Origin of the sequence: Novosphingobium sp. MD-1, from assembly GCF_001014975.1 — a bacterium.
GTDB lineage: Bacteria > Pseudomonadota > Alphaproteobacteria > Sphingomonadales > Sphingomonadaceae > Novosphingobium.
In genome coordinates, this window is the sequence record NZ_BBXA01000022.1 from 1 (window position 1) to 56,807 (window position 56,807).

The window sequence follows — 56,807 nt, forward strand, 5'->3', positions numbered from 1 at the left end:
CTCAATCGAACGTCGGGCGGATGAAGAAGGCGGGGGTGAAGGTCGCCATCGGCAATTTCTACGATGGCGAGCAGCCGCGCTATGCGCCGCAATATGCCGGCAACCTCGTGGGCGTGGCGCGCGTGCCGGGCGCCACCGGGCTGACCTGGGGCGAGGCGCTGGCGGCGATCACCTCGGTCCCGGCCGAGATCATCGGGGAAGGCGATCACTTCGGCAGCCTGAAGCCCGGCCGGGCGGCGGACGTGGTGGTGTGGGACGGCGATCCGCTGGAGGTTACGTCCGGCGTGGTCGCGGTTTACGTGGACGGCGTGGCCCAATCGCTGGCCAATCACCAGACACGGCTGCGCGACCGCTATCGGCACCCGCAGGAAGGGAGCTTGCCCAAGGCCTATCAATAGACGCGGCGGACCGCGCCGCGCGGGAGGGAGAACGAACATGGATGCTTCGGTCGTGATGCTCGTGGCGGCGTCGACAGCGTTTGTCGGCACCCATTTCCTCCTGTCGCACCCCTTGCGCGCGCCGCTGGTCGAGGCGCTGGGGGAACGGGGCTTTGCCGGGGTCTATTCGCTGGTCGCCTTCGCCACGCTGGGCTGGGTGATCGTGGCCTTTCGCGCCGCGACGCCGGGGCCGCTGCTGTGGAACGGATGGGCCGACGCGCCCTGGCTGGTGGCCAGCGTGCTGACCGTGCTGGCGATGGCGCTGCTGCTGGCCTCGCTCATCGGCAACCCGGCCATGCCCGAGGCGTCGATGGCAGGCTTGGCGACCCGTGAGGCGCGCGGCGTGTTCCGCGTAACGCGCCATCCGATGATGATGGGCTTTGCCCTGTGGGCCGTGGCCCACGTGATCGTGGCGCCCAGCGCGCGGGTTATCGTGCTGGCGGGGGCGATCGCGGTGCTGGCGCTGGTCGGCGCGCATATGCAGGATCGCAAGAAGCTGGCGCTGCACGCCGATGCCTGGCGCGCCTGGTGCGGCCGCACCGCGTACTGGCCGCATGTGGGGCGGCTGGCCGATCTGGGCTGGTTCTGGCTGGCGGGCCTTGCCGCGTGGATCGGGGTGACCTGGCTGCACCTGTGGCTGTCGGGCATTCCCGCCGGCCTGTGGCGCTGGTGGTAATGACCGGAACCGGCAGCACCGGCTCCGCGAAAAGGATCAGATCGTGAAGCTCTCGCCGCAGCCGCACGTGCCCTTGGCATTGGGGTTCTGGAACACGAACCCCGCCTGGAAATCGTCTTCCACCCAGTCCATCGTGCTGCCGACGAGGTAGAGCACCGACGCGCCATCGATGAAGAAGGTGCCGCCGGGCGTTTCGATCCGTTCGTCGAAGCCGCTGGCCTCGTTCACGTAGTCCACCGAATAGGCAAGGCCGGAGCAGCCCCGGCGCGGGGTGGAGAGTTTCACCCCGATCGCGCCTTCGGGCGCCGCCTGCATCAGCGTGGCGATCCGCGCTTCGGCCGATGGCGTCAGCAGGACGGCGGCGGGCCGGGGGCGGGTGGTCGTGGTTGTCGTCATGTCAGCCTCTTCTGCCAGAACAGGGCGTGTCCGGCCTGGGGATCGAGCGTGTAATCGCCATAGCCAAGCGCGGCATAGACCGCCTTGGCGCGTTCATTGCCGCTCAGCACTTCGAGCGTGACCTTGCACGCACCGATCGCGCGCGCCTCGTCCTCGATGGCGGCGAACATGGCGCGGGCGATGCCGTGGCCGCGATGGCCGGGCAGCACGACCATGTCGTGAATGTTGACCAGCGGGCGCGCCGCGAACGTGGAATAGCCGGTGAAGCAGTTGCTGAGACCCACCGGCTGGCCATCGATCCGCGCGATCAGCGAAAAGGCGCCGGGATGGCCAGCGAGGCCATCGACCAGCCGCGCCTTCGCGTCGTCGGCCAGCGGCGCGCCGCCGCCCATCGGATCGCGGGCATAGGCATCGAGCAGCGTCACCACGGCAGCGGCGTCGGCCGCGTGGCCATAATCGGCGCGCGTCACCGTCAGGCTGGCTGCAAGCGTGGTCGCCGCCGTGGCCATCACAGCATGCCCAGTTCGAGCTTGGCTTCGTCGCTCATCTTCTGCGGGTCCCAAGGCGGGTCCCAGACGAGGTTCACCTCGGCCTCGCGCACGCCCGGCACCGCGCCCACGCGCAGTTCGACTTCGCCCGGCATCGATTCGGCGACCGGGCAATGCGGGGTGGTCAGCGTCATGGTCACGGTGGCGTGGCCATCGGCGGTTACGTCCACGCCGTAGATAAGCCCCAAGTCATAGATGTTGACCGGGATTTCAGGGTCGAAGATCTCACGCAGCGCGTCGATCACCGCTTCGTAGGTTTCGCCGCCCGGCTCGCCCGCGCTCACCCCCTGCGGCTTTTCCGCCAGGAAGCCTTCGAGATAGTCGCGCTTGCGCTCCAGCTTCTCGGCCGGCGTTTCAGGCGGTTCGGGAATGTCTTCCACGCGGGCGCGGCGCGGCGCGGCCACGTCTTCGACTTCTTCCACGGTGAACCTGGGTTCCTCACCGTTCGTCATCCGAAAATCCTCATCGTCCGTTCGATGCCGCGCACCAGCGCGGCGATATCGCTGTCATCGCTGTAGATGCCGAAGCTGGCGCGGGCCGTGGCGGGAACGCCAAGATGGTCCATCAGCGGCTGCGCGCAATGGTGCCCTGCGCGGATCGCCACGCCTTCCTCGTCGAGGATCGTACCAAGGTCGTGCGGGTGCACACCTTCCAGCGCGAAGCTGACGATGCCGGCGCTGTCCTCGGGGCCGAACAGGCGGACCGAATTGAGCCGCGAGAGTTCGCCACGCGCCCGCGCCACCAGCGCGGCTTCGTGGGCGTGGATCGCGTCCAGCCCGATGCCTTGCACGAAATCCACCGCCGCGCCGAAGCCGATCGCCTCGACGATCGCGGGCGTGCCCGCCTCGAAGCGTTGCGGCGCGGGGGCATAGGTCGTTTTCGCGAAGGTCACCCGGTCGATCATCGAGCCACCGCCCTGCCAGGGCGGCATGGCATCGAGGATGTCGGCCCTGGCCCACAGCGCGCCGATGCCCGTCGGCCCATAGAGCTTGTGTGCCGAGCAGACGTAGAAATCGCAGCCGAGCGCCTTCACGTCCACGGCGAGGCGGGCGACGGCCTGGCAGCCATCGAGCAGGATCTTGGCACCGACGGCATGGGCCAGCTTCACCGCCTGTTCCACGGGAAGCATCGAACCGAGCACGTTGGACACATGCGCGAAAGCCACGAGCTTGTGCGCGGGGGTGAGGATGCGTTCGGCCGCTTCCAGATCGATGCGCCCGTCCGGCGTCAGCGGGCAGACGTCAATTTCCACGCCGGTCCGTTCGCGCAGCAATTGCCAGGGCACGATGTTGGAATGGTGCTCCAGCACCGAAAGCAGGATGCGGTCGCCGGCCTTCAGATTGGCCTGCCCCCAGGTCTGCGCGACCAGGTTGATCCCCTCGGTCGCGCCTCGCGTGAACACGATCTCGCCCTCGTCCCCGCCCAGCAGACCGGCGACCTTGCGCCGCGCGGCTTCGAACGCCAGCGTCATGTCGGCCGAACGGGTATAGACCCCGCGGTGGACGGTAGCGTAGTCCGCGCCCATCGCGTGCGTCACCGCGTCGATCACCTCTTGCGGCTTCTGCGCGGTGGCGGCGGTATCGAGATAGTGCCAGCGGCTGCCGTCGGGATTGCGCAGGCCGGGCCAGATGTCCCCCTCCCGCTTGCGGGAGGGGCCAGGGGTGGGCTGATCCTGGGTGAGTGCTGCCGTCGTCACAGCAGCCCCTCCAGCGCCTTGAGCGCGGCTTGCGTCAGCGCGTCCTCGTCGGCCGCGCCGACGAAGGCTTCGGCGATGAACGCCTGCAGCATCAGCTTCTTCGCGTCCGCCGGGGGAAGCCCGCGCGATTGCAGGTAGAACAGGCCCTGCGCGTCAAGCTCGCCCACCGCGCAGCCGTGCGCGCATTTCACGTCGTCGGCGAAGATTTCGAGTTCCGGGCGTGCGTTGGCGGTCGCCGTCCGGTCGAGCAGCATGGCGCGGACCGATTGCTCGGCATCGGTGCCAATCGCGCCGCGCGCCACGGCGACACGGCCGAGATAGGTGCCGGTGGCATGGCCGCCCAGCACCGAACGCACGATCTGGCGGCTCTGCGCGTCGGGCTCGGCGTGTGTCACCTCGGTCACCACTTCAAGCGTCTGCGCGCCGCCGCCCAACTGCGCAGCGCCCAGCGTGAAGTCCGCGCCCTTGCCCAGCGTGACGGTCACGCCGATGCGGCCATAGGCAGCCCCGGCGTTGAGCAGGCGCAGGTCGAACACCGCGCCGTCTTCCAGTGTGATCGCGATCTCGCGCGCTTCCGGGCCGTTGCCGTCGGCGATGAGCGACAGGGCGGCGCTTTTCCCGGCGGGCACGCGGACGACTTGCACCGCCGCCGGCCACACCGTTTCCAGCGCGGCCAGATCGGCGTAGCGATAGCCCTCGTCCTTGCGGGTGGGCAGGGGCAGGGCAGCCGCGTTCACGCCGCCACCGCCTCGTAACCATGCTGTTCGAGTTCGAGCGCCAGTTCGGGGCCGCCCGACTTCACGATGCGGCCGCCGGCCAGCACGTGCACGAAGTCCGGCTTCACGTAATCGAGCAGGCGCTGGTAATGCGTGATCAGCAGCACCGCCTTGTCCGGCTTGCGCATGATCGCGTTGATGCCTTCGCCGCAGATGCGCAGGGCATCGATGTCGAGGCCCGAATCGGTTTCGTCCAGAATCGCCAGCCGGGGATCGAGAATCCCCATCTGCACCATCTCGGCGCGCTTCTTCTCGCCGCCCGAAAAGCCGACGTTCACCGGGCGCTTGAGCATGTCCATGTCCATGCGCAGCAGGCCGGCCTTTTCCTTGGCGAGCTTCAGGAATTCCCCGCCCGAAAGCGGCGCTTCGCCCCGGCCCTTGCGCTGCGCGTTCAGCGCCTCGCGCAGGAACTGGACGTTGGACACGCCGGGAATCTCGACCGGATACTGGAAGCCCAGGAACAGCCCGGCTGCCGCGCGCTCGTGCGGCTCCATGGCCAGCAGGTCGGCGCCTTCGAACGCGACCGAGCCGCCGGTGACCTCGTAGCCGGGTCGTCCGCCCAGCGTATAGGCCAGCGTGGACTTGCCCGCGCCGTTTGGCCCCATGATCGCGTGGATTTCGCCCGCGTTCACGGTCAGCGACAGGCCCTTGAGAATGGCCTTGCCGGCGATTTCGTTGGAAAGGTTATCGATCTGGAGCATGCTTATCTCTGGTATCCGCGCGCGGCGCCTTGCCGGTGACGGTTCTGGTTCGGGCGGGACGAGGCGCGCTGTTCGTGCCAGCGGGCCTTCATTTCGGCGAGCACGGCGCGGGCGGCCCCTTCGGGATCGGCCAGCACGTCGGCGGCGGGATAGCGGATCACCTTGATGCCCACTTCGCCCAGGCTGCGATCACGCCGGCGCTCGATCTCGGGCGGGTTCGTGCCTTCGTCGAGCGCGACCACCAGCTTGAGCGGCTGGCAGGCGAAATCGACGATGGCCGATCCGATCACCGCATAGCGCTTGAAGCGGTACCGCCCGAGGTCGGCCTTGGCCAGCTCCGCCGCCAGCGCGGCCTGCGCCGGGGTGGGCGACCGGCGCATCTCGCGCGCGGCATCATGCAGCGTATCGAGCCGCGATTCGGCGATGTTCCAGCCACGCCCCTTTTTCTGGAGCTTGGGCGCGTCGGCCCGCTCCTCCACCGGCTTGAGGGTAAGCGTCTTCTTCAACCGACTGATCCTTCCAGGCTGATACCCAGCAGCTTCTGCGCTTCCACCGCGAATTCCATCGGCAGTTGCTGCAGCACCTCGCGCGCGAAGCCGTTGACGATCAGCGCCACGGCGCTTTCCTGGTCCAGCCCGCGCTGCATCGCGTAGAACAGCTGGTCGTCGCTGATCTTGCTGGTGGTCGCCTCGTGCTCGATCGTCGCGCCGGGGTTGCGCACCTCGATATAGGGCACGGTATGCGCGCCGCATTCACCGCCGAGCAGCAGCGAATCGCACTGGGTGAAGTTGCGCACGCCATCGGCCTGCGGGGCCACGCGCACCAGGCCGCGATAGGTGTTGTTCGACCGGCCGGCGGAAATGCCCTTCGACACGATGGTCGAGCGCGATCCCTTGCCGTTGTGGATCATCTTGGTGCCGGTATCGGCCTGCTGGTAATTGTTGGTGACGGCGACCGAGTAGAACTCGCCGACCGAATCCTCGCCGTTGAGCACGCAGGACGGGTACTTCCACGTGATCGCCGATCCGGTTTCCACCTGCGTCCACGAAACCTTGGACCGCGCGCCCTGGCACAGCGCGCGCTTGGTCACGAAGTTGTAGATGCCGCCCTTGCCCTGGGCATCGCCGGGATACCAGTTCTGGACGGTGGAATACTTGATCTCGGCATCGTCGAGAGCGACCAGTTCGACCACCGCGGCGTGCAGCTGGTTCTCGTCGCGCTGGGGCGCGGTGCAGCCTTCGAGGTACGAGACGTAGGCGCCCTTGTCCGCCACGATCAGCGTGCGTTCGAACTGGCCGGTATTCTCCGCGTTGATGCGGAAATAGGTGGACAGCTCCATCGGGCAGCGCACGCCTTCGGGGATGTAGACGAAGGTGCCGTCGGAGAAGACGGCGCAGTTGAGCGCGGCGAAGTAGTTGTCGTGCATCGGCACGACCTTACCCAGCCAGCGCTTCACCAGATCGGGGTATTCGCGGATCGCCTCGCTGATCGAGCGGAAGATCACGCCGGCCTCTTCCAGCTCCTTGCGGAATGTGGTGGCGACCGAAACGCTGTCGAACACCGCGTCGACCGCGATCTTGCGCGCACCTTCCACGCCGGCGAGCACTTTCTGCTCCTCCAGCGGAATGCCCAGCTTTTCATAGACGCGCAGGATTTCGGGATCGACCTCGTCCAGCGATTTCGGCCCGTCCTTCTTCTTGGGCGCGGCGTAGTAATAGGCGTCCTGATAGTCGATCGGCGGCACGTTGAGCTTTGCCCAGTCCGGCGTCTCCATCGTCAGCCAGTGGCGATAGGCGCGCAGCCGCCATTCGAGCATCCATTCCGGCTCCTGCTTCTTGGCGGAGATGAAGCGGACGGTCTCTTCGGACAGGCCCTTGGGCGCGAATTCCTGCTCGATGTCGGACGTGAAGCCCCACTCGTAGGTTTCGAGCTTCTTCGCCGCGTCGCGCGCGGCCTGGTCCCTTTCTGGGGTGTCCTGTACCTGGGTTTCTTCGGTCATGCGGTAGCCTCCGCCGCGATCGGGCGGGCAAACTGGGTAAGGGGGACGGCGGACAGCGCGCCGCGCAGCGCCGCATCGACGACGGGCCAGTGCGGGCGGACGGTACAATCCTTCTCGAGCGAGCAGGTGCAGTCCTGGCGGACCGGCGTGCTGCACGGGGCCAGCGCGATCGGGCCTTCCACGGCCTCGATGATATCGGCCAGCGTGATCGCGGCTGCGGGGCGGGCCAGCTTCAGCCCGCCGCGCGCGCCGCGCACCGACTTCAGCAAGCCGGCGGCCGAAAGCTTGCTGACCAGCTTCTGCACGGTAGGGGCGGGCAGGCCGGTTTCCTCGGCCAGTTGCTGCGCGCTGATCCGCGCCCCGCCGCAATGGCGTGCGGCGGCGGTCATCGTGACCACGGCATAGTCCGCCATGCTGGAAAGACGCATCGCCTGGGAGTCTCCGGGAACGCGGGCTGCAAATCAGACCGAATCGTTCCGGTTATCTAGGCGCGGCTCTCCACAAGCGCAAGGCGCGGAGGTGGCGGTTGCAAATCAGTGCGGTGCGTGACCGGAAAAGAGCGAAAAAAAGGCGGCCGAACCCCGAAGGGCATCGGCCGCCGTAAAGTCGAGAACCCGATACATCACTGCACCGAGCCCTTCGGGTCGCGCGGTTTGTCTATGGGATTGGCCGAGTCGGTAATTGTACGGATTCGACAAAAACGGTTGCGGCGGCGCAACAGGTTGAAAAAATGCCGTTAGTTATATGAAATATCGATGCACGATGGCAGCAATCGCACTTGGCTTGGGACACCGCAGACGCAATAGGACGGAACTTCTTCCCCGATCCGGATGCGGACTTCCCGTTTCATGCTCTATCGACTGCTGCGCCCCTTGCTGTTTCGCGTACCGGCTGAACAGGCACACCGGCTTACCCTGATGGCGCTTGGCGCCGCGCCGCTGGCGCGGCGGCTGGCGCCCGAGCCCGCGCTGACGCAGCGCGTGGCGGGCATCGTCTTTCCCAACCCGGTGGGCATGGCGCCCGGCTTCGACAAGAACGCGCAAGTGCCCGACGCGGTGCTGCGCCTGGGTTTCGGCTTTACCGAGATCGGCACGGTAACGCCGCGTCCGCAGGCGGGGAACCCCGAGCCCCGGCTGTTCCGGCTGGTGGAGGACCGGGCGGTCATCAACCGCATGGGCTTCAACAACAACGGCGCGGATGCGGTGGCCGCGCGGCTGCGTACCCGCCTGGGCAAGCCGGGGATCGTGGGCGTCAACATCGGCGCCAACAAGGATTCGGCCGACCGCATCGCCGACTATGCGGCGATGACACGGACGATGGCGCCGCTGGCGACCTATCTCACGGTCAACATCAGTTCGCCCAACACGCCCGGGCTGCGCGCGTTGCAGGACGAAGGCGCGCTGGCCGAATTGCTGGATGCGGTGATCGAGGCGCGCGGCGCGCTGGCAACGCCGGTGTTCCTGAAGCTTGCCCCCGATCTCCAGAGGGCCGATGTCGACGCGATCTGCCGCATTGCGCTGGACAGGCGGCTCGATGCGCTGATCGTGTCGAACACCACGATCGAGCGGCCCGCTTCGCTGCGATCGGTCCATGCCGGAGAAACGGGCGGGCTTTCGGGCGAGCCGCTGCGGCAGATGGCGCTGGAACGCCTGCGCGAATTCCGCAAGGCGAGCGGCGGCGCCATTCCGCTGATCGGCGTGGGCGGCATCGCCAGCGCCGACGATGCGTGGCAGCGCATCCGTGCGGGCGCCAGCCTGGTCCAGATCTACAGCGCGATGGTCTACGAAGGACCGGGCCTTGCGCGCGCGATCGTGACGGGCCTGGCGAAGCGTGTACGGCAAGAAGGCATGACGAGCATTGCGGAGGCCGTCGGGACCGAATAGCCTTGCGGCCATGCTATCGATGAAAATGCCCGGTCGCGCGCTGCTTGCAGCGCTTCTGCTCACGTCCGCCTGCGCCCCGATGGGCCAGATGGCCTCCACCACCCCGCAGGCCGCGCCGGCGCCCGCTCCCGCGGATGGCGTGCCGGTGGGCGAGAAGGGGCTGGTGTCCGCCGCCGATCCGCGCGCGGCCGAAGCGGGTGTGGACATGCTGCGGCTGGGCGGAACCGCCACCGACGCCGCGATCGCCACGATGCTGGCGCTGACCGTGGTCGAACCGCAAAGCTCGGGCATCGGTGGCGGCGGCTTCCTGGTGCTGGGCGACGCGGCGGGCAAGGTCGAGACGGTGGACGGCCGCGAAACCGCGCCCAAGGCCGCCGGTCCGCAGTGGTTCTACGTCAACGGCCAACCGCTGCCGATCGTCGAAGCTATTCCGGGCGGGCGCAGCGTGGGCGTGCCGGGCAACCTGCGCCTGGCCGCGCTGGCGCACGCCCACTACGGCAAGCTGGCGTGGCGCGCGCTGTTCCAGCCGGCGATCCGGCTGGCCCGCGATGGCTTCGTCATGACGCCGCGCCTTTACGCGATGCTGAGCCGCTTCCCGCGGACCGGCGCGCTCGATCCGCAGGCGCGCGCCATCTACTACGGGGCGGATGGGCAGCCGCTGCCCGCGGGCACGGTGATCCGCAATCCGGCGCTGGCCGAAACGCTGGAGAAAATCGCGGCGCAGGGGGCCGACAGCTTCTATGCGGGCGACAATGCCGGGACCGTGGCCGCCAAGGTCGGTACCGCGCCCCGCAATCCCGCGCCGCTGACCACGGCGGACCTCGCCGGCTATCAGGCGAAGGGACGCGCGCCGGTGTGCGGCGATTACCGTGGCTACCGCGTATGCGGGATGGGGCCACCGTCCTCGGGCGCGACCACGGTCTATGCCATTCTCAAGCAGCTCGAACGCTTCGATCTGAAGGCGCTGGGGCCGGACAACCCGGTATCCTGGCACCTGATCGCCGAATCCGAACGGCTGGCCTACGCCGATCGCGACCGCTACCTGGGGGACAGCGATTTTGTCAGCGTGCCGGTCGCCGGGCTGACCGATCCCGCCTATCTGGCGACACGATCCGCGCTGATTTCGGACAAGGGCTCCCTGCCGTCGGTCGCGGCGGGGACGCCGCCGGGCGTCCGCACCGCTTTCGCGCCCGCACGCCCGCAGGAAGAGCACGGCACTACCCATTTCGTCGCGGTGGACCGCTGGGGCAACGCCGCCAGCTATACCTCCACGATCGAAAGCCCGTTCGGCTCCGGCCTGATGGTCGGCGGCTATTATCTCAACAACGAGCTGACCGATTTCAACATCGTGCCCGATCGCGATGGCGTGCCCACCGCGAACCGGGTGGAAGCGGGCAAGCGGCCGCGCAGTTCGATGGCGCCGACGCTGATCTACGGCCCCGATGGCCAGCTGCGGCTGGCGATCGGCGCGGCCGGCGGGGCGACGATCCCGGCCCAGGTCGCCAAGGCGATCATCGGCGTGCTCGACTGGGGCCTGCCCGCGCGCGAGGCGATCGCCCTGCCGGTGATCTTCGCGCCCGGCGGCGACGTGGTGTTCGTGGAAAAGGGCTCCGCGCAGGAAGCGATGATCCCGGCGCTGATGGCGCTGGGCCACCGGCAGGTCATCGCGCGCGAGGCTTCCTTCAAGGCCAACGCGATCGAACGCGTCGGCGATCGCTGGCGCGGCGCGGCCGATCCGCGCAGCGAAGGCGCGGCGGTGGCGCCCTGAACGCTTTCCGATAGGCGTGTCCGCCCGCGCAAGGTTGCCGTAGCGGCGCAGCTTCTCTAGGACTTTCCCCTGCGCGAACGGTGGAGCAAAAGCCGGCGCGCGGGTGGGGCAGAGGACCGGACGTGCAGCTCAGCGATTTCGAACAATTTCCGAACCTGGTCGCAATGTTCTTCGACCGCGCGCGCGCGCGGGGCGATGGGCCGTTCCTCTCGGCCAAGCACGATGGCGCGTGGCGGGCGATCACCTGGCGCGAGGCGGCGGACCGGGTCTGCCTGATGGCGGAGGCCCTGCGCGGGCTGGGCCTGAAGGATGGCGACCGGGTGGCGCTGGTGTCGGAAAACCGGCCCGAATGGTGCCTGGCCGATCTGGCGATCATGGCCGCCGGGCTGGTCACCGTGCCGACCTACATCACCAATACCGAGCGCGATCACCTGCACATCCTGGAAAACTCCGGCGCGCGCGCGATCGTCGTTTCCAACGCCAAGCTGGCGCGGCCGCTGCTGGCGGCGGCGCTGCGCGCGCCCTGCGCCGAACACGTCATCGGCATCGAGCCGCTGCGGCAGGCGCAATCGGGCACGCTGACGTTCCACGACTGGGACGCGCTGCTGGCGGGGGACGCGGCGGCGGCCCGCGCGGCGGTGGAGGCGCGCATCGCCGGCATCGGGCGCGCGGACACTGCCTGCATCATCTATACCAGCGGCACCGGCGGCGCGCCGCGCGGGGTGGTGCAGCACCACGGCGCGATCCTGTGCAACGTGGATGGCGCGGCGCATATCCTGGCCAACGATTTCGGCTGGGACGAGGAAGTGTTCCTGTCGTTCCTGCCGCTCAGCCATGCTTACGAGCACACCGGTGGCCAGTACCTGCCGATCGGCATGGGCGCGCAGATCTTCTATGCCGAAGGGCTGGAAAAGCTGGCGAGCAATATCGAGGAAGTGCGTCCCACGCTGATGGTCGTGGTGCCGCGCCTGTTCGAAGTGCTGCGCACGCGCATCATGAAGCAGGTGGAAAAGCAGGGCCGCGTGGCCAACTACCTGATGGGCCGGGCGCTGGCGATCGGCGAACGCCAGGCGCAGGGCCGCGGCCGGCTGCTGGACCGGCCGATGGATTTCCTGCTGGAAAAGAGCCTGCGCCCCAAGATCCGCCTGCGCTTCGGCGGCCGCATCAAGGCGATGGTTTCGGGCGGGGCGCCGCTCAATCCCGATGTCGGGGTGTTTTTCGAGGCGATGGGCCTGACCATGCTGCAGGGCTATGGCCAGACCGAGGCCGGGCCGGTGATATCGTGCAACCGCCCCGCGGCGGGCATCAAGATGGACACGGTCGGCCCGCCGATGAAGGGCGTGGAGGTCCGCATTGCCGAGGACGGCGAAATCCTCGTGCGCGGCGAACTCGTCATGCACGGCTACTGGCACAACCCGGCGGAAACCGCGCGGGCGATCCAGGATGGCTGGCTGCACACCGGCGACATCGGCCATCTCGATGCCAACGGCCGGATCGTCATCACCGACCGCAAGAAGGACATGATCGTCAACGACAAGGGCGACAACGTCTCTCCGCAGAAGGTGGAAGGGATGCTGACGCTCCAGCCCGAAATCGCGCAAGCGATGGTTTCGGGCGACAAGCGGCCCTATCTGGTCGGCCTGATCGTGCCCGATGCGGAATGGGCGGTGGAATGGGCGCGCGAACAGGACGAGAAGTTCGACGTGGCGACGCTGCAGGGCCTGCCCGCCTTCCGCAACGCGATTCGCGACGCGGTGGACCGGGTGAACCGGGATTTGTCGGTGATCGAGAAAGTCCGCCAGTTCACGTTCGCGGACGAGGCGTTCAGCATCGAGAACGGCGAGATGACGCCCAGCCTCAAGATCCGGCGGCACAAGATCCGCGAGCGGTACGGCGCGCGGATCGATGCGCTCTACAAGGCGTAAAGGGGCTGTTTTTCAGGCAGTCCGTTATCAGGCGGCTTCGAGTTCGACGAACTCGGGATAGAACTTCGGCGCGCGGGGCGACCAGCCCGGCGCGGTGGCGGCGGCTTCGCTGATCGACTGGAGCAGGCCCTTGCGCCGTTCCGGCCGGATCTGCGGCAGCGCCGCGGCGCCGCAGAACCCGCCCGGCAGCCATGGCCGCACTTCGGCGCCCAGCAGGCGTTCGTAGAGGAAGCGATAGGCCGAGAAGCAGCTGAGCCGTTCCTGCCCCAGATCGAACGCGGTCACGCGCATCAGCTTGCCCATGAAGCTTTCGAGGCCGTCGGGGCCGGGGCCTTCGGGCAGGACCGTGCGCAGTGTCTTGAGATCCTGATAGATCACGTACTGCGCGCGGATCGATGCGGTTTCCTCACCGCTGCGCGCCCACAGGCGGAACGCGTCCTGCCGGCCGAGGCCGACATCCAGACTGCGCCGGATATAGCGTTGTTCGGCGGCCGAGAAGCTCGCGAATTCGCGCATCTCGGTCAGGATCAGCGTAGCGGTGTCGGCGTTCGACATGAACCAGCTCCTGCCTTGGTGTCCCCGCGACTCCGGGGGGACCGGCATGCTGGATCATGCGCCATGCTTGGTTATTTTGAGGTTAACCCTGTCGCCTCAGCCTTCCTGACGGCGGCGATAGCGGAAATACCAGACCTCGTGGCCGTAGACGTTGCGCGCCTTGGCCTCGTAGCGCGTTTCCGGCCAGCCGCCGGGGCGGTTCTGGAACTGCGCCGGCTTTTCGCACAGCCATTCGAACGCATCGCGATGGCGGCGCATCACCATCAGGGCATGGCGCAGGTAGATGGCGTGGTCGGTGCCGAAGCGGAATTCGCCGCCCGGTTTCAGCTTGGCCGCGAACAGGCGCAGCGGGCCGTCGTTCATCATCCGCCGCTTGGCATGGCGCGCCTTGGGCCAGGGATCGGGATGGAGCAGGTAGAGAAACGAGAGCGAGCCGTCGGGAATGCGCGCCAGCACCTCCAGCGCATCGCCGTGATGGATGCGCACGTTGGGAATGGGTGGGTGCCGGCCGCCATCGCCGTCAAGGTGCGTCAGCGCCTGCGCCACGCCGTTGAGGAAGGGTTCGGCGCCGATGAAGCCGTGATCGGGCAGCATGTCGGCCCGTGCGGCCATGTGCTCGCCGCCGCCGAAGCCGATTTCGAAGTGGAGCGGGCAATCGTGCCCGAACAGGCGTTCGGCAGTGACCGGGCCGTCCGTCGGCACGGCGATCTGCGGTAGCATGGTATCGACCAGCGCCTGCTGGCCCTGGCGCAGGGGCTTGCCCTTGGCGCGTCCGTAGAGGCGGTTGAGCGTGGTGGGATCGCCGGACTTGTGCGCGGTCATGAAACGGGGCCTGCTGGTCGGTAAAGCGGCGCGCCTAGCAGACCGGCGATGCGTTGGGGAGGGGGGAGCAGGGAGGGGGGAGGGAGCGCCCGCAAACGAAAAGCGGCCCGCACCCCCCGGAGCGGACCGCTTTCGTCAGGAACAGACGCTGCGGGAAATGAGGGCGGGAAATCAGGCGGCCTCGACGTCCAGCTTGTCGTCCGGATCGCGCAGCACATAGCCGCGGCCCCAGACGGTTTCGATGTAGTTGTCGCCACCGCAGGCGTGCGCCAGCTTCTTGCGCAGCTTGCAGATGAACACGTCGATGATCTTGAGTTCCGGCTCGTCCATCCCGCCGTAAAGGTGGTTCAGGAACATTTCCTTGGTCAGCGTGGTGCCCTTGCGCAGCGAAAGCAGCTCGAGCATCGCGTATTCCTTGCCGGTCAGATGCACGCGCGCGTTATCGACCTCGACCGTCTTGGCATCGAGGTTGACCGAAAGCTTGCCGGTGCGGATGACCGATTGCGAATGGCCCTTGGAACGGCGCACGACCGCATGGATGCGGGCGATCAGTTCCTCGCGGTGGAAGGGCTTGGTCACGTAGTCGTCGGCGCCGAAGCCGAAGCTGCGCACCTTCGAATCCATTTCCGAAATGCCGGAGAGAATGAGAACCGGCGTCTGCACCTTGGCGACGCGCAGCTTCTTCAGGACATCGTAACCGTGCATGTCCGGCAGGTTGAGGTCCAGAAGGATGATATCGTAATCATAGAGCTTGCCGAGATCGAGGCCTTCTTCCCCGAGATCGGTTGAATAGACGTTGAAACCTTCGGCCGAAAGCATCAGCTCGATGGCCTTGGCCGTGGTCGGCTCGTCCTCGATCAGCAGCACACGCATACAACCGCCCCTTCTCGCCATAACAGGATGGCAGCGTTAATCCCTCGTCAAACGCTCTTGTCCGACATTAACCATAGGACCAATGAACATTAAAGGTTAATTTCGCGTAAATGCCGCAATCGCGGCGAGTCGCGCGGGTTTTCAACAGGCGCTGGAAACGATGGGGCCGGACGGCGGAAACCGCCGGCGGCGGTCAGGCGCCGGGAACGGCCAGAGTGGCGGCGGCCTCGCGCAGCCGGCGGCTGGCCGCCTGATCGTTGCGGAACGCGGCCAGGCCGTCCTGCAGCGCCTTGCCGGCCTTGCCCGGCTCGCCCAGCTGCATGCGGCTGCGCATCAGCATGATCCACCCATCGGGATTGCCGGGGTTCTGGGCGAGCTTTGCCTCCAGCCCGTCGACCATGCCGCGCACCATCGCCTCCTGCTGGCCCTTGGGCAGACCGGCGGCGGCTTTCATTTCATCGCCCGTCGGGCCGGGAATGCCGGAGGCCGCCTTTTGCGCACCATCGGTAACCATGCCGGCGGCCGGCGCCGCGAAGCGCGCTTCGGCCAGCCTCTTGTCCACGTCGATCTTGTACTTCTGACCCACGTTGCGGATCACGTCGCGGATATCGTCGGCATAGGGCGCGTCGGACGGGGTGTCCGCCAGCAGGTCGAACCACATGTCGATCGCGCGGCGGTGCTGGCCCGAAAGGTCCATCGCCACCGCCTTGAAATACCGTGCGCGTGCATCCTTGGGATCGAGTTGCAGCGCGCGGTCGAACGCGGCCTGCGCATCGGGGGGTATCCGCCCCTCGCTGTCGCTCGCCAGCACCAGCGCCTCGCCCAGGAACGAGAAGGTTTCGGCGTGATCGGGATCGAGCCGGGTCGCCTTCTTCAGCGCGGTCGCGGCTTCGGCATAGCGTTCGGTCTGGAAATAGGACCAGCCCAGCATGCGCCAGCCTTCGGCGTTTTCCGGATCGGCCTTCAGCTTGGCCTCCAGCTTGGCGATCACATCGTCGACCGAAGGCGCCTGGCTGGCATCGGCCGTCGCCGGCGCGACTACCGCGGCTTCCTGCTTCTGCCCGCGATAGATGGCGACGCCCGCCGCGGCGATGGCCATGACCGCAGCGCCCGCCAGCAGCACCTTGCCCAACCAGCCCGCCCCGCCCGCGGCCTGCGGAGCCGGGCTTTCGAGGGCGGGACTTGCGGAAGGAGACTGCTCGGCCTCGGTCATCGAAATCTCCTTGCGGCGTTCTTGCGCTGCAACCGCATATCGCGCTCGCGCACCATGTTGCAAGGCGATGCGCGGCGGCCCTTGCTATGGCGGCCCGGAAGCGGCCGGCGCGTCCTTGCCCAAACCCACTCCACCCCGGTCCGCCCCCCTTGTATGCGGCACCGCGAATTTGCGGGTGGCAAAGCCCGGTTCATCCGCTAATGTCCGCGCGAATTGGGGTCGCAAATCGGTTGATGGAAAGCAGGAACCCGCAGAGGTCCGCTTTCGTGTTGCGGGGGACGCACACCGGTGAGCGAAGTCTACAAAGTTGCGATCATCGGCTCCGGCCCGGCGGGCATGAGCGCAGCCAGCCGTGCGGCACAGCTCGGGCTGAGCCATGTGCTGCTCGAAAAATCGGGCCATCTCTCCGACACGATCTACAAATACCAGAAGGGCAAGCACGTGATGGCCACGCCATCGCAGCTGATCCTGCGGTCCGACCAGGAGTTCGACGCCGGCAAGAAGGAGGACATCCTCGACAAGTGGAACCGCCGCACCGCCGAGCTGGGCGTGAACGTGAAATACAACGCCGATGTTAAGGCGATTCGCGGCACGGGCGAAGCGATCCCCGGCTCGGTGCAGCAGATCGTCTCCCGCGCGCGGGACGGGTCCACGACCACCGCCGAGCTGCAACGCCATGCCCCGCCCTATGCGATCGAGCTGACCAGCGGCGAGACGGTGCTGGCCGAAAACGTGGTGCTGGCGATCGGCACGCAGGGCAATCCCAACCTGCTGCGCTGCCCCGGCGCGGACCTGCCGCACGTGACCTACCAGCTCGACGACCCTTACGCGATTCTCGACGAGCACGTCGTGGTGATCGGCACGGGCGACGCGGGGATCGAGAACGCGCGCGGCCTGGTCGAGGATGCGGCGCAGGGCAATGTCGTCACCGTGCTCAACCGCGCGCCCAAATCGACCAACGTGCGCGAAAGCTTCCCCACCGCCAAGGAGCCGAACGCCAAGGCGCTGGTCGAGGACGACGCGGCAGGCCGGCTGACGATCCGCTACGAAACCGAGACCAAGGCGGTCGAACCGGGCTGGATCACCCTGTCCACGCGCGATGGCGAGGAAAAGATCCGCTGCGACCGGATCATCGCGCGCATCGGTTCGGCGCCGCCGCGCGCCTTCGTCGAAGGCTGCGGCATCGCGTTCGCCAGCGCCGACCGGCTGGCCTTCCCAACGCTTTCGCCGCAGTTCGAATCGACCGCGCCCGGCATCTTCGTGATCGGCGCGCTGGCGGGCTATCCGCTGATCAAGCACTGCATGAACCAGGGCTATGACGTCATCGAGTTCATCAACGGCAACACCACGCTGAAGCCGGCGGACGAACCGCTGCTGGAAGCGCGGTTCCGCGATCTGCCGGGCAACCGGTCGGTCACCGAATGGTTGGAGTTCCTGCGCACGCGGATCACCATCCTCGAAGGCATGACCACGCTGCAGCTGCGCGAATTCATGCTCGATTCCGATGCCCGCGCCTATCGCAAGGGCGAGGTGATCTTCGAGAAGAACGATCCGGGGTCCTCGCTGTTCGCGATCGCTTCGGGATCGGTCCACGTCCGCATCGATCCGAACGATCCCTCGCGGGTCGTGCCCATTCCCGCAGGCACGATCTTCGGCGAGGTAGGCCTCATTTCCGGCCGTCGGCGCGGCGCGACGATCGTGGCGGCGGAGGATACGATCTGCGTCGAGATCAGCCGCAACGCCGCTCTCAAGCTGCAAAGCCAGGTGCCGACGGCCCGGCGCGCGATCGAGCGCATTTCCACCGAGCGGCAGATCCTGCAGATGTTCGGATCGGGGCTGACGCCCGACGATATCCGCGAAGTGGTGGAAACCGCGCGGATCGAACAGGTGCCGGCGGGCAAGCCGATCATCAGCGAGGGCGACGAGGATCGCGATGTCTTCGTCATCCGCGTGGGATCGATGATCGTGGAGAAGGAAGTCGGCGGCAAGCCGGTGTTCCTGTCCTACCTTCCGGCCGGCTCCTACGTCGGCGAGATGGCGCTGATCGATGGCGGCCAGCGCACCGCGACGGTGCGCGCGGCGATCAAGTCCGAAGTGATCCGCATCGATGGCGATGCCTTCGCCCGCGTGCTGGCGGCGAAGCCGACGCTGCTGGAGCGCGCGCGCAAGGACATGGAAGGCCGCCGCAAGACCAACGCCTTCATCGAATCGCGCAAGGACAGCTTCTCGGGCGTGGTCGACCTCTATTCGGAGCAGGCCAAGTTCCTCGTCAGCCAGGGGCTGGGCGAGGCGACCGACGTGCTGCTGATCGACGAGACGCTGTGCGTGGGCTGCGACAACTGCGAGAAGGCCTGCGCGGACAGCCACGACGGCCTGTCGCGGCTGGACCGCGAGGCGGGGCGCAGCTTTGCCCACCTGCACGTGCCGACCAGCTGCCGCCACTGCGAGCACCCGCACTGCATGGCCGATTGCCCGCCCAACGCGATTCAGCGCGGGCCGGACGGCGAAGTCTCGATCAACGATACCTGCATCGGTTGCGGCAACTGCCAGCGCAATTGCCCCTATGGGGTGATCCGCATGGAGAAGGTGCCGCCGAAGAAGCCTTCGCTGTGGTCGTGGCTGTTCTTCGGCAGCGGCCCCGGGCCGGGCGAGCCATCGTACAAGTGGTCGAAGAAGCACACCAAGTACACAGGCGATCCGGCGGTGGACGAACTGCTCGACCGCAAGAAGGCGATCAAGTGCGACATGTGCGCCGGGATCGACGGCGGCCCCAGCTGCGTGCGGGCCTGCCCCACCGGCGCGGCGATCCGCGTCTCGCCCGACGAGTTCCTGACCGTCGCCCGGCTCGAGAACGAGGAGGCCTGACCATGGCAAGCGTTGCCCAGGGGCCGGAAAAGGCCGGCAAGGTTCGCCGTCCGCGCACCAGCCGCGACCGGACCAGCACGCACGAAGGCTTCCTGCGTTATCGCAACGGACGGTGGCTCAAGATATCCGCGCTGCTCGCGGTGGTGCTGATCGCGCTCTATGTCTTCGTGCCGCTGCCGGGGCAGCATTTCGGATCGAGCTGGCTGGGCTACACGCTCGGCACGCTGGGCGCGCTGCTGATCCTGTGGCTGACGCTGCTGGGCGTGCGCAAGCGCGCGATCACGCCGGGCCGCTGGTCGCTGCGCGCGTGGACCTCGGCGCATGTCTATCTCGGGCTGTGCCTGATCGTGGTGGGCACGCTGCATTCGGGCTTCCACTTCGGCTGGAACGTGCACACGCTGGCGTGGGCGCTGATGATGCTGGTGATCCTGTCCGGCCTGTTCGGCATCTGGGTCTATGCCACGCTGCCCAGCGCGCTGTCGGACAACCGCTATGACGAGGAAGGCGCGATCACCGAGAAGCAGATGGTGGAAGCGCTGCGGTCGCTCGACCGGCAGATTCACGATGCGGCGCAGCCGCTCGATCCGCAGGCGGCGGCGCTGGTCAACAGCAGCCTGGAGGAGAACCCCTTCGCGGGCTCCTTCTGGAACCGCGTGACCGGTCGCTACGCGCGCGACGCCACGCGCGCGGCGGCAGCGGAACTGCGCCGGATGCGGGCCTACCGCGCACGTACCGCCGATGATCCGCTGGACAAGGTGGACGCGCTGCTTACGCGCAAGGAGGCCATGCTGGGGCGGCTGCGCAAGCACTTGCGCCTCAAGACCTGGCTGCAGGCCTGGCTCTACGTCCACGTTCCCGTCACCTTCGCGCTGCTCGCCGCGCTTTCCGCGCATATCGTCAGCGTCTTCTTCTACTGGTGAGCGCCTCCATGAGCTTCCTGATCCGCCAGATCGCGCTCAAGTCCAGCGGCGAGGAGATCGTTCGCGGCTCCCGCGTGGACGGCGATGAACTGACCATCGGCCGCGACGCGGCCTGCGGCATCCACTTGCCGGACCTCGCCGTCGATCCGCGCCATGCCCGGGTCACGCGGATCGATGACCAGCGGCTGCTGATCGAATCGATTGGCGACCAGCCGTTCGACGTCAACGGCCGCAGCGTCAACCGGCGGGAACTGGACATCGCCACCGGCGCCGAACTGGGCTTCGGCGGCCATCGCATCCAGCTTTCGCGCGACGCGGACACCGGATTACCGGTCTTTTCGGTGCGGCGGGTGGAAGCGGTTTCGGAATCGGCCGAGGATGTCGATCTCGGCAGTGCCTACACGCTGAAAGGTCTGCTGCCGGGCAAGCGGATGTCGGCCTGGAGCTTTGCCATCCTGATCCTGGTGGCGTTCCTGGCCTTTCCGATCTGGAGCTATGCCACGTACAAGCCGCTGGCGCTGCACAAGGACGATCGCCGCCCCGCGGGCTTCCACGCCGACAAGGCCTGGTCTTCCGGCCATCTCAGCCTGGCGCACAAGAATCTCGAGAACGATTGCCAGGCCTGCCACGTCAAGGCGTTCGTGGCGGTGCGCGACAATGCCTGCCTCACCTGCCACACGCAGGATGCGCACCAGCATATCCCCGACGCGGCGCGGCTGGTGCGCGCGCGCGGCGAACCGCACGGCTTCGCCGCCTTCCAGCGCGCGGTGGCGACCGCTTTCAACCGTCCCGCCGGCCGTTGTGTGGATTGTCACACCGAACACGAGGGGGCCGGTGCTATGCCGGCCACCCGGCAGCAGTTCTGTACCGACTGCCATGATGGGCTGAAGACGCGCTTGACCGACACGAAGATCGCCGATGCCGCCGATTTCGGAACGGCGCACCCGCAGTTCAGGCCGACGGTGATCGTCGGCATGAACGGTGCGAAGCCGCTGCTGCAGCGCGCGGTGTGGAGCCCGGCCCTGCGCGAGCCGAACGGTCTCAAGTTCACGCACGCCCAGCATCTGTCGAAGGTCAACGGCGTGGCGCAGATGGTGCGCCGCCGCCCCGGCCGCTTCGCTAGCGGCGAGGCGCTGGGCTGCCAGGATTGCCACAAGACCGATTCGGGCGGCGCGCGGTTCAAGCCGGTGGTGATGGAAGAAGCCTGCCAGAGCTGCCATTCGCTGAACTTCGACGAAGTGGGCGGCACGTTCCGGTCGCTGCGCCATGGCGAACCGGCGATGGTGGTGGCGGACCTGCGCGCGTTCTATCGCGGCACCGCGCCCGCGCGGCCGGCGAACCTTTCGGGCCTTGCCCGGCGGGTGCCCGGCGATGCGGCGCTGCGCGCCAGCGCGGCGGACTATGCCCGCGCGGTGCGGTTCTATCCCACCCGCGCCGACCAGGCGATCGCGCAGGTCTTCTCCAAGGGCGGCATGTGCTTTGACTGCCATACCGTGACGCGCGGTGGCACGGCGGCCACCGACGGCTTCGCGATCCAGCCGGTGGCCCAGAACGGGCGCTACTACAACACCGGCTGGTTCGATCACAAGGATCACCGCAAGACCGATTGCGTCGCGTGCCACACCCGCGCACCGCAATCGAACGACGCTTCGGACCTGCTCGTTCCCGGCATGGACGGCCCGGGCGGCTGCCGCAGCTGCCATGTGGGCGAGGGGGGAACGCACCTGGCCTCGGTCAAGGTCAAGGACCCGGTCGATTCCGGCTGCGCGATGTGCCATTCCTATCACATGGATAGCGGGGCTCCGTGGCAGCCGAAGGGCCGACGGGACAGGAAGCGTCAGCAGGATCCGATTCACACCGCCGTGGCCGACCGGCCCCGGCAGTGGGGGCCGGCATCCCTGAAGTAAGCGGGCTTGGGGGGGCGCGGGGCGATGCTGATCGCACAGATCACGGACATTCACCTGGGGTTCGAGCCGGACACGCCGGACGAATTCAACCGGCTGCGGCTGGACCGCACGGTCCAGGCCTTGCTGGAAATGGACCCGCGGCCCGATCTGCTGCTGGCCACCGGGGATCTGGTCGATCGTGGCGACCGGGAAAGCTACGAACGGCTGCGCGAGGCGTTGTCCGGGCTGCCGTTTCCCGTCCACTTCGCGCTGGGCAACCATGACGAACGCGCGACGTTTCGCGAGGTCTTTCCCCAAGCGCCGTTTGCCGGGGATTACCTGCAATACGTGATCGACAGCCCGGCGCTGCGGCTGATCGTGCTCGATACGCTGGAAGAAGGGCGGCACGGCGGCGCGTTCTGCGAAGAGCGCGCGGCATGGCTTGCCGCGCGGCTGGACGAGGACACGGTCAAGCCCACGTTGATCGTCCAGCACCATCCCCCGATCGAGGCCGGCATTCCGTGGATGAACACCGACGCCGCCGAACCCTGGGTGGAGCGGCTGGCGACCTGCCTGCGCGGGCGCGACAACGTGACAGGGCTGGTCTGTGGCCACATCCATCGCGCCAGCGCGACGCGGTGGGAGCATGTGATCGTGGCCACCTGCCCGTCCACCGCGCCGCAGGTCGCGCTCGACTTGCGGCCGATCGATCCCGACGTGCCCGACCAGCGCAACCTGATCGTCGCCGATCCGCCGGCCTATGCGCTGCACTGGTGGAACGGGCGCGAACTGGTGACGCACTGGGATACGGCCGAGGACCGGCTGGTGCTGGCGCGCTATGACGCCGATCTCCAGCAGATGATCCAGCACATGCTGGCCGAGCGCCCCGACGCCGGATTGGCGGGAGCGGGGATGGCAGCGGCGGAATAGCCGCTCAGCGCACCCCGGCGAGCGCCTTCTGACGGCGGCGCTGCACCGAACTGCCCAGCCCGATCGCCTCGCGATACTTGGCGACCGTGCGGCGGGCGAGATCGAAGCCACGCTGCTTCAGCAGATCGACCAGCGCATCGTCGGACAGGATCGCCTTGGGATCCTCGGCGTCGATCAGTTGCCGGATCGCCGCCTTCACCGCCTCGGCTGATACCGCGCCTTCGCCGTCGGCCGACGCCACGCCCGAAGTGAAGAAGTACTTCAGCTCGAACGTGCCGCGATCGCAGTGCAGGTACTTGTTCGAGGTCACGCGGCTGACGGTCGATTCGTGCATCGCGATGGCTTCCGCCACCGCGCGCAGCGTCAGCGGGCGCAGGTGCGAGACGCCGTGGCGGAAAAACCCGTCCTGCTGCTTCACGATCTCGGCCGCCACTTTCAGGATCGTCTTCTGCCGCTGGTCCAGCGCTTTCAGCAGCCAGTTGGCGTCGGCCAGCTTTTCCCCCAGCCAGCCGCGCGCTTCCTTGCTGACGCAGGCGCCGCGCATTTCCACGTAATAGCTGCGGTTGACGATCAGCCGCGGCAGCGTGGCCTGGTTGAGCGCGATGTCCCAATCGACCGAGCCGTCCTTGCGTGGCACCGCGCGGATCAGGATGTCCGGCACCACGGCTTCCGCACCGCCGCCGCCGAAGCGCAGGCCGGGCTTGGGATCATAGCCGCGCAGCTCGGCCAGCATGTCGGCGAAGTCCTCGTCGTCCACGCCGCACATGCGCTTGATCCGGGAAAACTCCCCGCGCGCGACAAGGTCGAGGTTGTCGATCAGCCGCGCCATGCAGGGATCGTAGCGATCGGCCTCGCGCGCCTGCAGCGCCAGGCATTCGGCCAGCGACCGCGCGCCGACGCCCGTGGGATCGAGCGATTGCACCAGCGCCAGCGCCGCTTCCGCCGTGGCGGGGGGCACGCCGAGGTCGGCGGCGGCTTCGGCCAGGGTGATGGTGAGGTAGCCGGCCTCGTCGATCTGGTCGATCAGCCAGCGCGCGACGAACAGGAGCTGCGCGTCGGACGTCGCCGCGCCGATCTGGGCATGGAGGTGCTGCGCCAGCGTCTCGTCGAAATCGCCGCGTTCGTCGATGCCGGGGCCTTCGCCGCCCGCCGCCGCGCCGGCCGCCCCGCTTCCCGAGCCGTAATCCGGGAGATCGCCGGTATCGCGGTCCCGATCGAGCGCGGTGACGTCGATGTCCAGCGGGCGATCCTCTTCCACCCGGCCCTCGCTGACGAGCTGGTCGACCGGGGAGGTTTCAAGCTGGGTACGCCGGGCTTCCTCGGGCAGACCGTCCAAGGGATCGGGCGGCGCGGCCGCTTCGCCGATCTCGAGCAGGGGGTTGGCGTCCAGCGCCTCGCCGATGAAGGTTTCCACTTCGAGATTGGACAGCGCCAGCAGCTTGATCGCCTGCTGGAGCTGCGGCGTCATCACCAGCGACTGGGTTTGCCGTATGTCGAGGCGCGGACCCAGCGCCATCGTTCAGTGTTCCCCCGCCCCGCGCATCAGAGCGTGAAGCCCTCGCCCAGATAGAGGCGGCGCACGTTGGGATCGGCCACCAGCGCTTCGGGGCTGCCCGCGAACAGCACCTGCCCGCCATAGATGATGCAGGCGCGGTCCACGATGTCGAGCGTTTCGCGGACATTGTGGTCGGTGATGAGCACGCCGATGCCGCGCCGCTTGAGGTCCTTGACCAGATGGCGGATGTCGCTGATCGACAGCGGATCGATCCCGGCGAAGGGTTCGTCGAGCAGGATGATCGAGGGCTTGGCGGCCAGCGCGCGGGCGATTTCGCACCGGCGCCGTTCACCGCCCGAAAGCGCCATGGCCGGGCTGGTGCGCAGCCGCGTGAGGCCGAATTCGTCCAGCAGGCGATCGAGTTCGGCCATGCGTGTGGCCTTGTCCGGTTCGATCAGTTCCAGCACGGTGGCGATGTTCTGTTCCACCGTCATGCCCCGGAAGATCGAGGTTTCCTGCGGCAGATAGCCCAGGCCCAGGATCGCGCGGCGGTACATCGGCAGGCGGGTGATATCCACGCCATCCAGCAGGATGCGGCCCGAATCCGGGCGGACCAGCCCCATGATCGAATAGAAGCACGTGGTCTTGCCCGCGCCGTTCGGCCCGAGCAGACCCAGCACTTCGCCCTTGCCAACGGACAGCGATATATCGGTCAGGACCGCGCGCTTGTCGTAGCTCTTGGCGATCGACACCACTTCCAGTCCGCCCTGCGGCAAGGGAGGCGAGGTGTCGTTCGATCCTGGGGCCGATCCCGGCGTATGCCCGCTGTCCGCGGGCGTGGTGTCGGCAAGGGCTGTCATCTGTATGCGGTTCCGCCTGAACTGTTTACGGTTCTGCCGTTTCCGGTCGCTGACCCGCCATAGCCGGGTCTGGCGCGCGATCAAACCCCTCGCGCGCAACTTGGGGGAGCTTCCGGCATAACTGGCAGGATTTGTGCATGGTCGCCGCTTCCGGCGGTATGCCCTGCGCGATAAATGCCCGTTTGGCCTTGAAACACGCAGGATTGCGTGATCTATTCCCGGAAACGGACCTAGAAGGAAGGATGTATGGGCAAGGCCTTCTCCGTCGGGCGCAGTCGGGGCCAACTGGATTGGCGCAAGCGGATGAGCGACACGGTCGCCTATGCGTTGCTGGTCTATACCGGCCTGCAGATTTTCGTGACCATGCAGGCGATCGAGGGGGACAGCGCTTCCGCATTGCCGATGCTGGCGCTGGTGGTGCTGGTAGGGGCGATCATTCCTATGTTCCGCCGCTTCGAACGGCGCTGGGAGCATATCGGCGATGCCGCAGCCGCCGATCCGGACCGGCGCGTGGCGTTCCGCAAGGATCAGGTTTCGATCTGGCTGCTGGCTATCGGGCTGCCGTTCCTGTTGACCGGCCTGTTCAAGCTGATCGCCGCGCTGTTCTGAAGAGAGCGTCCTTGCCCGGTCGGCAAGGCCGCGATTGCGGTCGTGAATCGGGCGGGCTAGACGCCGTGGCCTGATCGCTTGCGCGGCACCCCTCCGCGCCCCATCCGAGAGGCCGAACCATGTTGTCCCCCGCCGTAGCCCAGGAGCGCTGCCACGCGCTGATCGAACGCGCCGTGCGCGCCGGCGCGGAGGCGGGCGATGCGATCTATCTCGCCAACGCCAGCGAATCGGTGCAGGTCCGGCTCGGCGCGCTGGAGGATGTGGAGCGGTCGGAGTCCGAACATATCGGCCTGCGCGTGTTTGTCGGCGGCGCTTCCGCCTCGATCGGGTCGACCGACCTCGGCGATGCCGCGCTCGACGAACTGGCGACACGCGCGGTGGCGATGGCGCGGGCGGCGCCCGCGGACAAGTATGCGGGCCTCGCGCCGGGGGACCGGCTGGCGAAAGGCCCGTTCGCGGACCTCGATCTGGAAGACGCCGCCGAGCGTTCGCCGCAGGACTTGCGCGCCGCAGCCGAGGAAGCGGAAGACGCCGCCCGCGCGGTTGCGGGCGTGACCAACAGCGAAGGCGCGGGCGCCAGCGCCGGGCGCGGCGTGGTCGCGCTTGCTACCAGCCATGGCTTTTCCGGGGCCTATGCCGCGACCAGCCACGGGTTGTCGGCGTCCGTCGTGGCCGGCGAAGGCGGCGCGATGCAGCGCGATTACAGCTGGCGCAGCGGCCGCCATGCCGCCGACCTGCTGCCCCCCGCCGAAATCGGCCGCCGCGCCGGAGACCGCGCCGTGGCGCGGCTCAACCCCGGCAAGCTCAAGAGCGGAACGATGCCGGTGGTGTTCGATCCTCGCGTCGGGGGATCACTCGTCGGGCATCTGCTGGGCGCGATATCGGGCGCGGCGATCGCGCGGCGCGCCAGTTTTCTGCTGGATCGCGATGGCGCGCAGCTGTTCGACTCCGCCATCACCATTCTCGACGATCCGCTGCGGCCGCGCGGGTTGCGTTCGCGCCCGTTCGACGGCGAAGGCCTGCCGACCGCGCCGCGCGCGCTGGTGGAGGCCGGGCGGCTGACCGGATGGCTGATGGATTCGGCCTCGGCCCGTCAGCTTGGCGCGGAGCCGACCGGCCATGCGTCGCGCGGGGCTTCGGGGCCGCCGCACGTCACGGCCAGCAATGTGGTGCTCCAGCCCGGCACAGTCACGCCGCAGGCGCTGATGGCGGACATCGCCGACGGCGTCTATGTGACCGAGCTGCTCGGGCAGGGGGTGAATGGCGTGACCGGCGACTACAGCCGGGGCGCTTCGGGCTTCCGCATCGTCAATGGCGAGATCGCCGGGGCGGTGGCCGAATTCACCGTGGCCGGCAACCTGATCGACATGTTCGCGGCGCTGGTGGCGGCGGACGATCTCGATATTCATCGCGGCATCGATGTGCCGACGCTGCGCATCGACGGCCTCAGCATTGCCGGGGATTGAGGCCAGCATTGAGGCCACCGGGGCCATGGGGCGGGGCCGGCGGGGAACTTTTGCCCGACCGGCGCGCTGTTGGGCGCATATGGCCGTTTCTAGTGTTTCACACCTTCGCCTGCCCGCCCTGATCCTGTCGCTGCTGGCCGCGTCGATGATGCCGGCCGGGCCGGTTGCCGCGCAGAGCGCATCGCCCTCCGCCAGCACGTCGTCCTCCGCATCCGGCGGCGCGATCGCCTCCACCGTTTCAGCCGATGCGGACGCGCAGATCGCCGCGCGCATCCGCGGCATCTTCGCCGAGATCGGCAGTCTCAACGGGATCGACGTGCGCGTGGCCTCCGGCGTCGTCACGCTCAGCGGGCAGGTGGCCGACGAGAACGCGATCGCGCAGGCGCAGGCGATCGCCGGGCGCGTGGCCGGCGTGGTGACCGTGCAGAACCGCGTGACCCGCAATCTGGCCGTGGACAGCAATCTCGACCCGGCGCTGAGCGGCGCGCGCGGCAAGTTCGCCGGGCTGGTTGCAGCGCTGCCGCTGATCGGCGTGTCGATCGCGGTGGCGGTGCTGATCGGGATGCTCGGTTACGCGATCGCTGCCCGCAAGAACCTGTGGCACCGCGTCGCGCCCAATCCGTTCCTGGCCGAACTGCTCGCCAGCGCGATCCGCTTCACGTTCGTGGTGGCGGGGATCGTGCTGGCGCTCGACATCGTGGGAGCCACGGCGCTGCTTGGCGCGGTGCTGGGCGGCGCGGGGGTGTTCGGCATCGCGGTGGGCTTTGCGGTCAAGGACACCATCGATAACTACATTTCGTCGCTGATGCTCTCGATCCGCCAGCCTTTCCGCGCCAACGACCATGTGAAGATCGATTCGTGGGAAGGCCGCGTGGTGCGCCTGACCAGCCGCGCCACCGTGCTGATGACGCTGGATGGCAACCACCTGCGCATTCCCAACAGCACCGTGTTCAAGGCGGTGATCGTCAATTTCACCACGAACCCGACGCGGCGCTTTGCGTTCGAGGTGGGGATCGATCCGGCCGCCGATCCGGCGACGGCGCGCGCGGTGGCGCTGGAGGCGATGCGCGGGCAGGATTTCGTGCTGCCGGCGCCGGAGCCGTCAACCGAAGTGGTCAGCATCGACGGCGCGACGCAGGTCCTGCGCTTCACCGGCTGGGTGGACCAGACGCAGACCGGTTTCGGCAAGGCGCGGACGCTGGTGATCGAGGCGGTGCGGCGCGCGCTGCGCGAGCAGGGCTTCGCGCTGCCGGACACGGTCTATCACGTGCGCATGGAGCAGGATGCCGGCGAAGCGGCGCCAAAGGCCGAGGCGCCGCCGGTCCAGGCCGCCGGCGCCGAGAGCGTGGCGCCCGAGCATCATATCGCGACGATGGTCGATCGCGAGCGCGCGGGCAATGCGCAGGGCCGCGATCTGCTTGACGCCAGCCGCCCCACCGAGTGAGGCGGCCGGTCGGTCCGCAAAGGGTCAGTCGACCTTGGCGGTCTTGGCAGCCTTGGCGCGCTCGATCGCCTCGATCGTGATGCGCTTGGCGTCGTCGGCGCCGCCCCAGGTGCCGATGCGCACCCACTTCTTCTTTTCCAGATCCTTGTAGTGGGTGAAGAAGTGCTCGATCTGCTCCATGACGATGCCGGGCAGGTCGTCCTTCTCGGCGACGTCGGAGTAGTAGGGGAAAGTCTTGTCGTCGGGCACGCAGACCAGCTTCTCGTCGCCGCCGGCTTCGTCTTCCAGGTTCAGCACCGCAATCGGCCGGGCGCGCACGACGCAGCCGGGGATGAAGGGCGAACGCGAGATCACCAGCGCATCCAGCGGATCGCCATCGGGCGAAAGCGTGTGCGGCACGAAGCCGTAGTTCGCCGGATAGCGCATCGGCGTGTGCAGGATGCGATCGACGAACAGTGCGCCGGAAGCCTTGTCGAATTCGTACTTCACGGGTTCGCCGCCGGTGGGCACTTCGATGATGACGTTGAGAGTCTCGGGCGGGTTGTCGCCAGTCGGAATCAGGTCGATGCGCATGGTTTGCCTATGGTTTGGCCCCGAAACGGCGGCCGGTTCGAACACGATGGAGCCGCCTCTAGCGTCGCGCGTTGTGCGCCGCAACAATACTTATCGCCAGGAAATCGATCGGATCGGCCGGCTCAATGGCCGCCGCCCAGCGCGTTGATGGTGAAAGCGATCACCCCGATGTTGAACACGAACGCGGCGAACGAATGCAGCGTGACGATGCGCCGGATCGCCTGGCTGGTGATCGCGGTGTCCGATGTCTGGAACGTCATGCCCAGGGTAAAGGCGAAATAGGCGAAATCGAAGTAGTCCGGCGTGTCCGTGCCTGGAAAATCGAGGCCTCCGGTGTCCTTCCCGTCATCGCCGCCGCGCACGTAGTAGAGGTGCGCGTAGTGCAGCGCATAGACCATGTTGGCGAAGAGCCAGGTGAGCACGAGCGTGCCGACCAGCTTGACCAGCCCTATGTGGTTGCCCGCGCTGGCGCTGGGCAGTTCGGCCGCGATCGCCGCCATCACCACCAGCGTGAGCACCGTGGTGATGGCCAGCACCACCACCCTGTTGGCGTCGTTTTCCTCCGAATGGCGGCGCATTGCGGCGGCATCGCATTCGCGCAGCAGCGGCCACAGCGAGACGAGGAAGGCGGTGGCGCCGAAATCGAAGCCCATCGCCAGCGAATCGGCCATGCCGTGCCCGCCGAACAGATTGCGCCAGCCGGCGAAGCCCGCCACGCTCAGGATCAGGAACAGGACGAAGCGCGCCGGAGCGAACCGCTGGCCGAGCGCCCACCGTGTTCCCGTTCCCGAAACCATGGTGCTAGCGCGTCGTCCGCTTGGGCGAGAGCAGGATGTCCAGCCCGGTGGGCGCGGTGCCCGGCGCGGCGCGTTCCAGCCAGGGCCAGCGCAGCCCGTCATGGTAATCGATCGACACCGTGGTGACGCGGTCGTCGCGCCGGATCGTCAGGTCCAGCGGCTTGGCGCCGCCGGCGGCGTCGGTCTTGGCGGCGGTGATCGCCTGCTTCAGCGTATCCTGATCGTAGGTCAGGCCATTGACCGCGACGATCTGCACGCCGCTGACCACGCCGGCCTTGAACGCGGCGCTGTCCCAGCGGCAGGACGTGACCTTGCCGTCCTTGTCGATCGTCACGCCGATCGAATGGTAGAGCGAAAGCGCCTTGCTGTCCGCGGCGCGGGCCTTGTCGAACGGGTTCGGTTCGGCCTTCCACACCAGCTTGTAGCCGCCGCGCTCGATCCCGCCGAGCGGCGCGGGCTGGCCCGGCGTCTGGATGCGGGTCTTGAGGAAGCTGGCCCAGTCATAGGGGAACACGCCGTTGAGCGTGGAAACCACGTCCTCGAACTCGTAGGGCACCACGCCCCAATCGCCATCGCGGATGCCGAAGAAGGCCTTGGCGAAATCGTCGAGCCCCTTCTTGCCGGCGGTGCCCTGCCGGATGATCTGGTCCGCTTCCAGCCAGACCAGCGCGCCTTCGGTGTAGTACTCCTCGTTGCGGGCCAGCGAACTGAACGGCTTGGGCTTGCGCGCGGCGAAGACGGGATCGTGCGTGGTGTCCTCCACCGAACGCCATTCGCGGCCCGGATACTGGGTGAACAGGCCGGCGTTGTTGGCCAGCATGCCCAGCACGGTATCCTTGGTTTGCACGCCCGACCGCGCGGCCAGCACATAGCCCCAGAACTGGTCCTGCCCTTCATAGACCCACAGCAGGTTGTCCTGCATTGGCTGGCGGTAATCGGGCGTCCACAGCTTGGCCGGGCGGCGGAACTTGCCGTCCCAGCTGTGCGAGAATTCGTGCGGGATGACGTTGCGGTCCCAGTCGTTCGCGGCCCAGTCGATCCAGGTGCGCGGCTCGTACTGGTTTTCGCTCGACCGGTGGTGCTCCAGCCCGATCCCGCCCATGCGGTCGGTCAGCGCCAGCAGCAGGTCGTAGTGATCGAAATGCTTCGCGCCATAGAGCGCCAGCCCCTCGTCCACCAGCGCGCGGTAGGTGGCGAGGTTTTCGGGCTTTATCGCCAGCAGCTCGGGCTTGTCGGCAATGGCATCGAGCCAGACCGAATTGCCGAGGAAGAAGCGCTGGGCATGAAGGCCGGCGAAGATCGGGGAATCGACCAGCGTCTCGTAATCGGTGACGTCCCAGCTCACGCGGTTGCCGGTCTGCTTCTTGCCATCAAGCGCGGTGAACACCGTCCAGCCATCGGGCACGGCGACGGTGGGCTGCACCCGGATCTGGCGGACATAGTGCCCGGCGGGATAGAGCGACATCTTCTCCCACTGCAGGTTCAGCATTTCGCGCGTCATGGTCACGCGGCCTTCGGAATCGCGCAGGGGCGAGGTGTGGACCATCCGCGCCTCGATCGCGGACGTGCCGGCCGGCACGTCGACATGGAAGGCATAGACCTCGACCGGATCGCGCGTCCACGTCAGCACCTTGCCGCCGGCGGTGAAGCGCACGTCGGCGAGTTCGGACAGCGGCCCGCGCGGGCCGTGGTTGCCGGGCAACCATTGCGGATAGAGCAGCGTCAGCCGCGTCGCGCCGGGGGGAACCGGGATCGTCTCGGTCACGCGGTAGGCTCCGCGCGTCACGTCGGTGGCGTCGATGTCGAGCCGGATCGTGCCGGGAAACGGCTTGTCCTCGGGATCGGGCACCTGGTGCACGATGGGCACCGCCATCGGCTTCGTGTTGGTGGCCGGCTGGACCTGGGCATGGGCCGGAAGGGTGGAAGCGGTGACGAGAAGCGCGGCGAGAAGGGCCGGGGTCTTGAAGGATTTTGCCATGGCGCCTTCATGGCGCGAACCGGTTCCGTCCGCAACCATTGCCGAGTGCCCTTTTCGTGGGACCACAATGCGGCTAATCGCGCGGGCCATGAGCCAGATTCAGACGCCCCAGGCCATTCGCGGCACGCAGGACATTTTCGGTGCCGACGCCGAGGCCTTCGCCTTCGTGGTCGAGACCTTCGAACGCGTGCGCAAGCTGTACCGCTTCCGCCGCGCGGAAATGCCGGTGTTCGAAAAGACCGCCGTGTTCAGCCGCTCACTGGGCGAGACGACCGATGTCGTGTCCAAGGAAATGTACAGCTTCGAGGATCGCGGCGGGGAATCGCTGACGCTGCGCCCGGAATTCACCGCCGGCCTCGCCCGCGCCTACCTGACCAACGGCTGGCAGCAATATGCCCCGGTCAAGGTGGCGACGCACGGGCCGCTGTTCCGCTACGAACGGCCGCAGAAGGGCCGTTACCGCCAGTTCCACCAGCTCGACGCCGAAGTGATCGGCGCGGCCGAACCGCAGGCCGACGTGGAACTGCTGGTGATGGCGGACCAGCTGCTGAAGGAACTGGGCATCGCCGACGGCGTGACGCTGCAGCTCAACACGCTGGGCGATGCGGAAAGCCGCGAGGCGTGGCGCGCCGCGCTGATCGAATACTTCCGCGCCGTGAAGGGCGAGCTGAGCGAGGATTCGCAGGAGCGGCTGGAAAAGAACCCGCTGCGCATCCTCGACAGCAAGGACCCGCGCGACAAGGTCTTCGTCGCGGACGCGCCGAAGATCGACGCGTTCCTCGGGGCCGAGGCGCAGGACTTCTTCGGCAAGGTGACCGCCGGGCTGGACGCGGCGGGCGTCGCCTGGACGCGCGCGCCGGCGCTGGTGCGCGGGCTGGACTATTACCGCCACACGGCGTTCGAATTCGTCACCGACCGGCTGGGCGCGCAAGGCACCGTGCTGGGCGGCGGCCGCTATGACGGGCTGATCGAGACGCTGGGCGGGCCGCACACCCCGGCCGTCGGGTGGGCGGCGGGCGTCGAGCGGCTGGCGATGCTGGTGGGGGATGCGGGCGGGATGGCTGCCGATGTACTGAAGGTAGGCGTTGTGGTTGAAGCGGTTGAAGCGGAGCCATTCTCTCAATGGTTGTGCGCACAACTTCGTCGGTTACACATCAGCGCCGAGCTTTATTGTCGCGGCAAGCGGCAGAGGCGCTTTGAAAAAGCAAGAGCTGATAACGCCCAAGTTATCGTAACAGTTCAAGTTCCGCAATCGGCGCCCGCTCAGACCTACGCGGTGAAGCTGGCTCTAACTGGGACTGCCGAGGCACCCCAATGGTTGGAAGTGATTGGCGCTGTACTGAGTCAGGACGGCTTCAGTTTTGATTTGCCCGACGGCCTCGTCGTTGGTCCTTGGGTTACGGTCCAGAAAGCGGCATGAGCATCTCCGATACCCGCCTTGCCCAGATCGGCGCGCGGTTCGCGGAGCTGGAGGCGCGGCTGGCTTCGGGGACGCTGGAAGGCGCGGAGTTCATCGCCGCCAGCCGTGACTATGCCGAGCTGGAGCCGGTGGCGCGGGCCGCCGCTGCCGTCGGCGCGATGCGCGGCGAGCTCGCCAGCCTGTCGGCACTCGACGAGCCGGACCCCGACATGCGCGCGCTGGCCGAAGAGGAGATGGCGCGGCTGTCGGCCGACCTGCCCGAGGCCGAGCATCGCCTGGCCGTCGCCATGCTGCCGCGCGACACCGCCGACAGCCGCCCGGCCATGCTGGAAATCCGCGCCGGCACTGGCGGGGACGAGGCCGCGCTTTTCGCCGCAGACCTGTTCCGCATGTACGAAAAGTACGCCGCCGAGCAGGGCTGGCGGGTGGAAGTCGTCTCGGTCAACGCCAACGATCTGGGCGGCTACAAGGAAGTCGTTGCCAACGTTACCGGCAGCGGCGTCTTCGCCAAGCTGAAGTTCGAAAGCGGCGTCCACCGCGTGCAGCGCGTGCCGGTTACCGAATCGGGCGGGCGCATCCATACTTCCGCCGCAACGGTTGCCGTCTTGCCCGAACCCGATGAGGTGGATATCCGCATCGAGGACAAGGATCTCAAGATCGATGTCTATCGCGCCAGCGGTGCGGGCGGGCAGCATGTGAACACCACCGATTCGGCGGTGCGCATCACCCACCTGCCCACCGGCACGGTCGTCACCTGTCAGGACGGGCGCAGCCAGCACAAGAACAAGGACAAGGCGATGCAGGTCCTGCGCGCCCGCCTGTTCGAGGCGCAGCGCGAAGCCGCGCAGGGCGAGGAGGCCGAAGCGCGCAAGGCCATGGTGGGATCGGGCGACCGCTCCGAACGCATCCGCACCTACAACTTCCCGCAAGGGCGCGTGACCGACCACCGCATCAACCTGACGCTGCACCGCCTGCCCGAGATCCTCGAAGGGCCGGGGCTGGGCGAGCTGATCGACGCGCTGACCGCCGAGGACCAGGCCAAGCGGCTGGCGGCGATGGACGCATGACCGTGGCCGAGCGGCTGCGCGATGCCGCCGCGGCGCTGGGGCCGGGCGCATCGACCGCGCGGCTCGACGTGGAACTGCTGATGGCCCACGCGCTGGGCGTATCGCGATCGGACCTGCTGCTGCGCCACATGCGCGATCCCGCGCCACCCGCGTTCGAGCCGCTGTTCGCGCGGCGGCGGGCGAGCGAGCCGGTTGCCTACATCATGGGCCATGCGGAGTTCTGGAGCCTGGACCTGGCGGTGACGCCGGACGTGCTGATCCCGCGCGCGGATTCCGAAACGCTGGTGGAAGCGGCGCTTGCCGCCCGGCCCGCTGCGCGCCGCGTGCTCGATTGCGGCACCGGTTCGGGCGCGCTGCTGCTGGCGGTGTTGAGCGCGCTGCCCGAGGCGCGGGGGGTGGGCATCGACCGTTCGCCCGGCGCGCTGGCCGTCGCTGCCGGCAATGCGGAGCGCACCGGGCTGGCGGCGCGGGCCATGTTCCACGAGCGCGACTGGGACGTGCCGGGCTGGGCATCCGGGCTCGACCGGTTCGACCTGATCCTCGCCAACCCGCCCTATGTGGAAGATGCGGCCGAGCTGGAAGCGGTGGTGCGCGATCACGAACCGGCCGGCGCGCTGTTCGCGGGGGCGGAGGGACTCGACGCCTACCGCGTGCTGGTGCCGCAACTGCCGGGGCTGCTTGCGCCCGGCGGCGTGGCGCTGGTCGAGATCGGCTGGCGGCAGGCCGAAGCGGTGGCCGCGCTGGCCGCCGGGGCCGGTCTTTCGGCGCGGCTGCACCACGATCTGGGCGGCCGTCCGCGCGCGCTCGAAATGGCGATTTTACCCAAGATTTCGCTTGGCAAGGCATCGTCCGCCGATTAGGAGGCTTGTCAGGCAGGGCGACGGATGAAGGCTTCCCGTCCCGGCCAGTTCCACCATTTGCAGGAAAGACCGGCCTTTTCGGGTCGGCCGAAAGCAGATGCTGGGTTCCACGTTCCGAAGGCCGGGACTGTGGCGGAGGGTTGTGCGGCATTCTGATTCAACGGACGTTGCAATGGGGCCGCCCCAAGCAAGGAAGTGCCTGAGTTGAATAACAATCGTGGTAACAACCGCCGGCGGGGTCGCGGTAACAACCGTGCTCAGGGTGGCGGTCAGCAGCTCAACCGCATTGACAGTCGCGCCCGGGGCAACGCCCCCCAGCTGCTTGAGAAGTATCGCAAGCTGGCGCAGGACGCGCACCTTAATGGCGACCGCGTTCAGGCCGAATACTATCTCCAGTTCGCCGATCACTACTTCCGTGTGATCGCCGACACCCGCGTCCGGCAGGAAGAACAGCGCCAGCGCGGCAACGGCGAACGCTGGCAGGAGCCGGAGGGCGACGACGATTCGCTCGACTTCAGCGTGGAAGGCGATTTCCCCGCGTTCGATCGCGCGCCTTCGCGCCGCGACGAGCAGCGCGAGTTCCGCGAACCGCGGGAACAGCGCGAGCCCCGTGACAGCCGGGAAGGCCGGGACAACCGCGAGAGCCGCGATAACCGGGACAGCCGGGACGGGCGCGACAATCGCGAACCGCGCCGCCGCTTTGAGCGCGAGACGGCGCAGCAGGACGAGGCCTCTTCCGCCGATGTGCAGCAGGCCGATCCGTTCCGCGTGGACGAGGGTGTTCGGGCCGATGAGGGCGAGCCGATGGCCGGCCCTTCCGACAACCCGTTCGTGCGCGATGCCCGCGCGGCGCGTGGCCTGCGCCCGCGTGGCGAACGCCGTGCCCAGCAGGAACAGCCCGCGGCGCAGCAGCCCGAGGAAGCGCCGGTGGCTGCCGAAGAACCGGCCGCCCGTCCGCGCGCCGAACGCCGTCCGCGCCGCGAACCGGCGGTGAAGAAGGCCGAGGCCGCGCCCACGTTCGACGCGGCGATCCTGCCGCCGGCGATCGGTGCGCGCAGCGAACCCGAGCTGCCCATCGAGGCTCCAGCGGCCGAGGACGCCGCCCCTGCGCCGAAGCGCCGTGGCCGTCCGCGCAAGAATCCCGCGCCGGAAGTCTCCGAAGCCTGATTACCGCAATCCCCGTGATCGGAATCCTACCGGCGGGGTGATTGCTTGCGGTCGCGCGTCGCGCTCGCCATAGCGGGCGCGATGACGCGTCGCTCCCCGATTCATCGCCCCCTGCCGGAATGGCCGGGCATCTGGTCGCACAGTCCGGCAGGCGCAGTGCTTGGCGGCGCGATCGCCGCCACCGGTTTCCAGCCGCTGGCACTGTGGCCGCTGGCGCTGGCCGGGCTGGCCTGGCTGATGCACCTGCTCGCCGGCGCGCGCAGCGCGCGGCACGCGGCTCTGCTGGGCTGGGCCTTCGGCGTCGGCCATTTCACGCTCGGCAACAACTGGATCGCCACGGCGTTCACGTACCAGGCGGAAATGCCGGCGTGGCTGGGCTGGATCGCGGTTGTGCTGCTCGCGCTCTACCTCGCCGTGTTTCCCGCGCTGGGCGCGCTGGCCGCGTGGTGGCTGTCGCGACGCTGGTTGGGACGGGGCGGGCGGGCGGCGCTGGTTCCGGCTTTCGCCGCGTGCTGGATCGTCAGCGAGTGGCTGCGCGGCTGGGCCTTCACCGGCTTTGCGTGGAATCCGCTGGGCATGATCGCGCTGGGCGGGTTCACGCGGCCGGGCCTGGCCATGGCGGCGCCGTGGACCGGCACGTATGGGCTTTCCGCGCTGGTGATCCTGCTGGCCGCGCAGTGGCTGTTCGCGGGCCGTGCTGTCGCCGCAGGGCGCTGGGTAGCGGCGGGCCTGCACGCCGCGCTGCCGGTGGTGCTGTTCCTGCTGCCGCTGCACGGTGGGGCGGAACAGGGCACGCTGCCCTTCACGCTGGTCCAGCCCAACACGCGGCAGGAAGACCTTAACGATCCGCGCACGTTCGAGGACCAGTTCCGCGTGACCGCCGGCCTCTCGCTCGCGCCCGATCCGCGCCGGACGCGGCTGGTGCTGTGGCCGGAATCGGGCGTGCCGGACTATCTGCGGCCGGGCTATGCCCGCCGCTGGTACGAAGAGACGACCTATGCCGCCGACCCCGCGCTGGCGCGCGCGCGGATCGGGCGCGTGATCGGCGCGCGCGGGTTGCTCCTGACCGGCGCGGCCGATCTGGTCTTCACGCGGGGCAAGGTGACCGGTGCCTACAACGTGGTGACCGCGCTCGATGGCGCGGGCGTGATCCGGGGCAGCTACGCCAAGGCGCATCTGGTGCCCTATGGCGAATACCTGCCGATGCGGGAGCTGCTGGAGCCGATCGGCCTGTCGCGGCTGGTGGCGGGCAGTGTCGATTTCCTGGCCGGCCCCGGCCCGCGCACGGTCGATTTCGGCCCGGTGGCGGATGGCGGATGGGGCAAGGCGGGCTTCCAGATCTGCTACGAGATCATCTTTTCCGGCCACGTGATCGATCGCGGCAACCGCCCCGATTACCTGTTCAACCCCACCAACGACGGCTGGTTTGGACGCTGGGGGCCGCCGCAGCATCTGGCGCAGGCGCGGATGCGCGCGATCGAGGAAGGCATTCCGGTGCTGCGCGCCACTACCACCGGCATCAGCGCGGTAATCGATGCCGACGGGGCGGTGCGCCAGTTCCTGCCGTCGCACCATGCCGGGCGGCTCGACGGTTTTGTGCCGCCCGTCCACCCGCCCACTCTGTTCGCGCGGATGGGTAACCTGCTTCCGCTTTGCTGGGCCGGAGTTCTTCTTTGCATCGCGCTGGTTGCCAGCCGCCGCCGGTGGCGCTAGACGCACACACATAAAGAAACCTTTATATCGGATGGTGCAATGCGCGGCGATTACCTGTTTACTTCCGAAAGCGTCTCCGAAGGCCATCCCGACAAGGTGTCGGACCAGATCAGCGACGCCATCGTCGACCTGTTCCTGTCCAAGGACCCGGAAGCGCGCATCGCCTGCGAAACGCTGACCACCACACAGCTGGTCGTGCTGGCCGGCGAGATCCGCTGCAAGGGCGTCTATGAAAACGGCGCCTGGGCGCCGGGCGCGCAGGCGGAGATCGAGAAGACCGTGCGCGATACGGTAAAGCGGATCGGTTATGAGCAGGACGGCTTCCACTGGGAAAAGTTCGAGTTCATCAACCGCCTGCACGGCCAGTCGGCCCACATCGCGCAGGGCGTGGACGCCGCTGACAACAAGGACGAAGGCGCCGGCGACCAGGGCATCATGTTCGGCTATGCCACCGACGAGACGCCCGACCTGATGCCGGCGACGCTCTATTACAGCCACAAGATCCTGGAACGCATGGCCGCCGACCGCCATTCGGGCGCGGCGCCGTTCCTCGAACCTGACGCCAAGAGCCAGGTCACGCTGCGCTACGAAGGCTCGCTGCCGGTCGCCGCGACGGCGGTCGTCGTCTCGACCCAGCACGCGCCGGGCTATGACGAGGGCGACAAGGAAGCCGAACTGCACGCCTATGTGAAGCGGGTGATCGCCGAGGTGATCCCGCCGGTGCTGCTGCGCGAGACGGTGTACTACATCAACCCGACCGGCTCGTTCGAGATCGGTGGCCCCGATGGCGACGCCGGCCTGACCGGGCGCAAGATCATCGTCGATACCTATGGCGGCGCCAGCCCGCACGGCGGCGGCGCGTTCTCGGGCAAGGACCCGACCAAGGTCGACCGTTCGGCGGCCTACATCACTCGCTACCTTGCCAAGAACGTGGTCGCGGCGGGCCTTGCCACGCGCTGCACGATCCAGATCGCCTATGCCATCGGCGTGTCCGAACCGCTCTCGCTCTATGTCGACACGCACGACACGGGCACCGTGGGCGACGACCGGATCGAACAGGCGATCAAGGGCATCGCCAAGCTGGGCGGTCTGACTCCGCGCGCGATCCGCACGCATCTGGGTCTCAACAAGCCGATCTATCAGCCCACCGCCGCCTATGGCCACTTCGGGCGCAAGGCCGAGGGCGATTTCTTCCCGTGGGAACGGCTCGATCTGGTGGACGACCTGAAGGCCGCCTTCGCCTGAGCGGATAACGCCACAGCACGGATAGCGGACGGCCCGCTCCCTTTCCGGGGGCGGGCCGTTCCCTTTTTCCGGCGCGGCGTGATGGGTTGCAATTGCGCTGTCCTACACGGGCCGTCCTGCGCCATGAGCCTGGCTTTTGGCGGAACGAGCCATGCGCGACCTGACCCCCCGGATTGTCCTTGAACTGATCGCCCACGAAGGCGTGGCGCGCGAAGCCTATCGCGACAGCGTGGGCGTGTGGACCTGGAGCGTGGGGATCACCCAGGCTTCGGGGCACGCGGTCTTTCCGCGCTATAAGGACAATCCGCAGCCGCTGGAGCGCTGCCTGGCGGTGTTGCTGTGGTTGCTGCGGACGAAATACCTGCCGGCGGTGCTGGCGGCGTTCGGCGCGCTGGAGCTGACCGAGCCGCAGCTGGGCGCCGCGCTTTCGTTCCACTGGAACACCGGGGCGATCGCGCGGGCTGGCTGGGTCCGCCGCTTCGTGGCCGGCGATGCGCCGGGCGCCCGCGCCGCCATGCTGGACTGGGCGCGCCCGGCCGCGCTGCTGCCGCGCCGCCAGCGGGAAGAGGCGCTGTTCTTCGACGGCGTGTGGACCGCCGACGGCACCGCGCTGGTCTATGACGTGGCCAAGCCCGCCTACCGCCCGGCCGGGGCGAAACGCATCGCGATCACGCCGGTGATCGCGCGGCTGTTCGCCGGGGAGCCGGGCCAAGCGTCCCCCCCGGCGTGACGGAGGGGCCTCAGCCGAACTGGCTCTTGCGCGGCCCCATGTAGCCAAACAGGTAGCCCCCCACCTTGCGCATCTGGATTTCCTCGGCCCCTTCGGTGATGCGATAGCGGCGGTGGTGGCGGAAGATGTGCTCGAACGGCTTGTGCCGCGAATAGCCGATGCCGCCATGGACCTGCATCGCGCGGTCCGCCGCTTCGCAGACCAGCCGGTTCGCCCAGTAGTTGCACATCGAGACCTTGTCGGACAGCTCGCGCTCGATCTGGCGGTGCTCCATCCGGTCCATCTGCCACGCGGTCTTGCGGATCAGCAGGCGCAGCATCTCGCACTGGGTGGCAAGCTCCACCAGCGGGAACTGGATGGCCTGGTTGCGGGCGAGATCCTCGCCGAACGGCTTGCGTTCGCGCGCGTAGCGGACCGCTTCCTCGACGCAGAACGTGGCCGCACCCAATGAGGAGGCGGCCTGGCGGATACGGTTCTGGTGGACGAAGCTCTGCGCGATGGCGAGGCCGCCGTCGACCGGCCCGAGCACCGCGCTATCGGGCACCCAGACGTTGGTGAACGACACGCGCGGGTGATCCGTGGGCATGTTGAAGGTCCACAGGTATTCCTCGATCACCAGCCCGTCGGCGGGGTTGGGTACGAGGAAGCAGGTGATGCCCTTGGCTTCCCCGTCCTGCCCGCTGGTGCGCGCGAACGTGGCGCAATGCGTGGCGACGTGCATCCCGGTGGTCCACATCTTCTCGCCATCGATGCGCCAGCCGGGCACGCCATCGCGCGTTTCGCGCACCGCGCGGGTTTCCATGTGGGTCGCGTCGGAACCGTGCTCCGGCTCGGTCAGGCCGAAGGCCACCCGGCGGCGGCGTTCGAACCCGCCGAAGATGAATTCCTGCTGCTGTTCGGGCGTGCCGAAGTGTTCGAACATGGCGACGAACGGGAAATTGCCGACGATCGAGTGCTCGTTCTGGAGATCGTTGTGCAGGCCCAGCCCCTTGGCAGCAAAGTGTTCGCGGATCACCGCCATCCACAGGTTGGAGCCGTCCTTGCCGCCGTACTTCTTCGGTGCGGAAAAGCGCCAGTGGCCGGCGGCGTCGGCGCGGCGGGTGGCCTCGGTCAGCAGTTCCTCCCATTCGTGGCGGGGCAAGCCGCCGTTCTCGAAATCGGTGCGCGCCCATTCGCGGCGATGGTCGAAGAAGCGGATATTGTCGTCCGCCTGCTCCAGCGGCGTGATCTCGGCCGTGATGAAGGCGTCGAGTTCGGCGAGGTAGGCGACCAGATCGGCCGGGAGATCGAAATCCATCAGCATTGCTCCCATTGCGCGCGGGCCGGGGCCAGCGCCGGATATTTCGGCATGTCGGCGGCGAGCCGGTCGAGCGCGGCGCGGCGCAGGCGCGCGAGCAGCCCCGGCGTGGCGAGCGTTGCGCGTCCGGCCAGCACATCGTCGGCCAGCGCGCGGTCCGCCGGATCGGGGCGACCGGCCAGTTCGCGCTGGACGATGCCCAGCGCGTTGCGCGCGACGGCCAGATCGAACCGGTCGCGCCCGTCCAGCCTGGGCTTGACTGCTTCGCCCAGCCATTCGGAAATCGCGGTGAGGATTTCGGCCGCGCTCGCCTCGCCAGCGGAACCGGCGGCGGGCGGAGGGGGAGGTGGCAGCGCGCGCGCACGTTCGGCTTCGGGCGCGCCTTCTTCGAGCAGCAGCAGCAAGTCGAGCTCCTGCTCGCTGGTGCGGCGTGATATGACGACGCGCTCCAGCGAACGGTCGGTGCGCGCGCGCCAGGATTGCGCCATCGCCATGCAGCCGAGCGCCCACCACACGGTGCGATAGACCAGCCAGAAGCGGAAGCGCACGGGATCGACGCTTTCCCCACCGGCGGCGCGGTAGGCGGCGAAATAGTGCTCCAGCGCGGCCAGGCCGAAGGCGGGTCGGTCGAGCCGGCCGAAGCGCCACACCGTCATGCAGCCATAGGCAAGGTCCTCGTGGCTGTCGCCCAGATGCGCCAGCTCCCAGTCCAGCACCCCGGAGAGGTGGCCCTGATCGACCAGGATATTGCCCAGCCGCAGATCGCCGTGGACCACGCGCGGCGGGCATGGCGGCGGAAGGTTGGCGCGCAGCCAGGCGAGGCCGAGCGCGATCACCGGGCGGTCACCGCCGGCCTGTTCGAACTGCGCGGCCAGCCCGTCCACGCCTTCGGCGGGATCGAGCCGGGGCAGAAAGCCGAGCGGCGCGGTATCGAGCCGGTGAATCGCGGCCAGCGCACCCGCGATTTCGTCTATCAACCCGTCCGCCGCCTGGGCGAGAATGTCCGGCGGGCTGGCGGTGCCGGGCAGGCAGCGCATGATGAAGCCGATGCCGAAACCGTCTTCCGGTGTCAGCTCGGCGACGATTTCCGGCGCGGGCACACCGCCGGCATGGGCATGGCGGACCAGCGCGGCCTCTCCGTCCATGTGAAGCGCGCGCGTGGCGAGCCATTCCGCCGAAGGCGCGCGGCGCAGCACGAATCGTCCTTCGCCCTGCGGCCCCGCGCAGCCGAACAGCCAGCTTTCCATATTGGCGCCGCCCGACAGGCGTTGCGGTGAAACGATCGTGCCGGCCAGCCCCGCCCGCGCCATGACGGCCCCGAGCCGCGCGACGAAATCGGCCGCGGCGCTTCCGGCTTCATCGTCGGAATCCGTGCCTGCCATTCGCCCTCTCCATCGTCCGGTTCGTGCCGGACGGGAGCATTATCTTAATCGATCGATTAAAGTCCAGCGGGAACCGCCGATTGCCGACTGTCGCCGTTTTGCCGCGCCAAACGCCGACCAGCCGGGCGAGAGAGGCGACGGACCGTTTTGAAACGATCTTCGCCTAACATTTGCAATAAGTTAGATTCCAGTAACGATGGGTAAATCGGGTCGGGGTCATAACGGTCACATGAAGAGTCGCTTCACCAAGCTTCTGGCCGCCGCTGCGCTTGCCTTGCCGGCGCTGGGCGCCACGCCGGCGGTCCAGTCACGTCCGCCCGTCACGCTGCAGGATCAGCGTGACATCATCATCCAGCAGCAGATCGCCGCGATCGCCTCGCAAAGCCGGGGCCGGATCGGCGTGGCCGCGATGGACCTCGATGGTGGCGGGCAGATATTCCTCAATGGCGACATGCCGTTCCCCATGGCCAGCACCGCCAAGATCGCGGTGGCGGCCACGTTCCTCGAAGGCGTGGAGCAGGGGCGTTTCCGCCTCGATCAGCGTTTCCCGATGATGCTGTCGGTGGCCGAACGCGCCGGCGCGCGCAGCCCCATCGCTCCGGTGCGCGCCGGGCCGGTGATGACCGCGCAGGAACTCATGGAACTCATGATTACGCGCAGCAACAACCAGGCGACCGACGGGATCATCGCCGCGATCGGCGGCATCGCCCCGGTCAACCAGTGGTTGACGCGCAAGGGGATCGTCGGCCAGCGGCTCGACCACACGATGGCGACGCTGGTGCGCGACGATGGCAAGGTCAACCCGGCGACGGTGATCGATACCCGCACCAGCAGCACACCGCGCGCCATGCTGGCGCTGCTGGCCGCGATCGACCGCGGCGGTGCGCTCAATCCCGAAAGCCGCGCGGTTCTGCTCGATACGATGACGCGCACCAGCACCGGCCGCAACCGCATTCGCGCTGGCCTCCCCGAAGGGACGCTGGTGGCGCACAAGACCGGCACGCTGGCCGGCGTGACCGACGACGTCGGCATCGTGCGGCTGCCCGATGGGCGCCACCTTGCCATGGTGGTGTTCGTGGCGGGGCCGGAAGGCCACGGGCCGCACTCGGCGTTGATCGCGCAGGTCGCGCGCGTTCTGTACGATGGCTATAGCCAGCCGCTGGGCCGTTCGCTGCAGGAAGTCGCGCGCCGCTGAGGCATCGCACCGCGAAACAAGGGAGGCGTCGCGCAAGCGGCGCCTTTTTTGTTGGCGGTCATGGCGTTTGCTGCCCACCCCCAACCCCTCCCGCGAGCGGGAGGGGAGAATAAGGGGCAGCCCCTCCCGCATGCGGGAGGGGGAGCGAGACTTGCGCTGCCGCAGGCGGCGTTAGTCGCAGCGGGGTGGGTTGTTCATGCTCCGCGTCCGCGCGCGATTCAGATCGCCAAAGAGAAAGGGGCGCGGCCGCAAGGCCACGCCCCTCTATCTGTATCCTGCCCTTGCGGGCGGGGATTACATCTTCGCGGCTTCGCTCGCTTCAGCCGAGGCGTCAGCAGCCGGAGCGCTGGCTTCAGCCGAGGCGTCAGCAGCGACGTCCGACGATTCAACAGCGGCTTCGGTGGCGGCTTCGGTAGCTTCCGGAGCCTTTTCGCCGCAGCCGGCGAGGGTGAAAGCGGTGCCGGCGACAGCGGCGAGGATGAGCTTGCGCATGCGTTACAATCCCTGGATTGAAGTGAACCGCGCCGGGCAAGCAGCCCGCCGCAAAGCCTACTCGTGGGGTAGACTTCGGGACCTCAATTAATCGGCAATTCATTCCCTTGCAAGCATAAGACGAACATGAAATGCCTTTCACCGTGCATCGCGCGGAGGAGGAAGGCTTTTTTCGTCGGTAGCGTGTGCGATAGTCCGCCCTGTACAAGCGGCGAGCCGTTCCCTCCGCAACCGGCCTCCTGCACCTTCCGTTCCGCCGCGCAAGCGGGTACACCGCCGCGATGGACGGCACCAACAGTTCCCGGCAGCACCTCTACCTGGTCGATGGCTCGGCCTACATCTTCCGCGCCTATCACCGCCTGCCCCCGCTCACCAACCCGCAGGGCGTGCCGGTCGGCGCGGTCTATGGCTACACCACGATGCTGTGGAAGCTGGCCGATGATCTCCACAAGGCGGACGGGCCGACCCACCTGGGCGTGATTCTCGACAAGGGCTCGGTCTCGTTCCGCAATGATCTGTACGAGGCCTACAAGGCCAACCGCCCGCCCCCGCCCGAGGATCTGGTGCCGCAGTTCCCGCTGATCCGCGATGCCACGCGCGCGTTCAGCCTGCCCTGCATCGAGGAGGCCGGGCTGGAAGCGGACGACCTGATCGCGTCCTATGCCCGCGCCGCGGCCGCGCGCGGGTGGGACGTGACGATCGTTTCGTCCGACAAGGACCTGATGCAGCTGGTCGGCACCGCCGCCAACGGCGCGCGGATCGACATGCTGGACACGATGAAGAACCAGCGGATCGACGTGCCCGAAGTGATCGAGAAATTCGGCGTGCCGCCGGAGAAGGTGGGCGATGTCCTCGCGCTGATGGGCGATGCGGTGGACAACGTGCCCGGCATTCGCGGCATCGGCCCCAAGACCGCGTCGAAGCTGATCCAGGAGCATGGCGATCTCGAATCCGCGCTGGCCGCCGCGCCGGCGATGAAAGCCGGCAAGCTGCGCGAAAGCCTGATCGAACAGGCGCCGATGGCGCGCCTTTCGCGCGAACTGGTGGCGCTGAAGGAAGATTGTGACCTGCCGCTGCCGCTCGACGATTTCACGCTGGGCGCGATTCCGCCCGATCCGCTGGCGGCGTTCCTGGGCGAACACGGCTTCACCAGCCTGCTGCGCAAGCTGGGCGTCGGCGCGCTGGCCCCCGTGTCCGCCGCGCCGATCACCGGGGAAGGCGCGGGGGCCGGAGGCGTGGCGCCGGTGCAGCCCGAAAGCGCGAACCGGCAGCCGCTGCCCGAATGGCCCGCGCCCGATCTGGGCCGCTATGCCTGCGTCCAGTCGATCGGCGAACTGGAGCAATGGATCGCCCGCGCGTTCGAGGCCCGCGTGGTGGCGATCGACACCGAGACCAGCGCGCTCGATGCGATGGCGGCGGATCTGGTGGGGGTGAGCCTGGCGCTTGGCCCCAACGATGCCTGCTATATTCCGCTGGGCCATGGCGGCACCGACATGTTCGCGGAAAAGCCGGTGCAGGTGGACCGGAACGCGGCGCTGGCCGCGCTCAAGCCGCTGCTGGAAAGCGACGCGGTGCTGAAAGTGGGCCAGAACATCAAGTACGACCTCACCATCCTCGCGCGCGCGGGGGAGGCGGCCGGAGAAGCGGTCGGCGGCATCGCGGTTGCGCCGATCGACGATACCATGGTGATGAGCTTCTGCCTCGATGCCGGGCGCAGCGAAACCGGCCTGGCCGGGCACGGCATGGACGAGTTGTCGGAAAGGCACCTCGGCCACGCCACGATGAAGTTCAAGGACCTGTGCGGCACCGGCAAGAAGGCGATCTCGTTTTCCGAAGTGCCGCTGGCCGATGCCACGCGCTATGCCGCGGAAGACGCGGACGTCACCTGGCGGCTCCACCGCCTGTTCCAGCCTCGCCTGTCCGACGAGGGCGGCACGCGCATCTATCAGCGCGTGGACCGGCCGCTGATTCCGGTGGTGGCGATGATGGAGCGCAACGGTATCCGCGTCGACCGCGAGCGGCTGGCCGCGCTTTCAGCCGAGTTTGCCGCCCGCATCGCCGAACTGGAAACCGTGATTCACGCCAAGGCGGGCGGCCCGTTCACGATCGGCAGTCCCAAGCAGCTTGGCGAGGTGCTGTTCGACCGGCTGGGCTACAAGGGCGGCAAGAAGGGCAAGACCGGGCAGTATTCGACCGACCAGTCCGTGCTGGAAGGGCTGGCCGCGCAGGGCGCCGAAGTGGCCACGCTGGTGCTGGAATGGCGCCAGCTGTCCAAGCTCAAGTCGACCTACACCGAAGCGCTGCAGGCCGCGATCAATCCGGTGACCGGCCGCGTCCACACCAGCTACAGCCTGGTCGGCGCGCAGACCGGACGGCTTTCGTCGAACGAGCCGAATCTCCAGAACATCCCGATCCGCACCGAGATCGGCCGCCAGATCCGCGAGGCGTTCGTGGCGGAGCCGGGCAATGTGCTGCTGGCGGCCGACTATTCGCAGATCGAATTGCGGCTGGCCGCGCACATCGCCGACGTGCCGGCGCTGCGCGATGCCTTCGCGGCGGGCGAGGACATCCACGCGCGCACCGCGACCGAGATGTTCGGCCATGTCGACCGCGACACGCGCGGGCGCGCCAAGACGATCAACTTCGCGATTCTCTATGGCATTAGCCGGTGGGGCCTGGCCGGCCGGCTCGGCACCTCCGCCGAAGAGGCGCAGGCGATGATCGATCGCTATTTCGAGCGCTTCCCCGGCATCCAGCGCTATATCCACGAGACGCTGGAGAGCGTGCGCGAGCGCGGCTATTCGGAAACCCTGTTCGGCCGCAAGACCTGGTTCCCGCGCATCAATTCCAAGAACCAGGCCGAGCGGCAAGGTAGCGAGCGCGCGGCGATCAACGCGCCGATCCAGGGCACCAGCGCCGACATCATCAAGCGGGCCATGGCGCGCATGATGCCCGCGCTGGAGGAGGCTGGGCTAGGTGGCGTCCGTATGCTGCTGCAGGTGCACGACGAACTGGTGTTCGAGGTGCCGGAAGGCGATGTCGAGGCGGCTAAGCCGGTGATCGAGCGGGTCATGGCGGGCGCTGCGGAACCCGCTGTAAAACTTTCGGTTCCGCTGGGCGTCGAGATCGGCACCGGCGCCAGTTGGGGCGCGGCGCACTGATCGCGGTAACGGTCTGCAAGTGCTTGTTGCAATGCGAAAATAATTAACCACTTCGGACTATTTTCCTGCTCCGGGCGCAACGGGCCGAAGGGGCGGCGAATGGACGCGATGGGTGGTTTCCCGGCAAACGACTGGGGTGACGGCGACGAGGGTGGCGGACAGGAGGTTTGGGAAGCCGGCCTCCTGCTTGATGCCACCCGCGCCGTTGCCGCCGCCGAGGAAGCCGCGCGACAGGCCGAGCAGCGGTTCCGCGAGGCGCTGGACGCGCTTCCGCAGGGCATCGTCTTCCTCGATGCCGAAGGGCGCTACATCCACTGGAACGAGGAATACGCGCGCATCTATCACCGGTCTGCCGACCTGTTCCGGCGCGGGGCGCGGCTGGTCGACACGCTGCGCGAAGGCATTGCCCGGGGCGACTATCCCGAAGCGCACGGGCGCGAGGAGGAATGGCTGGCCGACCGGCTCGACCGGCTGGAACACGCGGCCGATCGCCACGAACAATGGCTGTCCGACGGCCGCTGCATCATGATCGAGGAGCGCAAGACCAGCGATGGCGGCACCATCGGCCTGCGCGTGGACATCACCGAGATGAAGCAGCGCGAGGAATCGTTTCGCCTGCTGTTCGAAAGCAATCCGGTGCCGCTGCTGGTCTATGATCCGGCGGAGGACGCGATCGTTTCGGCCAACGCCGCCGCCGCCGATCATTTCGGCTATGACCTTGCCGAACTGGCGGGGCTACCGGCGGAACGCCTGTTCGCGGCCGAGGAATGGAGTGAGGCGCAGCGCCTGCTGGCGACGACCGGATCGCAGAAGGATCGCTTCTGGCGTCAGCTGCGCAAGGACGGGCAGGAACTCGAATCGGTCCTGTTCACGCGGCAGTCGATGCTCGATGGCCGGCTGGCCACGATCGCCTCGGTCTTCGACGTGACCGAGCGGCGCAAGGTGGAGGCACGCATCGCGCACATGGCGCGGCATGACGAGCTGACCGGCCTTGCCAACCGCGCGCACTGCCGCGAGCGGCTGCGCGATCTGCTGACCGGGGTGCGCCAGAACGGCCGGTCGGTGACCGTCGCGCTGATCGATCTCGATCACTTCAAGCCGATCAACGACACGTTCGGCCATCTCGTCGGCGATGCTCTGTTGGCGGAGGCGGCGCGGCGCATGGCCAGCCTGGTGCCCGACGATGGCCTGCTGTGCCGGATCGGCGGCGACGAATTCGCGGTGATCTTCGAAAGGCAGTCGCGCACGACGGTCGATTACGTCGCCAAGGCGATCATCACCGCGATGAAGGAGACTTTCAGCGTCAGCGGCTGTTCGCTGCATATCGGCGCCACGATCGGCATGGCATCGGCACCCGACGATACCGCCAACCCGGAAACGCTGCTGCGCTACGCCGATCTGGCCCTCTATGCCGCCAAGGCCGACCGGCGCGGCACGATGCGCCGCTTCGTGCGCGACATGGACGTCGCCGCGCAGGAAAAGAGCTTGCTGGAGGCCGATTTCCGCAAGGCGATCCGGCTGGGCGAACTGGCGGTCCACTATCAGCCGCTGATCGATCTCGCGACCGGCGAGGTCGAATGCTACGAGGCGCTGGTGCGCTGGCACCACCCCGTGCGCGGCATGGTGATGCCCGACGCGTTCATCGGCCTGGCCGAGGAAATCGGCCTGATCGACGTGGTCGGCCAGTTCGTGCTGCAGAGTGCCTGCCGCGAGGCGATGATGTGGCCCGCGCACGTCAAGCTGGCGGTCAATGTCTCGCCCATCCAGTTCCGTTCGCCCAACCTGCTGGGCATCGTGGTGCAGGCGCTGTCGTCGGCGGGCATGGACCCGCGACGGCTGGAGCTGGAAATCACCGAAGCCGTCCTGATGGAAAAGGGGCCGCAGGTTTCCGGCATGATCGCATCGATCCGCGCGCTGGGCGTGGGCATATCGATGGACGATTTCGGCACCGGCTACAGCTCGCTCAGCTATCTGCTGAGCTACCCCTTCACCAAGATCAAGATCGACAAGTCCTTCGTGCGCGACTTGCATCAGGAGCCCAATTCGCAGGCGGTGGTGCGCGCGATCATCGGTCTGGGCCACAGCCTGGGCCTGACCGTCACCGCCGAAGGCATCGAGGAGGAAACGGTGCTGGATTACCTGCGTGGCGAAGGATGTGCGCAGGGGCAGGGCTACCTGATCGGCCGGGCGCGGCCCGCGAACGAACTGGGCATGACGCGCGCGATCGCGAAAGACGCGGGCTGACCCACCCGGCGGGGCGGACAGGCACAACTGGGTCCGATTTGGCGGTGTCGGCCGCTGGCGTCTTGGCATCGCCATGGCGCTCCGCAATGCTTCCCGCCCGGCCACGCGGTGCCGTTTGGAAGCGACGGGGGACCGATGGTCGCGCTGGTTTCGACAGTGGCCTATCTGGGGCTGGACGCCCGCGCGGTGGAAGTCCAGTGCCAGATCGCGCCGGGCCTGCCCGCGTTCCGGCTGGTCGGCCTGCCCGACAAGGCGGTGGGCGAAAGCCGCGAGCGGGTGCAGTCCGCGCTCGCCGCATTGGGGCTGGCCCTGCCGCCCAAGCGCATCACCATCAACCTTTCACCGGCCGACCTGCCCAAGGAAGGCTCGCATTACGACCTGCCGGTCGCGCTGGCGCTGCTGGCGGCGATGGGCGTGGTCGATCGCGAACAGATCGCGGACTATCTGGCCGTGGGCGAACTGGCGCTGGACGGGCGGATCATCGCCAGCCCCGGAGTACTTCTGGCGGCGCTTCATGCCAGCGGGGCGGACAAGGGCCTGATCTGCCCGGCGGCGCAAGGCACCGAGGCGCGCTGGGCCAGCGGGATCGACGTGATCGCCGCGCCCAACCTCGTGTCGTTGCTCAACCACCTGAAAGGCACGCAGCGCCTGCCTCCGCCCGCGCCGGGCGAGGCTGATCCGCCGCGCCGCATGGCGGACCTGAAGCAGGTGAAAGGGCAGGAAACCGCCAAGCGCGCGCTGGAGATCGCGGCGGCGGGCGGGCACAACCTGCTGATGATCGGCCCGCCCGGCGCGGGCAAGTCGCTGATGGCATCGTGCCTGCCGGGTATCCTGCCCGAACTGACGCCGGCCGAGGCGCTGGAAGTCTCGATGGTCGCCTCGGTCGCCGGGCTGCTGGAGGACGGGCGGATCAGCCGCGCGCGTCCGTTCCGCAGCCCGCACCATTCCGCTTCGATGGCGGCGCTGACCGGCGGGGGCCTGCGCGTGCGGCCGGGCGAGGTCAGCCTGGCGCACCTGGGCGTGCTGTTCCTCGACGAACTGCCCGAATTCCAGCGCGCGGTGCTCGATTCGCTGCGCCAGCCGCTGGAAGCGGGCGAAGTCTCGGTGGCGCGGGCCAATGCCCATGTCACCTTCCCCGCGCGCGTTCAGCTGGTCGCGGCGATGAACCCGTGCCGCTGCGGCCATCTCGGCGATCCGGCGCTGGGATGCAGCCGCGCGCCGAAATGCGCGGCGGATTACCAGAGCAAGGTGTCCGGCCCGCTGCTCGACCGGATCGACCTGCATGTCGAGGTCGATCCGGTGTCCGCGGCCGATCTCGCCTTGCCGCCGCCGGCGGAAGGATCGGACGAGGTGGCCGCCCGCGTGGCGGCCGCGCGCGCGATCCAGACGGCGCGGCTGGCGGGCAGCGGGCGGCGCAACAATGCCGAGCTCGATGGCGAGTTGCTCGATCGCCACGCCACCCCGGACGAGCCGGGCCGCAGGCTGCTGTTGCAGGCGGCGGAAGCGATGCGGCTGTCGGCGCGGGGCTATACCCGGATGCTGCGTGTGGCGCGCACGATCGCCGATCTCGGCGGCTCGGAGACGGTCAGCCGCGTCCACGTCGCCGAAGCGCTCAGTTATCGCCGCATGGCGCCGCGCGCGTGACGTCTTGAAGCTGGACGATCGTCCGAATTTGCGGCAACTCTCCTCTCGCTGGCGATTGTCCGGAGGAGTGGCAGGGTGCGCGGATTGGGACGAAACGGGATTCGGGCATCGATGATGGCGGCTCTGGCGATCGCGCCGCTCGCCCTGTGGTCCGGCCCCGTCGGCGCGCAGGAGGACCATTCGGGCCTCACCCGCGAAACCTACCGCAAGACCTGCCTGCTCTGCCACAGCAAGGCCGCGCCCGAGGGCGTGGCGCCATGGATCCTCGAAGGGCTGCGCCCGGTACCGGGATTGAAGCCCGCCGATGCCATGCCGGGCGTCACCTGCTGGCGCCGCTGCGAGATCTGCAAGGGCCGGCATGTGCCGGAAGCGAAACGCTGAGAATCCCGGACGCCGGGGATCAGCGCCCTGCCATCGCCTTGGCCTTGGCCAGATAGGTGCGTCCGATCCGGAGCGGCGTGCCATCCGCCAGTTCCGCCGACCAGACGCCAAGGCCATCGTGCCGCAACCCGTTGATCCGGTCCCGTCGCACGATCGTCGAGCGGTGCAGGCGGATGAAGCGATCGGGATCGAGCCGGTTTTCCAGGCCCTGGATCGTGTGCAGCATCAGGTAGCTGCGTGGCCCCACGTGCAGCCGCACATAGTCGCGCTCGGCATCGATGCGCTCGATGTCGGCGGCGGCGACGCGGACCAGTTCGGAGCGGTGCGGCACCCAGAATTCCTCGATCCAGTCACCCTTGGACGGCGCGGCGGCCGATGGTTCCGTGGTGGGGGTGGCGGCTCCATTGGCGATCCTGGCGAGCGCGCGCTCGATCGCGCGTTCCAGCCGGTCCTGCGCCACAGGCTTCAGCACATAGTCCACCGCATCGAGGTCGAAGGCTTCCACGGCGAAGTGATCGTGCGCGGTCACGAAGATCACCGCCGGCCGCTGCGCCTGGCCGGAAAGCTGGCGCGCCACCGAAAGGCCGTCCACTTCGGGCATCGTCATGTCGAGCAGGATCAGGTCGGGCGCTAACGCCTCGACCAGCCGCAGTGCAGCCGCGCCATCGCTGGCAGTGCCGACCACGGTGATCGCGGGCAGGCGCGAACAGAGGATCTGCATCCGTTCCACCGCCAGCGGCTCGTCGTCCACGATCAGGGTTCGCATACCGTTTCCTCCCGTCTGTTCTTCCATGCCCGTTCAGCAGTTCCCGCCGTCCACGCGGGGGATGGTGAGCACCGTGGCATAGCCCCCCGCCGGCAGGGGGCCGCTATCGACATGCGCGAAATCGCCGAAGCGCGCGGCCAGCCGGTTGCGCACGTTGGCAAGGCCAATGCCGGTGCCACCGTTTCCGCTGGCCTTGCCCGGCCCGTCGTCGGCCACGGTCAGCACCAGCAGCCCGTCGGCCTCGCGCGCGCTGATGCGGATGGTGACCGGCCGCGTGGTGGCGGAGACAGCATATTTGATCGAGTTTTCGACCAGCGGCTGCAGGATCATGCCGGGCACGCAGGCTTGGGCAAGGTTTTCCGGCACGTCGAATTCGGTACGCAGCCGGTCGGGAAAGCGCACCGCCTCGATTTCGAGGTAGTGGCGCTGCAGCGCGATCTCGTCGGCCAGCGGCACGTCCGACGTGGGATCGGCGGCCAGGCTGTGGCGGTAGAAGCTGGAGATCGTCTGGATCATTCGTTCGGCCTGTTCGCCGCGCCCTGTCATGACCAGCGCGGACAGCGAATTGAGCGTGTTGAACAGGAAATGCGGGTTCACCTGATAGCGCAGCGAGCGCAGCTCCGCGGCCTTGGCGGCGCGGCGGTATTCGCCCTCGCGCCATTCGGCGGCGCGCGCCATCTCGCCATTGCCGAGCGCGAGGTAGAGCGCGGCCCAGGCGATCAGCAGGAAATAGCGGCCCAGCGCGACATCGGTGAGCTGCCGCCACAGTCCTTCCTCGTGCATCGCGTTGCGCACGATGGCGAATTCATAGGGTTCGGCGCTGGCGCTTGCGGAAGGCGGTGCCGACGGCTGTGGCGGAGGAGCGACAGCCGATGCGGCAGCGGCGGGGGAAGCAGACGCTGAGGGAGAAGGGCTGGTGGCAGGTGCTGTCCGCGTTGCAGCCGCATGGGGTTTGTGCGCGGGCGCTGCCGGGCGGTTCGTGGCGGCTGGCGTGGGCGATGGCTTGCTGGCGGGCGCGGATGCCGCCCGCGTGGGAGCCGGCGGCGCGGGCGGCGCCGGCATCGCGGCGGCCGGGGCCGGCGGAGGCGGAACGGTGATGCCCGCTTCCGCCAGTTCGCGGCGGACTTCCTCGAACGCCTTGCGCCGTTCCTCGGCGGCGATGCGGCGGCCTTCCTCCATGGCCTTGCGGCGTTCCATGGAAGCGATGCGGCGGGCTTCGGCGCCCTGCGCGCGGCCATCGCCGACCTGGCGGCGCGCGTTCTCGATTGCGCGGGCAATGTCGTCAGCGTCGTCGCCATCGACATCCGCCGTCATCCGGCCGGCGCGGACCTGCGCGGTGCCGTCCGCGTTATGGCGCACGATTACGCCGCCCGGCGCGATCATCTCGGAGCTGCCATCCGCGTTGCGGCGCACGGTCAGCGGGAAATCGGGCGCCGGTGGCGGGGCGGGGGGAACCTGCGCGGCCGGTGGTTCCGGTGGCGACGGCGGCGGCGAGGATGCTTTCGGCGCGACCGGATCGGGCAGGTCGACCAGAACGTTGCCCGACAGGTCATGCCGCATCCTGATGCCGCCGGAAGGTGCGGCAGCGGTGGTCTGCCCCGGCGCGGGTGACGGGCTGCCCGCATCGGTTGGCGCCGTGGGGCGCGCGCTGCCGGGCTCCTTCGCCGCTTCCTCGTTGAGCTTGCGCTCCATGATGCGCTGTTCGATCGAGGCGAAGGCCTGCTGGTTGATGACCGCCAGCGCCAGCGCGGCGGGCAGCATGATGACCAGCGACGCGCCGATGCGCAGGCCGATGCCGCGCCCGTCGAAGCGGCGGAGCAGCGGCCAGGCCAGCAGCGTGACCACGATTCCGGCCAGCGTGACCAGCGCGCGCCGCCACAGCAGTTCCTGGAATTCGCCCAGTTCGACCACCATGCCGCGCACGGTAACGAGCAGGAAGTAGCACAGCCACAGCGCGGCCGCCGACAGCACGACCTGCCGGGCGGGAACATGGGGGCGGGCGGAGAGCGTGTCTGCTTCTCCGATGGGATAGGCGGAACTGGAAGCCATTGCCGCCTTCTACACCGCGTTCAAGCGCCAGCGCCAGCGCGGCTGGTCGGGGGGAGTCTGCGGTTGGTCGAGCATTCGGCGGCGCAGGGCCGGGCGTCCCGTGCGAACCCCCGGCCCTGCATTGCGTCAAACCGCGTCAGGCGGGCAGCAGGCCTTCCTCGGCGATCTTCTTCTTCCACACCAGCGGGGCGAGCTGGTGGACGTTCTGGCCTTCGCTGTCGACGGCCACGGTCACCGGCATGTCCTGCACGGTGAATTCGTAGATCGCTTCCATGCCCAGATCCGCGAAGCCGACGACTTTCGCTTCCTTGATCGCGCGCGCGACAAGGTAGGCGGCGCCGCCGACCGCCATGAGGTAGGCGGACTTGTGGTTGGCGATCGATTGCGTGGCCGAAGGGCCGCGCTCCGCCTTGCCCACGCTGGCCAGCAGGCCCAGGTCCAGCATCTGGTCGGAGAAGCTGTCCATGCGCGTGGCGGTGGTGGGGCCGGCGGGGCCGACCACTTCGTCGCGCACCGGATCGACCGGGCCGACATAGTAGATCACGCGGCCGCGGAAATCGACGGGCAGTTCCTCGCCCTTGGCCAGCATGTCCTTGATCCGCTTGTGCGCGGCATCGCGGCCGGTCAGCATGCGGCCGTTGAGCAGCAGGCGGTCGCCCGCCTTCCAGCCCTGCACCTCTTCGGGCGTCAGGCTGTCGAGATCGACGCGCTTCGCCGCGCTGTCGGGCGCCCAGTGGACTTCGGGCCATTCATCGAGCTTGGGGCGTTCGAGGAAGCTGGGGCCGGAGCCGTCGAGCGTGAAGTGCGCGTGGCGCGTGGCGGCGCAGTTGGGGATCATCGCGATCGGCTTGCCGGCGGCGTGGCACGGCGCGTCCATGATCTTGACGTCGAGGATCGTCGACAGCCCGCCCAGGCCCTGCGCGCCGATGCCGAGCGCGTTGACCTTGTCGAAGATTTCGATGCGCAGCTTCTCGATATCGTTCTGCGGCCCGCGCTCCTTGAGCTGGGCCATGTCGATCGGCTCCATCAGCGCCTTCTTGGCCAGCAGCACGCAATGTTCCGCCGTGCCGCCGATGCCGATGCCGAGCATGCCCGGCGGGCACCAGCCGGCGCCCATCTGGGGCAGCATCTCCACCACCCAGTCCACGATCGAATCGCTGGGGTTCATCATCTTGAACTTGGACTTGTTTTCCGACCCGCCGCCCTTGGCTGCGACATCGACCGAAACCTTGCCGCCCTTCACCATATCGACATGGAGCACGCAGGGCGTGTTGTCCTTGGTGTTGCGGCGGGTGAAGGCCGGGTCCGCCAGCACCGAGGCGCGCAGCTTGTTGTCCGGGTTCAGGTAGGCGCGGCGCACGCCTTCATCGACGACGTCCTGCAGCGAACGGTCGGATTCGAGGCGACAATCCTGCCCCCACTGGATGAAGACATTGACGATGCCGGTGTCCTGGCAGATCGGCCGGTGGCCTTCGGCGCACATGCGGCTGTTGGTCAGGATCTGGGCGATGGCGTCCTTCGCCGCCGGGCCTTGTTCCGCCTTGTAGGCTTCGCCCAGCGCACGGATGTAGTCCATCGGATGGAAGTAGCTGATGTATTGCAGCGCGTCGGCGACGCTTTCGATCAGGTCTTCTTCCCGGATTGTCACCATTTCCGCCATTGTCGCTGACTCCTTCGTCGCTGGCTGGCCGCTACCGGCCGATCGCTGCCCGATCGGCGCCGGCCGGACCGATTGGCCGGTTGAATCGATGGGCGCCCCTTACGCGCCGACGGGCGACGTGCAAAGCGCTTGGCGTGGGGAAAGCGATATTCTACAGGCGGTGCCCGGAAGCCCGGACTGGAATGCCCCGACACCGGCGTTGCACTGGTGTATTGATGGTGTAATACAGTGGCGGGTCGCTTT

At 68.1% G+C, this 56,807-nt stretch carries 48 protein-coding genes; 24 read left to right on the forward strand and 24 right to left on the reverse strand.

The annotated features are described in order from the left end of the window. Together NMD1_RS07700 and NMD1_RS07705 are read left to right on the forward strand one after the other, a co-directional pair. Positions 1 to 398, forward strand: a 398-nt coding sequence (locus NMD1_RS07700; RefSeq protein ID WP_147457736.1) for an amidohydrolase family protein, incomplete at its 5' end; no start/stop codon positions are given. Between the two features lie 37 nt (positions 399 to 435). Continuing rightward, complete coding sequence (locus tag NMD1_RS07705; RefSeq protein ID WP_125954303.1) at positions 436 to 1,113, forward strand: NnrU family protein; 678 nt, start codon at positions 436 to 438, stop codon at positions 1,111 to 1,113. 36 nt (positions 1,114 to 1,149) lie between these two features. On the opposite strand, the gene NMD1_RS07710 is transcribed toward NMD1_RS07705, so the two are convergent. The 9 genes from NMD1_RS07710 to NMD1_RS07750 form a co-directional block, all read right to left on the reverse strand. After that, positions 1,150 to 1,509 (reverse strand): iron-sulfur cluster assembly accessory protein, encoded by a 360-nt coding sequence (locus tag NMD1_RS07710; protein ID WP_125954304.1) that lies wholly within the window; start codon positions 1,507 to 1,509, stop codon positions 1,150 to 1,152. After that, complete coding sequence (locus NMD1_RS07715; RefSeq protein ID WP_125954305.1) at positions 1,506 to 2,018, reverse strand: GNAT family N-acetyltransferase; 513 nt, start codon at positions 2,016 to 2,018, stop codon at positions 1,506 to 1,508. The genes NMD1_RS07710 and NMD1_RS07715 overlap by 4 nt, the downstream gene beginning before the upstream one ends. Continuing rightward, positions 2,018 to 2,509: an SUF system Fe-S cluster assembly protein gene (locus tag NMD1_RS07720; RefSeq protein ID WP_125954306.1), complete on the reverse strand. Its 492-nt coding sequence runs from the start codon at positions 2,507 to 2,509 to the stop codon at positions 2,018 to 2,020. The genes NMD1_RS07715 and NMD1_RS07720 overlap by 1 nt, the downstream gene beginning before the upstream one ends. Continuing rightward, positions 2,506 to 3,687: a cysteine desulfurase gene (locus NMD1_RS07725; RefSeq protein WP_125954338.1), complete on the reverse strand. Its 1,182-nt coding sequence runs from the start codon at positions 3,685 to 3,687 to the stop codon at positions 2,506 to 2,508. Before NMD1_RS07725 ends, NMD1_RS07720 begins: the two co-directional genes overlap by 4 nt. Positions 3,688 to 3,749: 62 nt before the next feature. Next, entirely contained in the window at positions 3,750 to 4,490 is a 741-nt protein-coding gene (locus NMD1_RS07730; RefSeq protein WP_194919070.1) for a SufD family Fe-S cluster assembly protein, read from the reverse strand. Then, positions 4,487 to 5,230, reverse strand: coding sequence for a Fe-S cluster assembly ATPase SufC (gene sufC / locus NMD1_RS07735; RefSeq protein ID WP_124810088.1), 744 nt, complete (start codon positions 5,228 to 5,230; stop codon positions 4,487 to 4,489). The genes NMD1_RS07730 and sufC overlap by 4 nt, the downstream gene beginning before the upstream one ends. A 2-nt stretch (positions 5,231 to 5,232) precedes the next feature. Further along, positions 5,233 to 5,736 (reverse strand): DUF559 domain-containing protein, encoded by a 504-nt coding sequence (locus NMD1_RS07740; protein ID WP_125954307.1) that lies wholly within the window; start codon positions 5,734 to 5,736, stop codon positions 5,233 to 5,235. Continuing rightward, complete coding sequence (sufB, locus tag NMD1_RS07745) at positions 5,733 to 7,229, reverse strand: Fe-S cluster assembly protein SufB (RefSeq protein WP_124810091.1); 1,497 nt, start codon at positions 7,227 to 7,229, stop codon at positions 5,733 to 5,735. Before sufB ends, NMD1_RS07740 begins: the two co-directional genes overlap by 4 nt. Further along, positions 7,226 to 7,657, reverse strand: coding sequence for an SUF system Fe-S cluster assembly regulator (locus tag NMD1_RS07750; RefSeq protein WP_124810092.1), 432 nt, complete (start codon positions 7,655 to 7,657; stop codon positions 7,226 to 7,228). Before NMD1_RS07750 ends, sufB begins: the two co-directional genes overlap by 4 nt. A gap of 420 nt (positions 7,658 to 8,077) precedes the next feature. On the opposite strand from NMD1_RS07750, the gene NMD1_RS07755 reads away from it, so the two are divergent. The 3 genes from NMD1_RS07755 to NMD1_RS07765 all read left to right on the forward strand — a co-directional run bounded on the left by NMD1_RS07755 (position 8,078) and on the right by NMD1_RS07765 (position 12,805). After that, entirely contained in the window at positions 8,078 to 9,112 is a 1,035-nt protein-coding gene (locus NMD1_RS07755) for a quinone-dependent dihydroorotate dehydrogenase (protein ID WP_125954308.1), read from the forward strand. Between the two features lie 19 nt (positions 9,113 to 9,131). Then, complete coding sequence (ggt, locus tag NMD1_RS07760; protein WP_125954309.1) at positions 9,132 to 10,880, forward strand: gamma-glutamyltransferase; 1,749 nt, start codon at positions 9,132 to 9,134, stop codon at positions 10,878 to 10,880. 164 nt (positions 10,881 to 11,044) lie between these two features. Then, entirely contained in the window at positions 11,045 to 12,805 is a 1,761-nt protein-coding gene (locus tag NMD1_RS07765; RefSeq protein ID WP_125954340.1) for a long-chain fatty acid--CoA ligase, read from the forward strand. Between the two features lie 27 nt (positions 12,806 to 12,832). On the opposite strand, the gene NMD1_RS07770 is transcribed toward NMD1_RS07765, so the two are convergent. The 4 genes from NMD1_RS07770 to NMD1_RS07785 form a co-directional block, all read right to left on the reverse strand. Continuing rightward, on the reverse strand, positions 12,833 to 13,360 hold the full coding sequence (locus tag NMD1_RS07770) for a hypothetical protein (protein WP_124810095.1): 528 nt from the start codon (positions 13,358 to 13,360) through the stop codon (positions 12,833 to 12,835). Between the two features lie 96 nt (positions 13,361 to 13,456). Further along, on the reverse strand, positions 13,457 to 14,182 hold the full coding sequence (locus NMD1_RS07775) for a tRNA (guanosine(46)-N(7))-methyltransferase TrmB (RefSeq protein WP_125954310.1): 726 nt from the start codon (positions 14,180 to 14,182) through the stop codon (positions 13,457 to 13,459). Between the two features lie 171 nt (positions 14,183 to 14,353). Further along, entirely contained in the window at positions 14,354 to 15,055 is a 702-nt protein-coding gene (gene ctrA, locus NMD1_RS07780) for a response regulator transcription factor CtrA (RefSeq protein ID WP_124810097.1), read from the reverse strand. Positions 15,056 to 15,248: 193 nt separating this feature from the next. After that, on the reverse strand, positions 15,249 to 16,268 hold the full coding sequence (locus NMD1_RS07785) for a tetratricopeptide repeat protein (RefSeq protein ID WP_223806702.1): 1,020 nt from the start codon (positions 16,266 to 16,268) through the stop codon (positions 15,249 to 15,251). Between the two features lie 288 nt (positions 16,269 to 16,556). On the opposite strand from NMD1_RS07785, the gene NMD1_RS07790 reads away from it, so the two are divergent. From NMD1_RS07790 to NMD1_RS07805, 4 genes are read left to right on the forward strand one after another with little or no spacing between them, the layout of a single operon-like run. Continuing rightward, entirely contained in the window at positions 16,557 to 19,133 is a 2,577-nt protein-coding gene (locus NMD1_RS07790; protein WP_125954311.1) for a cyclic nucleotide-binding domain-containing protein, read from the forward strand. A 2-nt stretch (positions 19,134 to 19,135) separates the two neighbouring features. Continuing rightward, complete coding sequence (locus NMD1_RS07795; protein WP_125954312.1) at positions 19,136 to 20,053, forward strand: hypothetical protein; 918 nt, start codon at positions 19,136 to 19,138, stop codon at positions 20,051 to 20,053. An 8-nt stretch (positions 20,054 to 20,061) separates the two neighbouring features. Beyond that, positions 20,062 to 21,960 carry a cytochrome c3 family protein gene (locus NMD1_RS07800; protein ID WP_125954313.1) on the forward strand — a complete coding sequence of 633 codons (1,899 nt, stop codon included), beginning with the start codon at positions 20,062 to 20,064 and terminating at the stop codon, positions 21,958 to 21,960. Between the two features lie 24 nt (positions 21,961 to 21,984). After that, positions 21,985 to 22,869: a phosphodiesterase gene (locus NMD1_RS07805; RefSeq protein ID WP_124810101.1), complete on the forward strand. Its 885-nt coding sequence runs from the start codon at positions 21,985 to 21,987 to the stop codon at positions 22,867 to 22,869. 4 nt (positions 22,870 to 22,873) lie between these two features. On the opposite strand, the gene rpoN is transcribed toward NMD1_RS07805, so the two are convergent. Next, entirely contained in the window at positions 22,874 to 24,385 is a 1,512-nt protein-coding gene (rpoN, locus tag NMD1_RS07810) for an RNA polymerase factor sigma-54 (RefSeq protein ID WP_124810102.1), read from the reverse strand. Between the two features lie 26 nt (positions 24,386 to 24,411). Beyond that, the gene (gene lptB, locus NMD1_RS07815) at positions 24,412 to 25,224 is read right to left on the reverse strand and encodes an LPS export ABC transporter ATP-binding protein (protein ID WP_124810103.1); all 813 of its coding nucleotides are present in this window, start codon (positions 25,222 to 25,224) and stop codon (positions 24,412 to 24,414) included. A gap of 303 nt (positions 25,225 to 25,527) precedes the next feature. Between lptB and NMD1_RS07820 the strand changes: the two genes are divergently transcribed. From NMD1_RS07820 to NMD1_RS07830, 3 genes are all read left to right on the forward strand, one after another. Then, complete coding sequence (locus tag NMD1_RS07820; RefSeq protein ID WP_233497431.1) at positions 25,528 to 25,833, forward strand: hypothetical protein; 306 nt, start codon at positions 25,528 to 25,530, stop codon at positions 25,831 to 25,833. A 119-nt stretch (positions 25,834 to 25,952) separates the two neighbouring features. Further along, a complete protein-coding gene (locus NMD1_RS07825; RefSeq protein WP_125954314.1) occupies positions 25,953 to 27,299 on the forward strand; it encodes a TldD/PmbA family protein in 1,347 nt (448 codons plus the stop codon). Between the two features lie 79 nt (positions 27,300 to 27,378). Continuing rightward, on the forward strand, positions 27,379 to 28,743 hold the full coding sequence (locus tag NMD1_RS07830) for a mechanosensitive ion channel family protein (RefSeq protein WP_233497433.1): 1,365 nt from the start codon (positions 27,379 to 27,381) through the stop codon (positions 28,741 to 28,743). 24 nt (positions 28,744 to 28,767) lie between these two features. On the opposite strand, the gene ppa is transcribed toward NMD1_RS07830, so the two are convergent. The 3 genes from ppa to NMD1_RS07845 form a co-directional block, all read right to left on the reverse strand. Continuing rightward, positions 28,768 to 29,316, reverse strand: coding sequence for an inorganic diphosphatase (gene ppa / locus NMD1_RS07835; protein WP_124810107.1), 549 nt, complete (start codon positions 29,314 to 29,316; stop codon positions 28,768 to 28,770). Between the two features lie 122 nt (positions 29,317 to 29,438). Continuing rightward, entirely contained in the window at positions 29,439 to 30,113 is a 675-nt protein-coding gene (locus NMD1_RS07840; RefSeq protein WP_124810108.1) for a DUF1345 domain-containing protein, read from the reverse strand. Positions 30,114 to 30,117: 4 nt separating this feature from the next. Further along, complete coding sequence (locus tag NMD1_RS07845) at positions 30,118 to 32,091, reverse strand: M61 family metallopeptidase (RefSeq protein ID WP_199558085.1); 1,974 nt, start codon at positions 32,089 to 32,091, stop codon at positions 30,118 to 30,120. Positions 32,092 to 32,179: 88 nt separating this feature from the next. Between NMD1_RS07845 and hisS the strand changes: the two genes are divergently transcribed. The 7 genes from hisS (at position 32,180) to NMD1_RS07880 (ending at position 40,293) form a co-directional block, all read left to right on the forward strand. Continuing rightward, the gene (hisS, locus tag NMD1_RS07850; RefSeq protein ID WP_125954316.1) at positions 32,180 to 33,511 is read left to right on the forward strand and encodes a histidine--tRNA ligase; all 1,332 of its coding nucleotides are present in this window, start codon (positions 32,180 to 32,182) and stop codon (positions 33,509 to 33,511) included. Further along, positions 33,508 to 34,578, forward strand: coding sequence for a peptide chain release factor 1 (gene prfA, locus NMD1_RS07855; RefSeq protein ID WP_125954317.1), 1,071 nt, complete (start codon positions 33,508 to 33,510; stop codon positions 34,576 to 34,578). The genes hisS and prfA overlap by 4 nt, the downstream gene beginning before the upstream one ends. Beyond that, positions 34,575 to 35,438, forward strand: a complete 864-nt coding sequence (gene prmC / locus NMD1_RS07860) for a peptide chain release factor N(5)-glutamine methyltransferase (protein ID WP_125954318.1) — start codon at positions 34,575 to 34,577, stop codon at positions 35,436 to 35,438. Before prfA ends, prmC begins: the two co-directional genes overlap by 4 nt. Positions 35,439 to 35,642: 204 nt before the next feature. Next, positions 35,643 to 36,605, forward strand: a complete 963-nt coding sequence (locus NMD1_RS07865; RefSeq protein WP_125954319.1) for a DUF4167 domain-containing protein — start codon at positions 35,643 to 35,645, stop codon at positions 36,603 to 36,605. 81 nt (positions 36,606 to 36,686) lie between these two features. Continuing rightward, positions 36,687 to 38,318, forward strand: coding sequence for an apolipoprotein N-acyltransferase (gene lnt / locus NMD1_RS07870; RefSeq protein WP_125954320.1), 1,632 nt, complete (start codon positions 36,687 to 36,689; stop codon positions 38,316 to 38,318). 39 nt (positions 38,319 to 38,357) lie between these two features. Continuing rightward, complete coding sequence (metK, locus tag NMD1_RS07875) at positions 38,358 to 39,563, forward strand: methionine adenosyltransferase (protein ID WP_125954321.1); 1,206 nt, start codon at positions 38,358 to 38,360, stop codon at positions 39,561 to 39,563. Positions 39,564 to 39,714: 151 nt separating this feature from the next. Further along, positions 39,715 to 40,293, forward strand: a complete 579-nt coding sequence (locus NMD1_RS07880; RefSeq protein ID WP_125954322.1) for a lysozyme — start codon at positions 39,715 to 39,717, stop codon at positions 40,291 to 40,293. 10 nt (positions 40,294 to 40,303) lie between these two features. On the opposite strand, the gene NMD1_RS07885 is transcribed toward NMD1_RS07880, so the two are convergent. Continuing rightward, a complete protein-coding gene (locus NMD1_RS07885; protein ID WP_125954323.1) occupies positions 40,304 to 41,590 on the reverse strand; it encodes an acyl-CoA dehydrogenase family protein in 1,287 nt (428 codons plus the stop codon). After that, positions 41,590 to 42,972, reverse strand: coding sequence for a phosphotransferase (locus NMD1_RS07890; protein ID WP_125954324.1), 1,383 nt, complete (start codon positions 42,970 to 42,972; stop codon positions 41,590 to 41,592). The genes NMD1_RS07885 and NMD1_RS07890 overlap by 1 nt, the downstream gene beginning before the upstream one ends. A 229-nt stretch (positions 42,973 to 43,201) precedes the next feature. Here NMD1_RS07890 and NMD1_RS07895 point away from each other — a divergent pair, with 229 nt between their 5' ends. After that, a complete protein-coding gene (locus tag NMD1_RS07895; protein WP_125954325.1) occupies positions 43,202 to 44,167 on the forward strand; it encodes a serine hydrolase in 966 nt (321 codons plus the stop codon). 294 nt (positions 44,168 to 44,461) lie between these two features. Here the strand turns inward: NMD1_RS07895 and NMD1_RS07900 are convergent, their stop codons facing one another. Next, complete coding sequence (locus NMD1_RS07900) at positions 44,462 to 44,659, reverse strand: hypothetical protein (protein ID WP_124810120.1); 198 nt, start codon at positions 44,657 to 44,659, stop codon at positions 44,462 to 44,464. A 281-nt stretch (positions 44,660 to 44,940) separates the two neighbouring features. Here NMD1_RS07900 and polA point away from each other — a divergent pair, with 281 nt between their 5' ends. The 4 genes from polA (at position 44,941) to NMD1_RS07920 (ending at position 52,089) form a co-directional block, all read left to right on the forward strand. Further along, positions 44,941 to 47,820, forward strand: a complete 2,880-nt coding sequence (polA, locus tag NMD1_RS07905) for a DNA polymerase I (protein ID WP_125954326.1) — start codon at positions 44,941 to 44,943, stop codon at positions 47,818 to 47,820. 99 nt (positions 47,821 to 47,919) lie between these two features. Next, a complete protein-coding gene (locus NMD1_RS07910; RefSeq protein ID WP_223806703.1) occupies positions 47,920 to 50,064 on the forward strand; it encodes a bifunctional diguanylate cyclase/phosphodiesterase in 2,145 nt (714 codons plus the stop codon). Between the two features lie 135 nt (positions 50,065 to 50,199). Continuing rightward, on the forward strand, positions 50,200 to 51,708 hold the full coding sequence (locus NMD1_RS07915) for a YifB family Mg chelatase-like AAA ATPase (RefSeq protein WP_125954327.1): 1,509 nt from the start codon (positions 50,200 to 50,202) through the stop codon (positions 51,706 to 51,708). 111 nt (positions 51,709 to 51,819) lie between these two features. After that, positions 51,820 to 52,089 (forward strand): hypothetical protein, encoded by a 270-nt coding sequence (locus NMD1_RS07920; RefSeq protein ID WP_125954328.1) that lies wholly within the window; start codon positions 51,820 to 51,822, stop codon positions 52,087 to 52,089. A 19-nt stretch (positions 52,090 to 52,108) separates the two neighbouring features. On the opposite strand, the gene NMD1_RS07925 is transcribed toward NMD1_RS07920, so the two are convergent. The 3 genes from NMD1_RS07925 to NMD1_RS07935 form a co-directional block, all read right to left on the reverse strand. Continuing rightward, positions 52,109 to 52,855 carry a LytTR family DNA-binding domain-containing protein gene (locus NMD1_RS07925; protein WP_125954329.1) on the reverse strand — a complete coding sequence of 249 codons (747 nt, stop codon included), beginning with the start codon at positions 52,853 to 52,855 and terminating at the stop codon, positions 52,109 to 52,111. Positions 52,856 to 52,888: 33 nt separating this feature from the next. Then, a complete protein-coding gene (locus tag NMD1_RS21755; protein ID WP_375600793.1) occupies positions 52,889 to 54,904 on the reverse strand; it encodes a sensor histidine kinase in 2,016 nt (671 codons plus the stop codon). A gap of 136 nt (positions 54,905 to 55,040) precedes the next feature. Beyond that, complete coding sequence (locus NMD1_RS07935) at positions 55,041 to 56,564, reverse strand: fumarate hydratase (protein ID WP_124811385.1); 1,524 nt, start codon at positions 56,562 to 56,564, stop codon at positions 55,041 to 55,043. Positions 56,565 to 56,807 lie beyond the last annotated feature (243 nt).

Bases quoted from the DNA above. Each gene is read 5' to 3' on its own strand.
- NMD1_RS07705 (WP_125954303.1), top strand. From the start codon at position 436: ATGGATGCTTCGGTCGTGATGCTCGTGGCGGCGTCGACAGCGTTTGTC.
- NMD1_RS07710 (WP_125954304.1), bottom strand. From the start codon at position 1,509: ATGACGACAACCACGACCACCCGCCCCCGGCCCGCCGCCGTCCTGCTG.
- NMD1_RS07715 (WP_125954305.1), bottom strand. From the start codon at position 2,018: ATGGCCACGGCGGCGACCACGCTTGCAGCCAGCCTGACGGTGACGCGC.
- NMD1_RS07720 (WP_125954306.1), bottom strand. From the start codon at position 2,509: ATGACGAACGGTGAGGAACCCAGGTTCACCGTGGAAGAAGTCGAAGAC.
- sufC (WP_124810088.1), bottom strand. From the start codon at position 5,230: ATGCTCCAGATCGATAACCTTTCCAACGAAATCGCCGGCAAGGCCATT.
- sufB (WP_124810091.1), bottom strand. From the start codon at position 7,229: ATGACCGAAGAAACCCAGGTACAGGACACCCCAGAAAGGGACCAGGCC.
- NMD1_RS07750 (WP_124810092.1), bottom strand. From the start codon at position 7,657: ATGCGTCTTTCCAGCATGGCGGACTATGCCGTGGTCACGATGACCGCC.
- NMD1_RS07755 (WP_125954308.1), top strand. From the start codon at position 8,078: ATGCTCTATCGACTGCTGCGCCCCTTGCTGTTTCGCGTACCGGCTGAA.
- ggt (WP_125954309.1), top strand. From the start codon at position 9,132: ATGAAAATGCCCGGTCGCGCGCTGCTTGCAGCGCTTCTGCTCACGTCC.
- NMD1_RS07765 (WP_125954340.1), top strand. From the start codon at position 11,045: ATGTTCTTCGACCGCGCGCGCGCGCGGGGCGATGGGCCGTTCCTCTCG.
- NMD1_RS07770 (WP_124810095.1), bottom strand. From the start codon at position 13,360: ATGTCGAACGCCGACACCGCTACGCTGATCCTGACCGAGATGCGCGAA.
- NMD1_RS07775 (WP_125954310.1), bottom strand. From the start codon at position 14,182: ATGACCGCGCACAAGTCCGGCGATCCCACCACGCTCAACCGCCTCTAC.
- ctrA (WP_124810097.1), bottom strand. From the start codon at position 15,055: ATGCGTGTGCTGCTGATCGAGGACGAGCCGACCACGGCCAAGGCCATC.
- NMD1_RS07785 (WP_223806702.1), bottom strand. From the start codon at position 16,268: ATGACCGAGGCCGAGCAGTCTCCTTCCGCAAGTCCCGCCCTCGAAAGC.
- NMD1_RS07795 (WP_125954312.1), top strand. From the start codon at position 19,136: ATGGCAAGCGTTGCCCAGGGGCCGGAAAAGGCCGGCAAGGTTCGCCGT.
- NMD1_RS07800 (WP_125954313.1), top strand. From the start codon at position 20,062: ATGAGCTTCCTGATCCGCCAGATCGCGCTCAAGTCCAGCGGCGAGGAG.
- NMD1_RS07805 (WP_124810101.1), top strand. From the start codon at position 21,985: ATGCTGATCGCACAGATCACGGACATTCACCTGGGGTTCGAGCCGGAC.
- rpoN (WP_124810102.1), bottom strand. From the start codon at position 24,385: ATGGCGCTGGGTCCGCGCCTCGACATACGGCAAACCCAGTCGCTGGTG.
- lptB (WP_124810103.1), bottom strand. From the start codon at position 25,224: ATGACAGCCCTTGCCGACACCACGCCCGCGGACAGCGGGCATACGCCG.
- NMD1_RS07820 (WP_233497431.1), top strand. From the start codon at position 25,528: ATGAGCGACACGGTCGCCTATGCGTTGCTGGTCTATACCGGCCTGCAG.
- NMD1_RS07825 (WP_125954314.1), top strand. From the start codon at position 25,953: ATGTTGTCCCCCGCCGTAGCCCAGGAGCGCTGCCACGCGCTGATCGAA.
- NMD1_RS07830 (WP_233497433.1), top strand. From the start codon at position 27,379: ATGGCCGTTTCTAGTGTTTCACACCTTCGCCTGCCCGCCCTGATCCTG.
- ppa (WP_124810107.1), bottom strand. From the start codon at position 29,316: ATGCGCATCGACCTGATTCCGACTGGCGACAACCCGCCCGAGACTCTC.
- NMD1_RS07840 (WP_124810108.1), bottom strand. From the start codon at position 30,113: ATGGTTTCGGGAACGGGAACACGGTGGGCGCTCGGCCAGCGGTTCGCT.
- NMD1_RS07845 (WP_199558085.1), bottom strand. From the start codon at position 32,091: ATGGCAAAATCCTTCAAGACCCCGGCCCTTCTCGCCGCGCTTCTCGTC.
- hisS (WP_125954316.1), top strand. From the start codon at position 32,180: ATGAGCCAGATTCAGACGCCCCAGGCCATTCGCGGCACGCAGGACATT.
- prfA (WP_125954317.1), top strand. From the start codon at position 33,508: ATGAGCATCTCCGATACCCGCCTTGCCCAGATCGGCGCGCGGTTCGCG.
- prmC (WP_125954318.1), top strand. From the start codon at position 34,575: ATGACCGTGGCCGAGCGGCTGCGCGATGCCGCCGCGGCGCTGGGGCCG.
- lnt (WP_125954320.1), top strand. From the start codon at position 36,687: ATGACGCGTCGCTCCCCGATTCATCGCCCCCTGCCGGAATGGCCGGGC.
- metK (WP_125954321.1), top strand. From the start codon at position 38,358: ATGCGCGGCGATTACCTGTTTACTTCCGAAAGCGTCTCCGAAGGCCAT.
- NMD1_RS07880 (WP_125954322.1), top strand. From the start codon at position 39,715: ATGCGCGACCTGACCCCCCGGATTGTCCTTGAACTGATCGCCCACGAA.
- NMD1_RS07885 (WP_125954323.1), bottom strand. From the start codon at position 41,590: ATGGATTTCGATCTCCCGGCCGATCTGGTCGCCTACCTCGCCGAACTC.
- NMD1_RS07890 (WP_125954324.1), bottom strand. From the start codon at position 42,972: ATGGCAGGCACGGATTCCGACGATGAAGCCGGAAGCGCCGCGGCCGAT.
- NMD1_RS07895 (WP_125954325.1), top strand. From the start codon at position 43,202: ATGAAGAGTCGCTTCACCAAGCTTCTGGCCGCCGCTGCGCTTGCCTTG.
- NMD1_RS07900 (WP_124810120.1), bottom strand. From the start codon at position 44,659: ATGCGCAAGCTCATCCTCGCCGCTGTCGCCGGCACCGCTTTCACCCTC.
- polA (WP_125954326.1), top strand. From the start codon at position 44,941: ATGGACGGCACCAACAGTTCCCGGCAGCACCTCTACCTGGTCGATGGC.
- NMD1_RS07910 (WP_223806703.1), top strand. From the start codon at position 47,920: ATGGACGCGATGGGTGGTTTCCCGGCAAACGACTGGGGTGACGGCGAC.
- NMD1_RS07915 (WP_125954327.1), top strand. From the start codon at position 50,200: ATGGTCGCGCTGGTTTCGACAGTGGCCTATCTGGGGCTGGACGCCCGC.
- NMD1_RS07920 (WP_125954328.1), top strand. From the start codon at position 51,820: ATGATGGCGGCTCTGGCGATCGCGCCGCTCGCCCTGTGGTCCGGCCCC.
- NMD1_RS07925 (WP_125954329.1), bottom strand. From the start codon at position 52,855: ATGCGAACCCTGATCGTGGACGACGAGCCGCTGGCGGTGGAACGGATG.
- NMD1_RS21755 (WP_375600793.1), bottom strand. From the start codon at position 54,904: ATGGCTTCCAGTTCCGCCTATCCCATCGGAGAAGCAGACACGCTCTCC.
- NMD1_RS07935 (WP_124811385.1), bottom strand. From the start codon at position 56,564: ATGGCGGAAATGGTGACAATCCGGGAAGAAGACCTGATCGAAAGCGTC.